Source organism: Blastomonas aquatica, assembly GCF_014639875.1.
GTDB lineage: Bacteria > Pseudomonadota > Alphaproteobacteria > Sphingomonadales > Sphingomonadaceae > Blastomonas > Blastomonas aquatica.
The window spans coordinates 57386-114685 of sequence record NZ_BMGD01000007.1 but is presented as its reverse complement, the minus strand read 5'-3'; the positions used below and the strand labels follow the sequence as shown (position 1 = coordinate 114685).

49 protein-coding genes and 2 tRNA genes (1 of these 51 running past the window's edge) are annotated in these 57300 nt (G+C 62.5%); 16 read left to right on the top strand and 35 right to left on the bottom strand.

Translation table 11 applies throughout. From position 1 onward, the window contains the following. On the top strand, positions 1–114 hold a 114-nt coding region (locus IEW00_RS16810; RefSeq protein WP_188515580.1), incomplete at its 5' end, for a helix-turn-helix transcriptional regulator. Positions 115–522: 408 nt separating this feature from the next. Next, on the top strand, positions 523–1626 hold the full coding sequence (locus IEW00_RS16805) for a hypothetical protein (RefSeq protein WP_188515579.1): 1104 nt from the start codon (positions 523–525) through the stop codon (positions 1624–1626). A 183-nt stretch (positions 1627–1809) separates the two neighbouring features. Here the strand turns inward: IEW00_RS16805 and IEW00_RS16800 are convergent, their stop codons facing one another. From IEW00_RS16800 to IEW00_RS16775, 6 genes are all read right to left on the bottom strand, one after another. After that, positions 1810–4704, bottom strand: coding sequence for an SEC-C metal-binding domain-containing protein (locus tag IEW00_RS16800; protein ID WP_188515578.1), 2895 nt, complete (start codon positions 4702–4704; stop codon positions 1810–1812). Between the two features lie 383 nt (positions 4705–5087). Next, complete coding sequence (locus IEW00_RS16795) at positions 5088–6338, bottom strand: tyrosine-type recombinase/integrase (RefSeq protein WP_188515577.1); 1251 nt, start codon at positions 6336–6338, stop codon at positions 5088–5090. A gap of 166 nt (positions 6339–6504) precedes the next feature. Then, a tRNA-Gly gene (locus tag IEW00_RS16790) sits at positions 6505–6578 on the bottom strand. A 107-nt stretch (positions 6579–6685) separates the two neighbouring features. Then, a complete protein-coding gene (nudC, locus tag IEW00_RS16785) occupies positions 6686–7570 on the bottom strand; it encodes an NAD(+) diphosphatase (protein WP_188515576.1) in 885 nt (294 codons plus the stop codon). Positions 7571–7596: 26 nt separating this feature from the next. Continuing rightward, complete coding sequence (locus IEW00_RS16780; protein ID WP_188515575.1) at positions 7597–8895, bottom strand: serine hydrolase domain-containing protein; 1299 nt, start codon at positions 8893–8895, stop codon at positions 7597–7599. A gap of 43 nt (positions 8896–8938) precedes the next feature. Continuing rightward, positions 8939–10042 (bottom strand): A/G-specific adenine glycosylase, encoded by a 1104-nt coding sequence (locus IEW00_RS16775; protein WP_188515574.1) that lies wholly within the window; start codon positions 10040–10042, stop codon positions 8939–8941. Between the two features lie 14 nt (positions 10043–10056). On the opposite strand from IEW00_RS16775, the gene IEW00_RS16770 reads away from it, so the two are divergent. The 5 genes from IEW00_RS16770 (at position 10057) to IEW00_RS16750 (ending at position 18134) form a co-directional block, all read left to right on the top strand. After that, positions 10057–10743 carry a DUF721 domain-containing protein gene (locus tag IEW00_RS16770; RefSeq protein WP_188515573.1) on the top strand — a complete coding sequence of 229 codons (687 nt, stop codon included), beginning with the start codon at positions 10057–10059 and terminating at the stop codon, positions 10741–10743. After that, positions 10743–11459, top strand: coding sequence for a thioredoxin domain-containing protein (locus IEW00_RS16765; RefSeq protein ID WP_188515572.1), 717 nt, complete (start codon positions 10743–10745; stop codon positions 11457–11459). Before IEW00_RS16770 ends, IEW00_RS16765 begins: the two co-directional genes overlap by 1 nt. Before the next feature lie 77 nt (positions 11460–11536). After that, entirely contained in the window at positions 11537–12283 is a 747-nt protein-coding gene (locus IEW00_RS16760) for a thioredoxin domain-containing protein (protein WP_188515571.1), read from the top strand. A gap of 112 nt (positions 12284–12395) precedes the next feature. Next, complete coding sequence (locus IEW00_RS16755; protein ID WP_188515589.1) at positions 12396–15839, top strand: chromosome segregation SMC family protein; 3444 nt, start codon at positions 12396–12398, stop codon at positions 15837–15839. Between the two features lie 162 nt (positions 15840–16001). Next, positions 16002–18134 (top strand): AsmA family protein, encoded by a 2133-nt coding sequence (locus tag IEW00_RS16750; RefSeq protein WP_188515570.1) that lies wholly within the window; start codon positions 16002–16004, stop codon positions 18132–18134. Between the two features lie 98 nt (positions 18135–18232). On the opposite strand, the gene katG is transcribed toward IEW00_RS16750, so the two are convergent. The 6 genes from katG to uvrB form a co-directional block, all read right to left on the bottom strand. After that, complete coding sequence (gene katG / locus IEW00_RS16745; protein WP_188515569.1) at positions 18233–20476, bottom strand: catalase/peroxidase HPI; 2244 nt, start codon at positions 20474–20476, stop codon at positions 18233–18235. A gap of 150 nt (positions 20477–20626) precedes the next feature. Next, entirely contained in the window at positions 20627–20947 is a 321-nt protein-coding gene (locus IEW00_RS16740) for a HigA family addiction module antitoxin (RefSeq protein ID WP_188515568.1), read from the bottom strand. Continuing rightward, positions 20916–21203, bottom strand: coding sequence for a type II toxin-antitoxin system RelE/ParE family toxin (locus IEW00_RS16735; protein ID WP_188515567.1), 288 nt, complete (start codon positions 21201–21203; stop codon positions 20916–20918). The genes IEW00_RS16740 and IEW00_RS16735 overlap by 32 nt, the downstream gene beginning before the upstream one ends. A gap of 105 nt (positions 21204–21308) precedes the next feature. After that, entirely contained in the window at positions 21309–21539 is a 231-nt protein-coding gene (locus tag IEW00_RS16730) for a type II toxin-antitoxin system HicB family antitoxin (RefSeq protein WP_188515566.1), read from the bottom strand. Further along, entirely contained in the window at positions 21536–21790 is a 255-nt protein-coding gene (locus IEW00_RS16725; RefSeq protein ID WP_188515565.1) for a type II toxin-antitoxin system HicA family toxin, read from the bottom strand. Before IEW00_RS16725 ends, IEW00_RS16730 begins: the two co-directional genes overlap by 4 nt. Before the next feature lie 98 nt (positions 21791–21888). Beyond that, positions 21889–24069: an excinuclease ABC subunit UvrB gene (gene uvrB / locus IEW00_RS16720; RefSeq protein ID WP_188515564.1), complete on the bottom strand. Its 2181-nt coding sequence runs from the start codon at positions 24067–24069 to the stop codon at positions 21889–21891. Between the two features lie 72 nt (positions 24070–24141). Here uvrB and IEW00_RS16715 point away from each other — a divergent pair, with 72 nt between their 5' ends. From IEW00_RS16715 to IEW00_RS16695, 5 genes are all read left to right on the top strand, one after another. Further along, positions 24142–24747: a DUF3617 domain-containing protein gene (locus IEW00_RS16715; protein WP_188515563.1), complete on the top strand. Its 606-nt coding sequence runs from the start codon at positions 24142–24144 to the stop codon at positions 24745–24747. Positions 24748–24783: 36 nt separating this feature from the next. Further along, positions 24784–25977 (top strand): serine hydrolase domain-containing protein, encoded by a 1194-nt coding sequence (locus tag IEW00_RS16710; RefSeq protein ID WP_188515562.1) that lies wholly within the window; start codon positions 24784–24786, stop codon positions 25975–25977. A 51-nt stretch (positions 25978–26028) separates the two neighbouring features. Continuing rightward, a complete protein-coding gene (locus IEW00_RS16705; protein WP_188515561.1) occupies positions 26029–26424 on the top strand; it encodes a VOC family protein in 396 nt (131 codons plus the stop codon). Positions 26425–26541: 117 nt separating this feature from the next. Then, positions 26542–27900: an amidohydrolase gene (locus tag IEW00_RS16700; RefSeq protein WP_229737109.1), complete on the top strand. Its 1359-nt coding sequence runs from the start codon at positions 26542–26544 to the stop codon at positions 27898–27900. 7 nt (positions 27901–27907) lie between these two features. Next, positions 27908–28231, top strand: coding sequence for an HNH endonuclease signature motif containing protein (locus IEW00_RS16695; RefSeq protein ID WP_188515560.1), 324 nt, complete (start codon positions 27908–27910; stop codon positions 28229–28231). Between the two features lie 226 nt (positions 28232–28457). On the opposite strand, the gene IEW00_RS17605 is transcribed toward IEW00_RS16695, so the two are convergent. The 20 genes from IEW00_RS17605 to IEW00_RS16600 all read right to left on the bottom strand — a co-directional run bounded on the left by IEW00_RS17605 (position 28458) and on the right by IEW00_RS16600 (position 49360). After that, complete coding sequence (locus IEW00_RS17605; protein WP_268235846.1) at positions 28458–28586, bottom strand: hypothetical protein; 129 nt, start codon at positions 28584–28586, stop codon at positions 28458–28460. Continuing rightward, positions 28587–29309, bottom strand: coding sequence for a hypothetical protein (locus tag IEW00_RS16690; protein WP_188515587.1), 723 nt, complete (start codon positions 29307–29309; stop codon positions 28587–28589). A gap of 60 nt (positions 29310–29369) precedes the next feature. After that, the gene (gene pufC / locus IEW00_RS16685; RefSeq protein ID WP_188515559.1) at positions 29370–30482 is read right to left on the bottom strand and encodes a photosynthetic reaction center cytochrome PufC; all 1113 of its coding nucleotides are present in this window, start codon (positions 30480–30482) and stop codon (positions 29370–29372) included. 5 nt (positions 30483–30487) lie between these two features. Then, positions 30488–31540: a photosynthetic reaction center subunit M gene (gene pufM / locus IEW00_RS16680; protein WP_188515558.1), complete on the bottom strand. Its 1053-nt coding sequence runs from the start codon at positions 31538–31540 to the stop codon at positions 30488–30490. 15 nt (positions 31541–31555) lie between these two features. Continuing rightward, complete coding sequence (gene pufL, locus IEW00_RS16675) at positions 31556–32380, bottom strand: photosynthetic reaction center subunit L (protein ID WP_188515557.1); 825 nt, start codon at positions 32378–32380, stop codon at positions 31556–31558. Positions 32381–32564: 184 nt separating this feature from the next. After that, entirely contained in the window at positions 32565–32750 is a 186-nt protein-coding gene (pufA, locus tag IEW00_RS16670; protein ID WP_188515556.1) for a light-harvesting antenna LH1, alpha subunit, read from the bottom strand. A gap of 16 nt (positions 32751–32766) precedes the next feature. Continuing rightward, positions 32767–32979 carry a light-harvesting antenna LH1, beta subunit gene (pufB, locus tag IEW00_RS16665; RefSeq protein ID WP_017669604.1) on the bottom strand — a complete coding sequence of 71 codons (213 nt, stop codon included), beginning with the start codon at positions 32977–32979 and terminating at the stop codon, positions 32767–32769. A 123-nt stretch (positions 32980–33102) separates the two neighbouring features. Beyond that, positions 33103–34557, bottom strand: a complete 1455-nt coding sequence (bchZ, locus tag IEW00_RS16660) for a chlorophyllide a reductase subunit Z (RefSeq protein ID WP_188515555.1) — start codon at positions 34555–34557, stop codon at positions 33103–33105. Then, positions 34554–36086 carry a chlorophyllide a reductase subunit Y gene (gene bchY, locus IEW00_RS16655; protein ID WP_188515554.1) on the bottom strand — a complete coding sequence of 511 codons (1533 nt, stop codon included), beginning with the start codon at positions 36084–36086 and terminating at the stop codon, positions 34554–34556. The genes bchZ and bchY overlap by 4 nt, the downstream gene beginning before the upstream one ends. Next, positions 36083–37081, bottom strand: a complete 999-nt coding sequence (locus IEW00_RS16650) for a chlorophyllide a reductase iron protein subunit X (RefSeq protein WP_188515553.1) — start codon at positions 37079–37081, stop codon at positions 36083–36085. The genes bchY and IEW00_RS16650 overlap by 4 nt, the downstream gene beginning before the upstream one ends. After that, on the bottom strand, positions 37078–38004 hold the full coding sequence (gene bchC / locus IEW00_RS16645; RefSeq protein ID WP_188515552.1) for a chlorophyll synthesis pathway protein BchC: 927 nt from the start codon (positions 38002–38004) through the stop codon (positions 37078–37080). Before bchC ends, IEW00_RS16650 begins: the two co-directional genes overlap by 4 nt. Positions 38005–38181: 177 nt before the next feature. Then, entirely contained in the window at positions 38182–39294 is a 1113-nt protein-coding gene (locus IEW00_RS16640) for a methyltransferase (RefSeq protein WP_188515551.1), read from the bottom strand. A gap of 13 nt (positions 39295–39307) precedes the next feature. Next, positions 39308–40207, bottom strand: coding sequence for an alpha/beta fold hydrolase BchO (bchO, locus tag IEW00_RS16635; protein ID WP_188515550.1), 900 nt, complete (start codon positions 40205–40207; stop codon positions 39308–39310). Continuing rightward, positions 40204–41940 (bottom strand): magnesium chelatase subunit D, encoded by a 1737-nt coding sequence (locus tag IEW00_RS16630; RefSeq protein WP_188515549.1) that lies wholly within the window; start codon positions 41938–41940, stop codon positions 40204–40206. Before IEW00_RS16630 ends, bchO begins: the two co-directional genes overlap by 4 nt. Next, the gene (bchI, locus tag IEW00_RS16625; protein ID WP_188515548.1) at positions 41937–42944 is read right to left on the bottom strand and encodes a magnesium chelatase ATPase subunit I; all 1008 of its coding nucleotides are present in this window, start codon (positions 42942–42944) and stop codon (positions 41937–41939) included. The genes IEW00_RS16630 and bchI overlap by 4 nt, the downstream gene beginning before the upstream one ends. A gap of 238 nt (positions 42945–43182) precedes the next feature. Next, a complete protein-coding gene (locus tag IEW00_RS16620) occupies positions 43183–44469 on the bottom strand; it encodes an acyl-CoA dehydrogenase family protein (RefSeq protein ID WP_188515547.1) in 1287 nt (428 codons plus the stop codon). Between the two features lie 62 nt (positions 44470–44531). Beyond that, entirely contained in the window at positions 44532–45887 is a 1356-nt protein-coding gene (creD, locus tag IEW00_RS16615; protein WP_188515546.1) for a cell envelope integrity protein CreD, read from the bottom strand. A gap of 273 nt (positions 45888–46160) precedes the next feature. After that, entirely contained in the window at positions 46161–47252 is a 1092-nt protein-coding gene (locus IEW00_RS16610; RefSeq protein ID WP_188515545.1) for a phytanoyl-CoA dioxygenase family protein, read from the bottom strand. Positions 47253–47443: 191 nt separating this feature from the next. Next, the gene (locus tag IEW00_RS16605; RefSeq protein ID WP_188515544.1) at positions 47444–48757 is read right to left on the bottom strand and encodes a M20/M25/M40 family metallo-hydrolase; all 1314 of its coding nucleotides are present in this window, start codon (positions 48755–48757) and stop codon (positions 47444–47446) included. A 27-nt stretch (positions 48758–48784) separates the two neighbouring features. Further along, on the bottom strand, positions 48785–49360 hold the full coding sequence (locus tag IEW00_RS16600; RefSeq protein WP_188515543.1) for a PH domain-containing protein: 576 nt from the start codon (positions 49358–49360) through the stop codon (positions 48785–48787). A 184-nt stretch (positions 49361–49544) separates the two neighbouring features. Between IEW00_RS16600 and IEW00_RS16595 the strand changes: the two genes are divergently transcribed. Then, complete coding sequence (locus IEW00_RS16595) at positions 49545–51638, top strand: TonB-dependent receptor plug domain-containing protein (protein ID WP_188515542.1); 2094 nt, start codon at positions 49545–49547, stop codon at positions 51636–51638. Positions 51639–51776: 138 nt separating this feature from the next. Further along, the gene (locus tag IEW00_RS16590) at positions 51777–52556 is read left to right on the top strand and encodes an outer membrane protein assembly factor BamD (protein ID WP_188515541.1); all 780 of its coding nucleotides are present in this window, start codon (positions 51777–51779) and stop codon (positions 52554–52556) included. Positions 52557–52635: 79 nt separating this feature from the next. Here IEW00_RS16590 and argF read toward each other — a convergent pair whose 3' ends face one another. Next, positions 52636–53562 (bottom strand): ornithine carbamoyltransferase, encoded by a 927-nt coding sequence (gene argF / locus IEW00_RS16585; RefSeq protein ID WP_188515540.1) that lies wholly within the window; start codon positions 53560–53562, stop codon positions 52636–52638. Between the two features lie 182 nt (positions 53563–53744). After that, a complete protein-coding gene (locus IEW00_RS16580) occupies positions 53745–54944 on the bottom strand; it encodes an aspartate aminotransferase family protein (RefSeq protein WP_188515539.1) in 1200 nt (399 codons plus the stop codon). Positions 54945–55190: 246 nt separating this feature from the next. On the opposite strand from IEW00_RS16580, the gene IEW00_RS16575 reads away from it, so the two are divergent. Then, positions 55191–55267: transfer RNA gene (locus tag IEW00_RS16575), tRNA-Arg, on the top strand. 159 nt (positions 55268–55426) lie between these two features. Here the strand turns inward: IEW00_RS16575 and proB are convergent. Then, positions 55427–56575 carry a glutamate 5-kinase gene (gene proB, locus IEW00_RS16570; protein WP_188515538.1) on the bottom strand — a complete coding sequence of 383 codons (1149 nt, stop codon included), beginning with the start codon at positions 56573–56575 and terminating at the stop codon, positions 55427–55429. Positions 56576–56824: 249 nt separating this feature from the next. Between proB and proC the strand changes: the two genes are divergently transcribed. Continuing rightward, positions 56825–57300 carry the 5' portion of a pyrroline-5-carboxylate reductase gene (gene proC / locus IEW00_RS16565; RefSeq protein WP_188515537.1) on the top strand. Its footprint extends 352 nt past the window's final position, so the window shows 476 of its 828 coding nt (coding positions 1–476); the start codon lies at positions 56825–56827; its stop codon lies beyond the right edge, outside the window.

Sequence of the window (57300 nt, the reverse complement as noted above, 5' to 3'; positions counted from 1 at the left end):
CAAGCAGGCACTTTTCCGAAGCAGGTCAAGCTCGCCGAGCGATGCTGCGGGTGGCGGGAATCGGCTATCGAGGACTGGCTGCGGAACCCGATGTTCTATGAGGTTGCCGACTGAGCGGGCCGACCCGATCGAGGTCAAGAACGTGCTGGAGGTTTGTCCGAACCATCAGAACTGACAAGGGCTCATCCTACCTTGCGCGCGAAAGCATTGCAGAACACGATCAGTTCGGTAAGCCGCCAGTCAGCATTGCGCCCTATAAACGGTCATTCAACGAAGCCAGCGGCGAGCCCGAAAGCGGTCATTCGGTCGGGCAGGAATGATCAACGTGGTAAACTGCCAACGTTAGGACAAAAACAGTCGGGCAGCTTGCCGTCCGAAAGCGCTCCAAGCTGGCCTTTTGATCGTCATTAAAAAATGAGGGATACCTCAAGGCCGCCAGCATTGGCATAACGAGAGCTTATAGCAATTAAACAAAGAAGCTTTGCCACGGCGGCGTCGCCGCTCACCGGAGACGACCATTCCATGCCGACCGACGCCGAAGTGCTTGCCGACGAAGCCCGCCTTGTAAACCTCCAATACGTTGCGCACCGTGCCGATGAGGTGATCGGCAAGACCAAGTCGCTCTTCTCCGACGCAAAATATGCGGGCACCGCAAGGACCCTCAAGTATGCTTGGACGAACGCTCCCGGCTTCGACGCATGGGCCGAGACGACCGGCGGCGACGCTCCGGTCGACAGGATTGTGATAAGCTACGATGCGGCGGTCGAGATATACCGCGACGCAGTCGTCCTGCCGCAGTTTTGCGTCCAGCATTTCAATACGGATCAATATGCCATGATGTACGAGCCGCTCGCCTATGGCGACGGGACACGGTGCGTGCTTCCGGTTGAGCTGGCGCCTGAAGAGGCGACCACGCGAATCATGAACAGCGTACTGGCTTGGCTGTACCTCCACGAACAGTCGCACCTGTTCCAAAATCACGGCGTGGTCGCGGCGACGCTGAAGGCCAGTTGGGCGAACGCCGACAATAAGATCGACGAGATGCGGGACAGCAAGGGCGCTCTTCTCACCGGTGCGAGTGCGGCACTCAGCCATGTCTGCGAACTCGCCGCGGACCACGAGGCCACCAACAATATCGTCGGCCTAATCATGGCAGCTAATGGCGGCGTCATCCCGGCGCATTCACTGTGGACACTGGCCGCCGGGCTGACCTGCATGTTCGAGCGCTTCTACGGAACGGATGACCGAGTCTATTCCGCCGACGTGAACGGTAGCCACCCCGATCCCTCATTTCGCCTGCGCATCCTGCTGCGAAACCTTGGCCTCCTGATGTTACACCCCAACGTCAGCAAAACCGCTCCATGGATGGCTAAGCGCGAGGACTTCGAGGCCGTCGTCAATCACGCGGTGCTGACCGCGACGATGTACTGCCATATCCGGTATCGCGAAAAGGAAGGCATCTCCCCCTTCTTCCCTGGCGTCCAGGGCTATTCCGAGGTCCCGCACGCCTACCGGCAAGCCCTGTTTGACATGTGGCTGACAGCGCGGCCGCTCATTTTGAAGCACTATTGCGGCTGGGGCGAGGAGTGCGTTATAAAAATCCCTACGAACGCCTATCTGAGCTGACTCATCTCGTGTTTGTGGTAGAGCGAATTGCGACCGCATTGCTCGCCAACGATTATCGCAACGAGACCGCAGTTATCTCGGCCGAAAAAAGCATCTAGCCGCGCCGAAACTTCCGCAACGCGTCATGCCTAGGGCAGCTTAAACGTGTTACAGGTCTTAATGCGGGCTGCTCTGATCGAACTCCTAGCGACCGTGACACCGCTTGTATTTCTGGCCTGAACCGCAAGGGCAGCGTTCATTCCGGCCGACTTTCTTGCGCGGTTCTATGGTAGGCCTCACACCGCTCCGCTGGTCGAAAAGTGCCTGGAGCGAGGCGGGTATATCCACGCGGCGTTGTGGTGGGCCACCATAGCGTCGGACGTTTTCGATGATCTGCTTCTGATCTTGGAAGGCCTCACGATGCCCGGGAGCCATCGCCTGCTCATAGGGGGCAAGGCGCCGCACCTCATTCGCTGCCGCTTGATGATCGCCACAATAGGCGAGAACCACAGCGTAGAGCGCCCTGAGCTCGAGCACATCGGACGTAAGGCCGATCGCCTGGACTACCGGGAAGATATTCCGCTCGATGGCATACCGAGCGGACTCAAAATCATTCACCCATACAAGTTCGTCAACCAAATCCATCCCGACGCGAGTGAAGGATGAGTAAGCTTGGGCAAGTTCGTAGAATTTCATGGCGTGGATACGGGCCATGGTGGAGCGCTGGCTCTTCTTGCCTGCCGCTTGGGCGAGGAGATCGAGTGTGTCCGCCAGATGTTTCAGCTGGTCGGTATTATCGCGGTCTTTGGGCAGAAAGGGCCGGAGCTGAGGAGGATTACGGCCTATGACATCCTCAGGCGTCAAGCCAAGGACATCATAATATTCTTCGACCAATTGGGCCGCTTCGGCTATGGCCGTCGTGTTGTCCCCCAACTTGAAAAAGGCGACCGCGCGGTTGTACCGGAAGACGCGCATGTGCTCGGCCTTGGCTGGGATGCGCTCTTGCACGAGTCCCAGCATCTCGTCGACCCCTTCGGCGTCACCGACCATCGACTTGAGCAGCATTCGCTTCATGCCCCAAGCAAGCCATTCGTCCTCACCAAGATCATGTTCGTCGAGAAGAGCCTTCATCGCATCGATACGGGTCTCGCCTGTCTCGGTTTGCCCGGTTCGTAGGTCATTGAACACCAGGCCATCGAGCGCCCAGAGCCGGATTCCAGCCTCAGCTGCCTCGTCAGCTGCAATCGCCAGAAGATAAGGTTCGATTTCAGGCCAGACGCCCATTTCGTGAAAAAGCTCGTCTGTCGCGAACTGAACAAGTATCATCGCGTCGCCCAGCTGACCGAACAGACGAATTAGAAGGTTGAGCTTCCCAATGCTCCAGTCCTCACGGATCGAACGCATTATGATGCCGCGAAGTACCTCTCGAGCCTTTTTCTCAAGGTCAGCTCCGCGCGTGGTGAGCTCGGCCCTGCCAAGCATCCGCATAGCATCGTGTATTTTGAGACCCGTCATGCCGATCAGCTCGAGTGCGCCGGTCGAGGGCAGAGATCGCAATCGCGCGGCCGCTCCTTTCAGTTCGAGACCGCAAGCACCCTGCAACAACTTGGTTGCCTCATCCTTGGATAGCGCAACATCGGCAACACTGAGCACGGCAACGCTTTCCCGAACGTCGGTAGAAAAGCCTTCGAAGGCCCTCCGCAAAATGATCTCCTGCGCCGTCTCAACGATGTGGGTCTGAGCTTCTACATCCTCGCAGAAGCTTTCTATCGATCCGCCATAGTCACGTGCAGCGACGGCAGCTGCGTTGACCACATAGAAGGGCAGGCCACCGGTCAAACGCGAAAAGCGTTGGCAGTCCGCAAAGTTCGCGATGCAGCCCGCATTATGCGTTGCCGCTGCGATTGTATCTTCATCCCATCCGCTGAGCGCCTCCGCCTGGATGCTAAACCGCGCCTCGAGCGCCGCAACTTCCGAGCTCGGCTGGCAAAGGAGGAGCAGGCGCATGTTCGGCGCGCGACTGACGATCGCCTCGATGTCTGTTGCCGGGATTCGGTGAGCATTGTCGATGACAACATTGGCATGCAGACCCTCTTTTCCGAGCGTGACGCTCAGGGTTCCCAGCATGTCGAGGCCACTTGCGCCCGGCAGCAGAATTTCGCCGAGCTTGCCGGTCGAGCGTCCATACATGCTGCCTGCGACTTCACGCGCTATGGCAGAGGCAAGCGCGGGGCCGGGCATCTCTACGACGTCAATGTAGGTGACAGGCAGGGGGGTATGCTGCGCCGCCTCCGCGACCCATGCAGTCTTACCGGCACCCGAAAGTCCCACGATGATCCGGACAGGCTGTTCTGCCAGCAATGCTGGTTCGTTGATCTGCGCGCGATAGACCGTAGGGGGCGCAGGCATCTCCTGCATCTGGACGATCAACTGCTCGAAGAGCTCAGGGAGCTCAGCCGATGAAAAGCTATGACTCTTCCGCGGTGGAGATCCTGCTGATGCCAACATCACCTGACTGGATAGCTTCCATGTCAGTGTTTCTGGCCGGAGCAGCGCGTAGGGAAGTTGACTTGCGAGCTCAGAGCATTTCGAGACCGCATCAGCGAGATCGCGAGGCGGGTGAGGCAGGCACTCTTCCTTTAGTTCAGGTCCGTCCGACCAGTGCAGTTTGACGTCCTTCGGCCAATCCGCGGATGCTAGCTGCTTTTCCAACGGGCCATTCAGCGCAGCATTCGACACGATCACAAAGCTCGGAACGCCAGGACGGTCGCCATTGGCGTGTTTCGCCCGAATGTCGTTAAATCGCTCCAGCGCGCCGGAAATGTCACCCGCAGCGAGTTTTCCAATACGCGTCTTTATCTGCACATATATCCGCCGATCGTGCAGCACGACCTCAACATCCTCGTCGCCTTCAACAACGATTTGTTGAACGCGGGCGGCTCCAGCCAAGAGCAGGCACATCGCACCATATAGGTGCTGGTAAAGGAGGCCCCGATGAACGGCCTCGATCCGAATGAGCTGCTTTTCATCAATGACCGCAGGGCCATCAACTGAAGAATATTCGCCGCTGGAATTCGCGGAGTCTGGGTTTTCGGCCAAGCGAACCTCGCGATCGAACAGATGGTATTTGGTGAATAGCCGAGAATTTGGCTCCTGTCACAACCGTATTGCAATGTTGTCTCTCGATATTTTTGTTATCGAACGGCGATTTTGTCTCAGCCCCGGACCGGGCCCTCGATTGACGCGCCAGACCCTCTGGTAGCGGCTGGTTTCGCAGCGGTTTCTTTCCGAGCTACGACCGGAATGGAGCGCAAAGCCAAGCAGCCGGTAGCGCGACCCGAATGCTGCGTTTCATCTGAAAACCGGCGCCCACATTAACAACGCTGAAGGCCATTAGCGTTGCCGAGTGGCAAATCGCACGGTCGATTTCCAACACTCGCTACCCAAAACCCGCCATTCAGCTAACGGCCCAATTCCAGACATCAGCCACGAGCTGCCTGTGGAAACTTCGGACGCAAAACCGTTGCCCCGCCCTTGAGCTGTTCAAGATAGTCGGACCAATGCTGCATCATGCGCACTCTCTCTTCCCAATATTGCCCGCGTGTATAGGCTCTCCGAACGGCATTGGCTTCGACGTGGGCAAGTTGCCGCTCAATGGCGTCACTATTCCAGGTTCCCATCTCATTGAGTAGTGTGGCTGCCATGGCGCGGAAGCCGTGCGCGGTCATTTCGTTCTTGGTGTAACCCATTCTGCGCAGCGCGCCGTTGATGGTGTTGTCCGACATCGGTCGATTGACTGACCGCAATGATGGAAAAAGATAGACGCTGTAGGCCGCGTCGTGCTCAATCTGGCGCAAGATGTCCAAAGCTTGGCGCGACAAGGGCACGGCGTGGGGTCTGCGCATCTTCATCTTGTGCGCAGGGATCGTCCATACCTTTCGGCCAAAATCGAACTCCGCCCATTCGGCATGACGAAGCTCGCCGGGGCGGACAAAAACGTGGGCGAGGAGCTGCATGGCAATACGGGTGAGAACGTCGCCCTCGTAGTCATCAATTGATCGCAGCAAAGCCCCTGCTTCGTTCGGCGTGGTGATCGCAGCGCGGTGCAAAACCTTGGGCGTCACCAGCGCCCCACGAAGATCAGCGCACACGTCGCGCTCGGCCCGCGCAGTCGCGATGGCAAATCGGAAAACTTGACTGCAGGTCGTCCTGACGCTGGTTGCCGTGTAGTACCGTTTGGTTCGCTCGATCTTCTTGAGGGCAACCAGAACCTCATGGGCAGTGATCTTCGAGATGGGTCGCCGCCCGATGGTGGGCGTCACCAGACCAAGTTGCCACTCATACTTCTTGATCGATGCAGCGGCTCTGTCTTCGAGCCTGACCTTCTCTAGCCATTCGGCTGCCACCAACTCAAAGGAGTTAGACGCCGCAACGCTGTCGGCTATCTTGTCCAGCTTGGCCTGATCGACCGGATCGATGCCGTCAGCGATAAGTCGTCGGGCCTCAATGAGGCGCTGCCTGGCATCCGCCAAACTGACTTCCGGATATCGGCCAAACGACACCGTGCGCTGCCTACCGAAGTGACGGTAGTTCATCCGCCAGTATTTCGTGCCGCTGGGCTTCACCAGGAGGTACATCCCGTCCCGATCCGACAGCTTGTAATCGATGGTTTTGGGCTTCGCGCGAGCGACTGATGCCGCTGTAAGCCCCGGTTTTCTAGCACTTCCCGCCATTGTGATGGACCTTTCGCCAGCAAGTTTGGCTGCAGGTCCATCAAAAACCCCATCAAATGGACGATGTGCAGGGGAACATTACTGGAACTGCTGGGAAAGCATATCACAAAAAAGCGCTGAAAAACAGCTGCTTACGCGACGTTTTCGGACCTCCTGCGAGAGGCCTTGGAGCGGGTAGAGGGAATCGAACCCTCATAGCCAGCTTGGAAGGCTGGAGCTTTACCACTAAGCTATACCCGCACGCATGCGCCGCGTGAGCGATGCGAACGCGCTCATGCCACTTGGTGCCGGGAGCGTCAACATCTGGTTGCAGGCAAAACGCTCCGCCGACCGCTTTGCGTGCGTACCTATTGCGCGTCGAGCCAGTGTTTGAGCAGATCGTGCGCGATCGCGAACGGTGGCGGGGCGATGAAGGGAGCGGTCTCGTCACCCGCCATCGCCGCGCGGACTTCCGCAGCGCTGAACCACGCAGCCTCCTCGATCTCGGTGGTGTCGAGCGTCAATTCGTCGCTCAATGCCTCGCTGGTGCACGCGATCATCAGCGATGACGGGAACGGCCAGGGCTGGCTCGCGACATAGCGCACGTTGCGCACGCGGATGCCCGCCTCTTCCCAGAGCTCGCGCGCGACCGCTTCCTCGACCCCCTCGCCGGGCTCGACAAAGCCTGCCAGCGCCGAAAAGCGGCGCAGCGGAAAGCGCGGCTGACGCCCCAGCAGCACCTTTCCCTTGAATTCCGACAGCATGATCGTCACTGGATCGACCCGCGGATAATGCTCGGCCGCGCAGCTCGAACATGTCCGCGCCCAGCCGCCCTTGGACATTGCACTGGCCGCGCCGCACAGCGAGCAGAAGCGGTGCCTTGCGTGCCAGTCCACCAGCGTCCGCGCGCCGCCATAGAGCGCGAGTTCGTCAGCGGGCAGGCTGGCGAGCATCTGCCAGACGCGCGGATTGTACTGCAGGCTTGAGCCGGGCTCGCTGCACTTCAACTCGGCAAAATGGGCCTTGTCGTCGAGCAGCCCCAGAAAGATCAGCTCGCTGTCGGGCGCGGCATCGGCAAGGCTGCGCCAGACCAAACGTCCCTCGATGCTGACTTCGGGCTCGAGCCCGTTGAGCGTCAGCAGCCTGGCCTTCCAGTTCATGTAGCTGGCAAGCCGGTCGGAATCGACCCGGACCTGATCGGCACGATCGATCAGACCCCCGGTCAGCGCCGGAGAAATCAGCGACAACGTCATAATCTGGGCCCCTTCCCGTTTTCCGGTTAGCCCATCGCCTGCAGCTGATCGTAAATCATCTTGGGGAATTCGCGCTGGAAGGGATAGCTCTCCGCCGGCATGTACTGGGTATATCCCGATGCGCGGATGCCGCGGATATGGTCGACGAACGCCACGGTTCCGGCAGCGCCGCCCCAGCCATAAGTGCCTGCCGGGCCCTTGGCATTGCCAAGCCCGACCCGGCCACCCGCGCCAAAGCCCTGATCTTCCACCCAGGTTCCCTTGGTGACGGCGGTGTCGGGCAGCAGGTTGGACATGCCCATCAGCGCGGTACGCTCTGACATGACGCGGGTGCCATTCAACTGGCCCTTGCCGACCAGCATGGCGAGGAAGCGGTCGTAATCGCGCGCGCTGGTGACAAGCCCTGCGCCGCCGAACGGAAACGCGGGCTGGGTGGTGAAGATGCTGTCCTGCGCAGGGTCGATCGGGATCAAGGCACCGGCGAAAGGCGCGTAATTGGTACTGAGCCGCGATACTTCGCTCTGCGGTACGGTCCAAAAGCTACTGGTCATGCCGAGCGGGCCGAACAGGTTCTGCTGCACGAACGATCCCAATTCCATGCCGCTGGCGACCTGGATGACATAGCCCAGAAGATCGAGGCCGATCGAATAGCTCCAGATACTGCCCGGCTCGGCGATCAGCGGCAGCGAAGCGACCCGGCGCGCGAACTCGTCGATCGACGGGGTCGGCGCAGGCATCGGGAAGCCGGGGATAGGGGTCTTGCTGACTGCGGCGGGGTTGATGCCGAGCTTGTTATATTCCTCAAGCAGCGGCCCCTTGGTGACGATGTTGTAGCCCAGGCCCGCAGTGTGGGTCATCAGCTGGCGCGGGGTGATCATCGTCTTGGCGGCAACCGAATCCAGGCTGTTGGCAGGATCGGTCAGCACCTTCATCTGCGCGAACTCGGGGATGAACTCGGCAATCGGCTGGTCAAGCCCGAGCTTGCCCTGTTCGATCAGGATCATCGCGGCCATGCCCATGATCGGCTTGGTCATCGAATAGACCCGCCACAGCGAATCGGCACCAACCGGCGTGGGAATGTCGAGCGCCAGATTGCCCGCGCCGATCAGAGCCGCGTCCTGCGCGCCAAAGCCCAGCGACACGAGCATTCCGGCGACCTTTTTCGACGACACATAGTCTTCAACCTGGCTGCGGATCAGCGCAAAATCGCCGGTGGCCATCGCCTGCGCATAGCCCGGCATCGCCGCGAACAGGCCGAGCAGCCCGGCCGAGCCAAGCACATGACGGCGGCTGAGATTGGGCATCTGGTTGAGGACCTTGGACATGCATATACTCCTGTGAACTCTGGTCCCTTTGGAGGGAGCGACTTTATCGATGCTGAATGGCGATGCGCGCGGCCTTGGCGAACAGCGTGGGCAATCCTGCCTCCTCGATCCGTTCAACCGGCCACCAGCAGGCACCACTCAGGTTTTCAATGGCAACCTTATCGATTTGGGGGCCACGATAAAGTGCCAATGACAGTGTAAGCGAAAAATGTGTGAAGACATGGGCCACCGCTGCACCAACCTGCGTCCACTGGCCCGCAACGGGCTCGATCGCATTGCCGTTTCGGCGTGCCGACCAACCGTCATCGGGGAGCGCACGCATCCCGCCCAGCATGCCCTTGCCTTCGCGCTGGACCAGTAGAACCTGGCCATCCAGCTCGATCCAGTATGCGGTTCCGGTGCGCTGCGGCCTAGCCTTTTTGGGCGGCTTGACCGGCAATGATTCGGCGATGCCGCAAACGCGCGCCTCGCAAAATTCGGCGACCGGGCACAGCAGGCAGGAAGGGTTGCGCGGGGTGCAGACGGTCGCGCCGAGGTCCATCATCGCCTGCGCATAATCTCCGGGACGGTCCGGCGGCAGCATGTGTGCGACCTTTTGACGGATCTGTGGGCGTGCCCCAGGCAGCGGAGTTTCAATCGCGAACAGCCGCGCGGTCACCCGTTCGACATTGGCATCGACCACCGCCGCAGGACGGTTGAAGGCGATCGCTGCGACCGAGGCTGCGGTGTAGTCGCCGATGCCCGGCAGAAGGCGCAAGCCCGCCTCGGTATCGGGGAAACGCCCTGCATGATCGAGGGCGACTGCACGAGCGCACGCGATCAGGTTACGCGCCCGCGCATAATAGCCCAGCCCCGCCCAAGCTGCGAGCACGTCTTCCGCCGGCGCCGCCGCCAGCGCCTCGACCGTCGGCCAGCGCGAGGTGAACGCGTTGAAAAAGCCGGTGACGGCAGCGACCGTGGTCTGCTGCAGCATCACCTCGGACAGCCAGACGCGGTAGGGATCGGGCAGGACGCCTGCCTTGCGCTGCTGCGGCGGGACCCGCCAGGCAAGCGTCCGGGCGTGCGTATCGTAATGATCGAGCAACGCAGCCGCGATCGGCGAAGGCGCGCGCTCATCCACAATTTTCTCGCGACACTCGACGGGCATGGCCAGGCTATGCCATGGTCGGCGGAGATATGGAACGCGATAAGCCCCAAGCCACCAAGGCAGCCGTCAAGCCGCGCAAGAAGACCGCGCAGGCACCGGCGCGCCCCGCGAAGATGCGGGGCGGCGAGGCGCGCGGCATCGCCGACCTGATCCCGGCGATCGGTGAGACCAGCTTTCGCCGCTTCGGCTTCGTGCAAAGCTCGCTGGTCAGCCGCTGGGCCGAGATTGCAGGGCCCCGCTATGCCGCTATGGCCAGTCCCGAATCGATCGCATTCCCGCGCGGCAAGAAGGGCGAAGGCACGCTGCATCTGGTGGTCACCAGCGCGACCGCGATCTTCATGCAGCATGCCGAGCCCGAGATCATCACCCGGGTGAACCGCTTCTTCGGCTATGAAGCGGTGGCACGGGTGAAGTACCGCCACGGCGCGCTCGCCCGCCCGCTGCGGCCCGAACCCCGCGCCGTCACCGCGCCGTCGCTCAAGCCGATCGCGATCACGCCTGCCGATGGCCTCAAACCGATCGGCGATCCCGAGCTGCAGACCGTACTCGAATCGCTCGCTCGCAGCATGGCCGAGAAGGAAGCACGCGAAGCCGCCGCCATGGCCCCTGCCCGTGCAGCCCCGGTTCAGCTGAAAAGCGACAATCTCAAACCCGTGCGCTTGTTTGCGCTGCCACCCCTACCATCCGACGAGGCCCATTGATGACTGCGCCCCTGCGCCCCCTGATCGCTTTTGCCGCGCTTGCCATGACGGCAGGCTTCGCCACGCTGTTGCCTGCCGCCGGGACCGCCCAGAGCGACACGCCTGCCTGGACAGAAAAGGTTACCCAGTCGCAGGTGGGTGGCCATGTCCTGGGCAACACCGCCGCGCCGCAGAAAATCATCGAGTATATGAGCTATACTTGCCCGCATTGCGCGGCTTTCGAGCAGGATTCGAACCCCGCGCTCGCCACTGGGTTCCTTGCCAGCGGCAAGACCAGCCTCGAGGTGCGCAATTTCATCCGGGACCCGGTCGATCTGACGGTTGCGTTGCTGGCGCGCTGCGGCGAACCGCGCAGCTTCTTTCGACGGCACAAGGGTCTGCTCGCCAGCCAGAAGACCTGGCTGGGCAAGGCGGGCAGCCTGGGCCGAGAAGGCCAAGCTGCGTGGTACGAGGGTGACACCAACACCCGGCTCAAGCGCATCGCCAGCGACCTTGGCCTTTATGACGAGCTGCGCCGCCATTCGCCGCTCGCCACCGATGCGCAAATCAACGTCTGCCTCGCCAACAAGGCCGAACAGAACAAGGTTCTGGCAATGACCAAGTTCGCCACTGACACCGTTAAGGTCCAGGGCACGCCGAGCTTCACTTTGGGCGGCAAATTGCTCGCCGACGTGTACGACTGGAAAAGTCTGGAACCGCTGCTGGCCAGCCGCTAGAGCGCGATCCACCACGGTTATCTGATCTCAGCGGAATTTGAACGACGCGGATTTTGAACAAAAAGGACCAAGCCTTTATGAAGCGTATTGCCAGCCTGATCGCCCTGCCCCTGCTGCTGTCGCTTGCAGCGTGCGGTGGCGGCGCAGATACCACCGCCGAGGGCGCCGCCTCGGGCGAACCGATCGCCGCGATCCCGGCACCTGCCGGCCAGAACTGGGCGGAAACCGTCACCAAGACACCGGACGGCTATTTCGTGCTGGGCAACCCCGAAGCGCCAATCAAGCTGGTCGAATATGCCTCGCTCACCTGCGGCCATTGCGCGGACTTTGCCGAAACCGCGTTTGCCACGATCCGCGACAAATATGTCGCCAGCGGCCGCGTGAGCTTCGAGCTGCGCAATTTCGTGCGCGAACCGCTCGATCTCACCGCGTCGATGCTGACCCGTTGCGGACCCCAGGAAAGCTATTTCGCGCTGACCGAGCAAGTGCTCGCCAACCAGGCGGATATCTTCACCAACGCCCAGGCGATGGGCCAGCAGCGCTTTGATCAGGTGCTCGCGCTGCCCGACAACCAGCGTTATGTCGCGCTGGCCGAGGGCACCGGCCTGACCGATTTCTTCGCCCAGCGCGGTATTTCGCGAGATCAGTCCAACCAGTGCCTGACCGATATCGATGCCGCGCGCGCGCTGGCCGATGCCACCGGCAAGGCGACGCGTGAGGACAATATCCAGGGTACGCCGACCTTTTTCCTGAATGGTCGCCAGGTCGAATTCACCGGCTGGCCGGCGCTGGAAACCGAAATCCAGGCGATGGGAGCGCGCTGACCGCTCAATGGACCAAAAGGGGGGGATCGCTGACGCGCACAGCCAGATGGCAACATCCGGAGAGCAGGTCAGCGACCTCCCCACTACCGCGCCTGCGCTGATCAGCGCCCCAATGCGGTTCAAGCGGCTCAAGCTCAGCGGCTTCAAGAGCTTCGTCGAACCTGCCGAACTGCGGATCGAACCCGGGCTGACCGGCATCGTCGGGCCCAATGGCTGCGGCAAATCCAATCTGCTCGAGGCGATCCGCTGGGTGATGGGCGAAAGCTCGGCCAAGTCGATGCGCGGCGGCGGCATGGAAGACGTGATCTTTGCCGGGACCGCCACCCGGCCCTCGCGCAATTTCGCCGAAGTCTCGCTGCTCACCGAGGTCAGCCAGCCGGTGCTGGCAGCGGTTTCCGTCGAGGACGGCGAGCTTGAAGTCGTCCGCCGGATCGAGCGCGGCGCGGGCAGCGCCTATCGCGCCAATGGCCGCGATGTCCGCGCCAAGGATATCGCCTTGCTGTTTGCCGATGCCGCCACCGGCGCGCACAGCCCTGCGCTGGTCAGCCAGGGCCGGATCGCAGCAGTCATCTCCGCCCGGCCATCCGAACGCCGCCAAATGCTCGAGGAAGCCGCCGGGATCGCGGGCCTGCACGTCCGCCGCAAGGACGCCGAGCAGAAACTGCGCGCGACCGAGGCCAATCTGGAGCGGCTGCTGCAGGTGCTGGGCGACATGGAGGCGCGCGCCGCGACGCTGACCAAGCAGGCACGTGCCGCCGAGCGTTATCGCGCGCTGAGCCGCGAGATCGCGCTGGCCGAGGCGCGGGCGCTGTTCGCGCGCTGGAGGACGGCTGCGGACCAGGCGAAGCTGGCGCGTGCGGACGCCGCTGCGGCTGAAGCGCGTGTGACGGCTGCACAGGACGCGCAGACCAGCGCGCAGGACCAGCAGCGCGCAGCGATCGAGGCTGTGGCCCTGGCGCGTGCAGCCTTGCAATCGGCGCGTGAAAGCAACCAGTCGCTCGCGCACCAGCTGACAACGCTGAACGCCGAGCGCACCGCGGCCGCACAACGTCTCGCCGATCTCGATCGCCAGCAGGCGCGCATAGCCGAAGACAGCGCGCGCGAGGACCGGCTGACGCATGATGCCACCGCCGCGCTCGAGCGGCTGGAGGCGGAGAACGCGCGGGTGCACGCAGACTTCACTGCCGAAGATGCGCGCGGACCGGCGCTGATCAACGCGCAGGACAGCGCCGACCGCGCGGCGCGCGAGGCGGAGGTTGCGCTGGCCGAAGCACGCGCCGACCTCGCGCGTACCGATGCCGATATCAAGGTCGCCGACGCCGCGCTCGCTACCGCGCAGACCCGCGAACGCCGCGCCGTCGATGAGCTGGAGCGCACTCGCGGTCAGCTTGCAGGGCTTGGCGACGCTGCGGCGCTCGAACGCCTGCGCGATGAAGCGCTGGCGCAGTGCGCGCGCACGACAGCTGCACGCGAGGCTGCAGCGGCCATATTAGCCGAAGCGCAATCGGGCCGCGATGCGCTGGTCCGGGCACGCGATAGTGCGCAATCCGATCTCGCGACCCTTCGCGCCGAACTCAACGCGATGGCACGCGAGATCGAGGCATTGGCGCGCGATCTTGCCAAACGATCGGGCAGCGTCACCCGCGCGCTCGATCATGTGCAGGCCGACAGGGGCTTCGAAAAGGCGCTCGCCGCTGCATTGGGCGATGATCTGAGCGCCGTGATCGGCGCAGCACAGGGCGATGGCCGCTTCTGGACCGGAGGCGACACGCCGACGGATCGTCCAGCTTTGCCCCAAGGCTGCGTCTGGCTGAACGATCACGTCCGTGCGCCCGATGCGCTGGCGGCGCGGCTGGCGCTGATCATGGTCGCCGATTGCGATGACGATCATTTGCTGGTTCCCGGCATGCGATTGGTCACCCGCGATGGGCGGATGCGACGCTGGGATGGCTTCGTGTCTTCAGGCGACGGCGCAAGCGCGGCCGAGCGTCTCGAACGCCGCACCCGGCTGATCGAGCTCGAAGCGGCAAGGCCAGCGCTTCAGGCGCGGCTCGATGCGGCCGAGACAACGCTGGTCGAAAGCCAGCAGCGGCTCGCAGACGTGCAGGCGCGGATTGCGTCCGGGACATCCGCGCTCAACGCCGCAGAGGTTGCCGAACGCCAGGCGCTGCGCGATCGCGACCAGGCCGAACACGCGTTGACCCGCGATGCCGAACGCCGGGACGATATCAACGAACGGATCGAGCGCCTGTCGCAGGATATGGCAACCGCCCATGCGGAGCGCAGCGCAGCGCAGCAGGCTCGCGTCTCTCTGCCCGATGGCGCGGCCCAGCGCGAACAGGTGACGCTGCTCGCCGAGCGCACCCAGATGGCGCAACACGCGCTGCGGTCCGCCCATGCCGCGCTTGCTGCGCAGGCGCAGGCGCTGGCGGCGCTGCGCGAACGCCGCGCGACGGTGCGCGCCGAGATCAAGGGTTGGCAGGGACGCTCGGGCGAAGCGGCACAGCGGCTACGCGACATGCAGCTGCGCGCGAGCGAACTCACGGTCGAACGCGATGCGATCGCCCACAAGCCCGAGGCGCTAGGCAGGCAGATCGCCGCGATAGGGCAATCGGCGCACGAGGCGCAGGCGGCACAGGCGGCGGCGCAAGCCGATGCAGCCCGAACCGAGACGGCGCTGGCCGAAGCCGAACGCACCGCCGCTGCCACATCCGAAGCGCTCGCTCTTGCCCGCGAGACGCGCGCCGGCGCAACCGCGCGCGCCGAGCATCAGGACCAGCGACGTATCGAATTAGCGCAAGGCTGCGGCGAACGCTTCGAGTGCCCGCCCCCGGTTCTGCCCGAACGCTTTGGGTTCGATCCCGAATCCATCACCACCGCCGAGGCAGAGGCGGCCGAGCACGAGCGACTGACCCAGGCGCGCGAACGGCTGGGCGCGGTCAACCTGATCGCCGCCGATGAGCTGGCGACGCTCGAGACCGACATGGCGACGATCCGCTCCGAGCATGACGAGCTGGTCGAGGCGATCGGGCGGCTGCGCGGCTCGATTGGCGCGCTCAACCGGGAAGGAAGACAACGTCTGCTCGCAGCTTTCGCGGCGGTCGACGGGCATTTCCGCGAGCTGTTCGCGCGGCTGTTCAACGGCGGTAAGGCGCATCTGGAGCTGATCGACAGCGACGACCCACTCGAGGCGGGGCTCGAGATCATGGCGCAGCCCCCCGGCAAGCGCCTGTCCTCGCTCACGCTGCTATCGGGCGGCGAGCAGGCATTGACTGCGGTCGCTCTGATCTTCGGGCTGTTCCTCACCAACCCCGCGCCGATCTGCGTGCTCGACGAGGTCGATGCGCCGCTCGACGATGCCAACATCGACCGCTTCTGCGACCTGCTCGACCACATGGCGGTGGTCACCGACACCCGCTACCTCATCGTCACCCACAACGCGGTAACGATGAGCCGCATGCACCGGCTGTTCGGGGTGACGATGATCGAACAGGGGGTGAGCCGATTGGTCTCTGTCGATCTGGGCGGCGCGGTGGATCTGCTCGCGGCGGAGTGAGTTGGCGCGCAGATTTTGGCGTGCACCCGTAAGCGCGAAACTTCATGGTGTGCCCATCCTGTGGGCAACGAATCGGCGTTTGGGGTGTTAGATCATGAGCCGCGACCCTTTCCTGCCTGGAAAAAAGAGCAGAGCTCTAAGCCAATCGTGTTAGGCGCAATTATGAACCCAACTTCGCACGAAGCGCCCGAAACCCTCCCCCCCATCGACCTCCCCGCATCGAACGATCCTGATGTTGATCGCCGCAAGCGCAGGCTCCGCATCGCGCGCAACATCGCCATCGGCGTGCTGGGCACCCTGTTTGCGGTGTGGTTGATCCTGTTTGTCACCAAGGGCCGGTTCCTCAAAGCGCCGGTCGAAGCGATCGCATCCTCGCTGACCGAACGCGAAGTTGCGGTAAAGGGCGATTTCCAGCTTTACTTTGCGCCATTCAAGATCAAGTTCCTCGCCGAAGGCTTGACGGTATCGAACCCCGAATGGGCGACGCGGCCCTATTTGTTCACCGCAGGCAAGGTCGACACCCGGATCGCGCCACTGCCGCTGCTGCTCGGCAACTGGCGGCTTTACTGGCTCAGTCTGACCGATAGCGCAGTCGATCTGGAGTGGAATGCCCAGCGCACCGCCAACACCTGGACCTTCGACAGCAGCGGCGATGCCAAGCCGCTTGAGCTTCCCACCATCGACCAGGCCTCGTTGCGCGATACGACATTGCGGTACCGCGATCCCGTCCTGCAATTGCTCACCGACCTGGATTTTGCTTCCGTCGTGTCGAACGACGCGAAGATCGGCGAAGCGGTCCGCTTCACGGGCGATGGCACACTGCGAGAGACCCCGTTCACGCTAACAGGTGCCCTGCTCTCTCCCAATGCTACCGTTCAACGCGGGCAGAACAAGCTCGAGATGCAGGCACGCGCTGCAAACAACATCATCGACATATCAGGCACTTTGCCCAGCTTGGCCGACATTGAAGGTGTTCCGCTGGACACCAAGGCGCGCGGGCGCAACGCCGCCGAGTTGATGGCCATCATCGGCGTCGTCATTCCGCAAACACGCAAGTACCAGCTCAAGGCGCAGCTCGTGAAACAGGGGCGGTTCTATCGCTTCACGGACATGACCGGCACATTTGGCGCAAGCGACATCGCGGGCAAGTTCACGGTCGATATGGGCAGGGAGCGGGTGCACATCGATGCCGACCTTGCGACCAAGACGCTCGACATCATCGATGTCTCGCCCTTTATCGGTTACAATCCCGATGTCGTCGCTACACGAGGTGTCAAGGCTGCAGCGGCAGCAAGCGGCGCAGCTCCGGCACGGTTGCTACCCAATGCCAGTCTGCGCGCCGAAGGATTGCGCGTGTTTGATGCCGATGTCCGCTATCGCGCTGGTCGCCTGCGTTCGGAAGCGATCCCGATCAGCGATATATCGGTGACCGTCGATCTGGACGATGGAATGCTCAATCTGGCGCCGCTCAATCTGACCATGGCGCGCGGCAAGGTGACATCCGAGATTGCCATCGACTGGCGCCGCCGTCCGGCGGTCACAAAATATGACATCCGGCTGGGATCAACCCCGATGGCGCAGCTGCTCAGTGGCTTTGGCGTGGCCGAAGCAGGCACCAATGGCACGGTCAAGGGGCGGATCCAGCTCACCGGCACCGGCGATGCGCTGCACGATTCGCTGGGAACATCATCAGGCCGCATCGCCTTCGTGATTCCCAAGGGCACATTCTCGACGCGCAACGTCCAGCTGTCCGAACTCGATTTCGGGACGTTTGTGCAGAGGATGTTCGAGGACAAGCTGAAGGACCCGGTCCAGATCAATTGCGGACTGGTCGCTTTCACCGTGCGCAAGGGCGCGGCCGCCGCTGACCCGATCCTGTTCGACACGACCAAGAACGTGATGGTGGGTCGCGGCGGTTTCAGCTTCGATACCGAGCAGATGGACATGGCCTTCCGCGCGGACAGCAAGAAATTCAGCCTGTTGTCCGCCCAGTCACCCGTGCAGATCGGCGGCTATTTCTCGGAAGCCAAGTTGAACGTGATCAGTCCCGAACTGTTGGGCCGGGCGGGCATCGGCCTGGGGCTGGCGGCACTCGCCGCGCCTCCGGCGGCGCTGCTGGCGTTCGTCGATATAGGCGACGCCCAATCCGCAGCCTGCGGGCCGGTGTTACAAGGCGCACGGGCGGCAGATCAGCGCACCACAAAGGGCAAGCCGCGCGAGGATGTCGGCAAGGGCAAAAGCGCCAAGGCCGATGACGCAGAGCCCAAGCGCAAGAAATTCCTGGGTATCTTCTGACGCGCTGACATTCCGGAGCCTGGCGCACCGGGCACGGACACAAAAACGGCGGCGCAAGGGAAACCCTGCGCCGCCGATGTTTGTCAGTTATTGTAGGCTCAGTTCAGGCCGAGGTTCATCACCTTGGTCCATGCCGCAACAAAGTCCTGCGCGAACTTGGTATCACCGTCGCTCGCAGCATAAACCTCCGCCACGGCCCGCAGTTCGGAGTTCGATCCGAAAATAAGATCGACCGGAGTTGCGGTCCACTTGAACGTGTTCGACTTGACGTCGCGCCCTTCATACAGCCCTGCATTGCTCGCCGACTTCGCCCACTTGTTGTTCATATCAAGCAGGTTGACGAAGAACGCGTTGTTAAGCTGGCCCGGCGTCGCGGTGAACACGCCATGCTTGGCGCCGCCGGTGTTGGCATCCAGCGCACGCAGGCCGCCCACCAGTACGGTCATCTCCGGCACAGTGAGGCTGAGCATGTTGGCCCGGTCCACCAGCATGTCCACGGGCGCCATCGGACTTGCCGCATCGTAATAGTTGCGGAAGCCATCGGCAGTGGGTTCAAGCTGCGCGAACGAGCTCACATCGGTCTGCGCCTGGCTGGCATCGCCGCGTCCCGGGGTGAACGGCACGGTGATGCGGTTTCCGGCCGATGCTGCGGCCTGCTCGATCGCAGCCGAGCCTGCCAGCACGATCAGATCGGCGAGCGAGATCTGCTTGCCGCCCTTCTGTGCCTTGTTGAACGATGCCTGCACGGTTTCCAGCCTGCTCACCACCTTGGTGATTTCCGCCGGATTGTTCACCGCCCAGTCCTTTTGCGGAGCCAGACGCACGCGGCCGCCATTGGTGCCACCGCGCATGTCGGTATCGCGATAGCTGGCAGCAGCCGCCCATGCCGTGCGGATCAGTTCGGGCCCGGTCAGGCCGCTGGCGAGCACCTGCGACTTGAGCGATGCGACATCGTTCGCATCGACCAGCTTGTGTGTCACAGCAGGCACCGGATCCTGCCAGATCAGATCGACCTTGGGCGCATCGGCCCCCAGATAGCGGGTCCGCGGACCCATGTCGCGGTGGGTCAGCTTGAACCACGCGCGGGCAAAGGCATCGGCAAACGCATCGGGATCCTTGTGGAAGCGTTCGGAAACCTTGCCGTATTCCGGGTCCATCTTCATTGAAAGATCGGTGGTGAACATGATCGGCGCGTGACGCTTGGTCTTGTCATGCGCATCGGGGACCATGTTGGCGGCGTTCTTGTCGCTGGGAATCCACTGAATTGCGCCGGCCGGGCTGCGGGTCTGCACCCAGTCGAAGGAATACAGATTGTCGAAATACTGGCTGGTCCAGGCGATCGGGTTGACCGACCATGCGCCTTCAAGCCCGCTGGTGACAGTATCCACGCCCTTGCCGGTGCCGCACTTGTTGACCCAGCCGATGCCCTGCTGCTCGGTCGGCGAGCCTGCGGGGTCGACGCCGATGCACTCTTCGGGCTTGTGCGCGCCATGCGCCTTGCCGAAGGTGTGACCGCCGGCGATCAGCGCCACGGTTTCCTCGTCGTTCATCGCCATGCGGCCGAACGTCTCGCGAATATCAGCAGCGGCGGCCAGCGGGTCTGGCTTGCCGTTGGGGCCTTCGGGGTTGACGTAGATCAGGCCCATCTGGACCGCGGCCAGCGGCTTTTCGAGCTGGCGCTCGCCATGATAGCGATCGGCAGCGAGGAACTTCTTCTCGCGGCCCCAATAGACCTTGTCGGCTTCCCAGTCATCGGTGCGGCCGCCTGCAAAACCAAAGGTCTTGAAGCCCATCGATTCAAGCGCAACGTTGCCGGTCAGCACCATCAGATCGGCCCACGAGATCTTGCGGCCATACTTTTGCTTGATTGGCCACAGCAGACGGCGCGCGCGATCGAGGTTGGCGTTGTCGGGCCAGCTGTTGAGCGGCTCGAACCGCTGCTGGCCACCGCCTGCACCACCGCGGCCATCGGCGACGCGATAGGTACCCGCGCTATGCCACGCCATGCGGATGAAGAATGGACCATAATGGCCATAGTCTGCCGGCCACCAATCCTGCGAGGTGGTCATCAGTTCCTCGATGTCCTTCTTGACCGCAGCCACGTCGAGGGTCTGGAACTCCTTGGCATAGTCAAAGTCGTCCCCCATCGGGTTCGATTCAGCGGCATGCTGGCGCAGCGGGGACAGATCAAGCCGCTCGGGCCACCAATCCTGGTTGGTCAACGCGGCCGACCGCGCGGGGGCGTCGGTGACGGTGGGCGCGCTTTCGGCATTGGCCAGCGCAGCTGGCGCGGACATACTGAAGGCGAGCAAGGCAAAGACGGAAACAGATGTGCGATTCATGGGTTATGGCTCCTGAGAAACCGGCGAATTCGCCGTTCACTGGAGGTTAAGCCCATAAAGCCTGATTTAGAAAACCGATTTTCCTGATATATGTGAGTGGCAAACTAGATCAGAAGGCTGTTGAAGCGGGTAGCGCGCCCTGTGGAGCCGTCAGGCTGCTCGCTGAACGATCCGGTCGAGTTCTGCTCCCTCGCTACGAAGGACTTCCTCCATATCCCAGTGGTTTTGAAGCCTCAGGAAAAATCCGTCCGACATTCCGAAATACCGGGCAAGCCGCAGATCGATACGCGCATCCACATCCTTCCGGCGCTCCATGATCGCGATGATCTCGTGGGCGTCAATACCGGAACCAGCCGCAACATCTTCAACCGGAATTTCGGTCCCGATCAGAAAATCTTCACGCAGGATGTCGCCGACATGGACATTGTCCAGCCGCTTGTCATCCTCTGTGATAGTCCTCGATCCGGACATCGTGCGCGCCTCCGTCGGACCAGTTGAACGTCAATCGCCACTGGTCGTTGATCCGCACACTATATCGCAACGGTTGATAACCTTTCAACTGCTCAAACCAGTTGCCGCGTGGCACCCTCAGGTCTTGAAGTTGCTCGATAGAGTCGAGTTGCAGCAGCTTGCGTAGTGCCGTTGGCTGAATATCGGGCGGCAGTTTTCGGCTAGGCTTGCGTTGCCAGACCATCTCCGTTTCCGCATAGGCAAATGAACGTATCATGTTGGCTTCCTAGTAAAGCCAATCTTATGCGGAAATTTGCTTTGCCAAGCCATTGGGCTTTTTTGGCGCCGAAGCCTGACCTTCAACCGATTATAATCCCGCCTCTCAAGCTGCGCGAACTGCGTAAATGGCCGGGCGATACTTGGGTTCGGGAATCGGAAAACCTCGATCCTGAGCAACGGCTAACCACCCCTCGATCGCATCCTGAATATTCCGGACCGCTTCTTCGCGGGTATCGCCATGGGCGGAACACGGCTTGAGGTCCGGCACGTCGGCGATCCAGCAATCGTCCTCGGACGACCAGAACAGATTGATATGATACCGGGGCTCGCTCATTCCTCGATATGTAAGCCATAAGCCTCCACGATATCAAGCAACTCGCGGACCTGATATTTCTTGGCATCCTTGCCGACCGGCTGAACGGGGAGCGACCGCGGCACCTTGGGATGCACATACTGGCGGTGACTGCCAACGGTTCGGTCGTGGACGAAGCCAAACGCTTCGAGCAATCGGACGAAATCGCGAAACGAGATTGCCCCTGCGCGCGAGGCCAGAAGTTGCTGGTACAGTTTGGCTGGCTTGACCATGAAGACCTCGTTGGAATGAACCCAACAGGTCTAATAAACGCTTAAAGGTCTTTCGTGCAAAAAACTTATCCCCAAAAGAAGACAACATCGCACTTGATTCAAAACTTCCGTTGCGTCTTTCCATACCGCATCTTGCGCGTGCCCGGTTTGCCTTCGGTCGCCCTGCCCTTGGGCGACGCCACCCGCTGTTCATGCGGCAACCCGAGTTCCTCGGCTTCGAGCTTGCGGATTTCGTCACGCAACCTTCCGGCTTCCTCGAACTCGAGGTCGGCGGCAGCCGCGCGCATCTTCTTTTCGAGGTCTTCGATATAGCCGCGCAGATTGTGGCCGACCATGTGCGGACGCTCGGCATAGCCGGTGTCGACCAGCACGCTGTCCTTGCTGGCGACATGCGCAATGATGTCGCCGATGTTGCGCTTGATCGTTGTGGGCGTGATGCCGTGCTCGGTGTTGTAGGCGACCTGCTTTTCACGCCTGCGGTCGGTCTCGTTGAGCGCGCGCTCCATGCTGCCCGTGATCCGGTCGGCATACAGGATCACGCGGCCCTCGACGTTGCGCGCGGCGCGCCCGATGGTCTGGATCAGCGAAGTTTCCGAGCGCAGGAAGCCTTCCTTGTCCGCGTCGAGGATCGCGACCAGCCCGCATTCGGGAATGTCGAGCCCTTCGCGCAGCAGATTGATCCCTATCAGGACGTCATAGACGCCCAGCCGCAAATCGCGGATCAGTTCGATGCGCTCCAAGGTTTCGACGTCCGAGTGCATGTATCGCACCCGGATCCCAGCCTCGTGCATATATTCGGTCAGATCCTCGGCCATCCGCTTGGTCAGCGTGGTGACCAGCGTGCGGTAGCCTTGCGCCGCGACCTTCTTGCACTCGTTGATCAGGTCATCGACCTGCTCCTCGACCGGCTTGATCTCGACCGGCGGGTCGATCAGCCCGGTGGGGCGGATGACCTGTTCGGTGAACACGCCGCCGGTCTGCTCCATCTCCCAGTTGCCCGGCGTTGCCGAGACGCTGACAGTCTGCGGGCGCATCGCGTCCCATTCGTTGAAGCGCAACGGGCGGTTGTCGATGCAGCTCGGCAGACGAAAACCGTATTCGGCCAATGTGAGTTTACGGCGGTGATCGCCGCGTGCCATCGCACCGATCTGTGGCACGGTCTGGTGGCTTTCGTCGAGAAACAGCAGCGAATTTTCGGGCAGATATTCGAACAGGGTCGGCGGCGGCTCGCCCGGCAGGCGACCCGTCAGAAAGCGCGAATAGTTCTCGATCCCCGCGCAGCTGCCGGTCGCGGCGATCATCTCGAGGTCGAAATTGGTGCGCTGCTCGAGCCTTTGCGCTTCGAGCAACCGCCCTTCGATCTCGAGCTCCTTCAATCGTTCGGTCAGCTCGAAGCGGATGGCAGCAGCCGCCTGCTGCATCGTCGGCCCGGGGGTAACATAGTGCGAGTTGGCATAGACCCGCACCCGTTCTAGCTTATCGCCCGGCCTGCCGGTGAGCGGATCGAATTCGACGACGGATTCGACCTCGTCGCCGAAGAACGAGATGCGCCAGGCGACGTCCTCATAGTGCGACGGGAAAAGCTCGAGCGTATCGCCGCGGACGCGGAAGTTCCCGCGGGTAAAGCTCGCATCATTGCGCTTGTACTGCAGCGCGACGAGCTTGCGGATCAGTTCGCGCTGGTCGACGCTTTCGCCCTGCTTGATGTCGAAGATCATCGCCGAATAGGTCTCGACCGAGCCGATGCCGTAGATGCACGATACCGACGCCACGATGATCACGTCGTCGCGCTCGAGCAGCGAGCGGGTGGCCGAGTGGCGCATCCGGTCGATCGCCTCGTTTACTGAGCTTTCCTTCTCGATATAGGTGTCAGAGCGCGGCACATAGGCCTCGGGCTGGTAGTAATCGTAGTAGCTTACGAAATACTCGACAGCGTTCTCGGGGAAGAAGCTCTTGAACTCGCCATAAAGCTGCGCGGCGAGGATCTTGTTGGGCGCAAGCACCAGCGCCGGGCGCTGCGTCGCCTCGATGATCTTGGCCATGGTAAAAGTTTTACCGGAACCGGTGACGCCGAGCAGCACCTGATCCTGATCGTGGGCGCGGATGCCTTCGACCAGCTCCTTGATCGCGGTCGGCTGGTCGCCCGAGGGGGTGTATTCGCTGACCAGCTTGAACGCGCGCCCGCCCTCGGCCTTTTCGGGCCGCTGCGGCTTGTGCGGCACGAAGGTGCCATCGGTTTGCGGCTCTTCCAGCCCACGTCGGATTACCAGTTCTGCCATGCCGCAAGATATGCGCAGCGTGGGGAGCAATTGCAATCGCTCGGGCGCCTCTTTAAGGATCGTTGGCAGGACATGCGGTCGCGCATTGATGAACCGGTTGCTGGAGATGAGATGATGAAGGTGTTGCGGACTGTATCGATCCTGGCGCTCCCCCTGATGGTGCTGGCCGCCTGCAGCGGCGGCGGCGCTGACAAGGATGGCGACGGCAAGATCAGCAAGGACGAAGTCGCCGCCGAAGCCGCGTCGATCAAGTTCAGCCCAGGCGAATGGGAAAACAAGGTCGAGATCGTCGACGTCAAGTTCGACGACAGCAAGCTGCCCCCCGAGGCCAAGGGCATGACCGGCGCGATCGTCAAGCAGATGGTCGGCCAGGTGCAGACCACCAAGAACTGCCTGACCAAGGAAGAGGCCGAAAAGCCGGGCGCGGATTTCCTCGCTGGTGCCGAAAACGACGAATGCAGCTACAAGAAGTTCGACCTGTCCGGCGGCAAGATCGATGCCGACATCGCCTGCAAGGGCAAGGAAGCAGGCCAGCAGGGCGACATCAAGCTGACCGGCAGCTACACCGCTACCAGCTATGACATGCAGATGAATATGGTCATGGCCTCGCCTCAGAGCGGATCGATGACGATCTCCGCGAAGAACAGCGCTAAGCGGATCGGGGAATGCAAGGGCTGATTGCGGTCGATAATGCAGTTTTGCGTGCGTAATTGCGTGTCCTCGTTTTCCGGCGGAAGCCGGAGTCCAGGGCGAGGTCATGCTGCAAACGCCCTGGGTTCCGGCTTTCGCCGGAAAACGGGGTGGGCATGCGTAGCGCTGCTTGCTGGCATTTCGACGGCCGTACCCGCCACAGCCCAGACCGATGACAACGTCCGCATCGAGCTGACCTTCACCTCTGACCAGCTGGGCCGGTCGAAGGTCTCCGGCCTTGCCCACCGCCCCTCGCTGCGCGATGCGACGCTGGACGATCTGGTGCGGGTCGCTTCGATCTCCAAGCTGGCGGTGGGCGTCGCGGTGATGCGGCTGGTCGATAAGCAGGCGCTCGATCTCGATCGCGACGTCTCGCTGTATCTCGGCTGGCGGCTGGTCCACCCCCGCTTCCCGACGCAGAAGATCACGCTGCGCATGCTGCTGTCGCACCAGTCGGGGCTGAGGGACGATGCGGGGTATTTCATCCCGCTCGACGCGAGGCTGGCGGATCTGACTGCGGATCCCGAAGCCTGGGACTCGGCGCACGCCCCCGGCGCGTTCTTCCGCTATGCCAATGTCAATTACCCGGTGGTCGCCGCCGTGATGGAGGCCGCGACCGGACGCCGGTTCGACCGGATCATGACCGAGGAGGTGTTCGACCCGCTGGCGATCCCCGCCTGCTACAACTGGTCGGGCTGCAAGACCGGTGCGGCAAAGGACGCGATCACGCTCTACCGCCCCGATGGCAGCGTCGCGCGCGACGACTGGGTCACCGAGCCCGACCAATGCGCCTATCTCACGACCAGCGATGGCCGGTGCGATCTGGATGCCTATCTGCCCGGCCAGAACGGATCGGCCTTTTCACCACAGGGCGGCCTGCGGATTTCGGCAGGCGGTCTGGCGCGGCTGGGGCAGATGCTGCTCAATGGCGGCGACGGGCTACTGACACCCGAATCCTTTGCCGAGCTGATCCGGCCGCAATGGCGCTTCGACGGCAGCAACGGCGATGATGACAAGGGATACTTCACCGCGTTTGGCCTCGGCGTCCAGCGGATTGAAGAAGCCGACGGCCGGGTGTGGATCGGCCACCCCGGCGAGGCCTATGGCCTGCGCGCCGGACTGTGGGTCGACCGGGCTAGCGGCGGAGGCGTGGTCCGGATCAGTACCGGGATCGCCGAGGGTTACCCGGTTGGTCATTGTCTTGACGCATGCCCATGATAGGTTGCAATCCGCAACCCGAATCAACGGGCAGCAAGCAGGAGACGAACGATGATCGGTTATGTGACCGTTGGCACCAATGATATCACCAAGGCGCGCGGGTTTTATGCTGCGTTGATCGGCGCGCTGGGTGGCAGCGAACTGATGCGGATGGAGGAAAACCACTTTACCCTGTATGGCATGGCCTGGGGCACCCCGGGCATCGCGGTGATCGAACCCTATAACGGCGAAGCGGCCACGGTGGGCAATGGCATGATGGTCGCGCTGGTTATCGATACGCGTGCCAAGGTCGATATGCTTCACGCCAAGGCGCTGGAATTGGGCGGCAGCTGCGAAGGCGAACCCGGCTTGCGCGGCCCCGATGGCGAGCAGGCTTTTTATGCCGCTTATTTCCGTGACCTTGACGGCAACAAGCTTTGCGCGTTCAAGATGGGTCCGGCGGACTGACGTGCTGCCCCTTGACCATCGTTCTCCGGCGAAAGCCGCGGTCCAGGAGCGGGAGCGCGCAACATCGCCTCTGGATTCCGGGTTTCGCCGGAAAACGACATCGAAACGGGGACAATCATGATGAACAGGGCAAAAGCTTGGGGCTTGATCGGCAGCGCAATCGCGCTGGTGCTGGTGGTGCCTGCATCTGCGCAAGATACGTTGGGCAGCGCGGTCGCGAAGGATTACGATACCAAGCTCGAAAAACTGTTTCTCGATTTCCATGCAAACCCCGAACTGTCGTTCAAGGAAACCCGCACCGCCAAGATTATGGCGGCCGAACTGCGGGCGACGGGCGCGGTGGTGACCGAAGGTGTCGGCGTCACCGGCGTGGTCGGCATCATGAAGAACGGCGATGGGCCGGTGATCATGGTGCGCGCCGACATGGACGGCCTGCCGCTGGCCGAGGACAGCGGGCTGCCCTATATGTCCAAGGTCCGCCAGATCGATATCGACGGCACCGAAAAGCCGGTGATGCACGCCTGCGGGCATGACACCCACATCACGTCGATGGTCGGCACCGCGCGTCGGCTGGCGGCGATGAAGGACCAGTGGAAAGGGACGATCGTGTTCGTCGTCCAGCCTGCCGAAGAACGCATTGGCGGCGCGGCAAAGATGCTCAAGGAGGGCCTGTATACCCGCTTTCCCAAGCCCGATTACGCACTCGCCTTCCACGTATCGGCAGGCACGCCGACCGGCAAGATCGAGATCCAGCCTGGCCTGACCTCATCATCGTCGGACTCGGTCGATATCACCGTGTTCGGCGTCGGCACGCATGGCGCCTATCCGCATATGGGCAAGGACCCGATCCTGATCGGCGCCGAGATCGTCGTTGCGCTGCAGACGCTGATTTCGCGCGAAATCTCGCCGCTCGAAGCCGGTGTGGTCACGGTCGGGTCGTTCCATTCGGGCTTCAAGCACAACATCATCTCGGACAAGGCCGAACTGCAGCTCACCGTACGATCGAACGACAATGCGGTGCGCAAGAAGCTTCTCGATGGCATCAAGCGGATTGCTGAAAACGTCGGGCGGATGAACGGCCTCCCCGAGGACAAATTGCCGCAGGTCAAGGTCGGCTTTGAATCGACCCCGGTGACGGTCAACGACAAGCCGCTGACCGAGCGGATCACCAAGACCTTCGCCAAACGTTTCGGCACCGAGGCGCTGCTGACCAACGAGCCGCAGACCGGCATGGGCGCGGAGGACTTTGCCTATTTCGTCGCGCCCAACACCGATGTGCCGGGGCTGTATTTCAACGTCGGCGGAACCCCGCAGGCAGATATCGACGCAGCCAAGACGGGCGGGCCGCCTGTCCCTGCGCATCACTCGCCGTTCTTCAAGGTTGCCCCGCGCGAATCGATCACGCTGGCGACCGAGGCGATGGTGAGCGCGGTGATCGACCTGCTCGGCCCCGGCAACGGCCCGACGGCGGATTGATGATCTGATGGCAAAACGCCGCGCCTGGGAAGACGAAGAAGATGAGGCGGCTGTAGCCCCGCCCGTCCCGTGCTGGCTGTGTGGTCGCGATCTGGGCGAGGTGGTGGAATACCACCACCCCGTGCCCAAGGCCAAAGGCGGCAAGGCCCGCGAGCCGGTCCACCCGATCTGCCACCGGACCATTCACGCACACTTCACCAACAGCAAACTCGGGCGCATCGGCGAGAATGTCGAGGCGTTGCGCAGCCATCCGGAGGTCGCCAAGTTCCTCAGCTGGGTGGCGGGCAAGCCTGCGGATTTCAACGCGCCGACGAAGAAGCGGGAGCGTTGAGCGTTCGCACACTTCGCGCTCACCTCCGCTCAACCTGAGTTCATCGAAGGCCCCGCTGCCGCTGGCCGGTTTCTCCGGCGAACGCCGGAGTCCAAGAGTCGGATTGCGCTGTGGTCGCCCTAGATTCCGGCGCTCGCCGGAAAACGATGTAATGTTATGGCGATCTTCGGAGCGATGCCTTCGACAGGCTCAGGCTGAGCGGATCTTGTGAAGGGTAGCCCTCTCCCTATTCGTCCTTGGGCGGCTTGCCCGCATCGCGCACTTGCCAGTATTGCCAGGCGCACAGGCCCAGCACCACCGCGCCGGTGAATGCCATCTCGATGATGCCGATATTGTCGCCGATCCACTCGCTCATTCAGGCCTCCTGCTGCTGGGGCGGCTGACGCCGCGTTGGCCGCGCGCCGAGCGAGAAGCGGATGATCAGGCTGACACCGATGATGCTGGGGATCGCCCAGATCAGCGGGTTGAAGACGTGGTCGGGCACCAGCCGGATCAGTCCGACCGACAGGAACGCGGTATAGGCCGAAATGCCCATGCCGAGCAGTGCGCGAAAATGTTCGGGAACATGCGCGCGCGGTGGTGGCGCCTGGCGCCAGACATAAAATTGCTGGGTGGCGACAGCCGCCAGGCCGATCAATGCCACCGCCGCCATCAAGGGCTGGCCGATGCTCAGGCCGAAATATCCACACCACAAGGCCGAGGCGATCACGGCTGCGAACATCGCCTGGTACAACGGGCCGCGCAGGGCCGCACGGTTGGCGCGGTGGCGCACGACCGCAAGGCCGTAGACCGCAAACCCGATGGTCAGCATGCCCAGATACAGCATCATCCATCCGAACAGGCCGGCAAACAGCACCCGGTCGGTGATCACCGGCAGCCGCTGTTCGGGACCATAGAGCGAGAGCAGCGCCATGCCGATCGCCAAGGTCCCCGCCGCAAGAAAGGCATAGGTCCCGATCCGTCCCCAGCGACGATGCGCGGGCCCACCTTTGCGGGCGGCGATGGGAACCCAGAACGCAATCAGCCCGGTCGCTCCGGCGATGACGTGGAGAACAACCAGGGCTTCAAACAGATGCATGGGATGGGCGATCAATCAAAAAATCCTCCCCCAGCAAGCTGGGGGAGGGATTGTGTCAGCTCAATTGCCGGCTGCAGCCGCTGCGGCGGGTGCCGCTGCCGCTGCTGCTGTACCGTTCGCCGGCATTGCGCCGGGAGCCGGGGCGACGGTCGGAGCGAGCGTCAACAGAGCCGGATAGTCCTTGGCCATCTGGGCACCGCCCAGCGGCTTGCGCTGCATCTGGTGGCAGGTGGCGCAATTGGTCTTGTAGGGATCACCCTGCGGTCCAAGCCGGTTCGCCGGGAACACATTTGCCAGCGGGTGGATATATTCCTCGTTGGTGTTCTTCACCATCTGCAGACCATACCAGGCCAGCGCGCGTTGCGGGCTGCTCTGTTCCCAGCGCGCAAACGAGCGGCTGTTGTGGCAATAGGTGCAGTTGACGCCCAGCGATTGCGACAGATGCATCATGATCGCGTAATTGCCTTCTGCATCCTTGGTGGTCTGGCGATTGGCGGTGGTCGGATGGATCGTCTTCGAGATCACCCGAGCCGGACCCGAATTGCCGCGCATATACTTGGCATAGGTATCTAGCGGGAGCGAAGCAAAAGCCACCGCGCTGCTTGGCGTGTTCTGGCCGCGCTTGTTGCCCATAAGACGGCCGTCAGACGGCCTTGGGTCGGTCCAGACATAGGCCGGAACGGCTGCACCCCGGTGGCAGGTATAGCAAGTGACACCGGTCTGCTTGACGTGATCCGAGTAGTTCTGGTTGATGTTCTGCGTCATCTGGATCATCCGACGCGCGACAACCTTGGTATATTTGCTGTCGTCGGCCAGATTTTCGGCATTGTGGCAGTAATTGCACCCGGCTTCTTCGGCAGGCGCATCGGCTGGCACGATCCACTGGGTGATCGCAGCCATGGTGTAGTCGAACTCTTCCTGGCTGACATTGGCCAGGACCTTGACGTTCTGATACACCTCGCCGGCCTTGGGCCCTGAAGGCGCAGGCAGGTCATAGGGGGGTGGTGGGACTTCGCCCGGCGCAACAACATTCTGCGGGTCGACGATCTGGGCGATGCCGGTGCCGCGATACCCTGTCTGTTGTGATTGCTTGGGGCCGAATTCGCATCCCGCCAGGGCGAGGCCGGCCAAAGCCAGCGCCCCCATGGCAGTGAGTTTCGAAAGACTAAGCATGGCTGTCAGCTCCCTTGCGTCTGGGTGGGGACCATCGGCTGTACGCTTGGGTCCTCAACCATCTGGTTTGGATCGATCACAACCTCGCTCGGTGCTATGAGCGTCGTGCTGGGATCGATAACACCGGTATCGGGATAGGCAGGGGCAAAGTTGTGCTCCTGAGCCCACAGATACCAGTTATCGACAACCGTGCCGGTCAACAGAATGCCGATACCGCCGGTAAGTGTGGTCAACACTGCAAACCACCAGGCCCAACGATGGATCGATTCCATGGTGGCGTTGAAGCCCATGGTCCAGCGCCAGAACAGTCCGGCACGTTCGCTGGCAGTACCACGATCGTAGATCTGTTCGATCTCACGCTCGCCACCATAGCGACCCACAGCCAGAATAGTGGCGCCGTGCATCGCGAAAAGCAAGACGGAGCCATACAAAAAGGCGATCGAGAGAGCATGGAAGGGATTGTAGAACAGGTTGCCGTAACGGATCGAGAAGGCTGCGGTCCAATCAAGGTGCGGGAAGATACCGAAGGGTACGGCTTCCGACCAGCTGCCCAGCAGTCCCGGGCGGATGAAGCCCAGCACGAGGTACAACCAGATGGCACTGGCGAAAGCCCAGGCAACGTGCGTGCCCATGCCCAGCGCCTTGGCGCGGCGGTAAGTGCGCAGCCACCAAAGCAAGATCGAAGTGGTGAGGAAGAAGCCGGTGATGATCCACCAGCCACCCTCGGCCAGCGGCACCATCGGCGAGAAGCCCCATTCCGGGCCAGGAGGTTCGAGCGCGAGCCAGAAGAACTCCTTGAGGAACACGTTGGGGTTCCAGTTAACCGAGGCCAGCATGTTGAGCCCGATGATCACGAACGCCAGCGTGCCGAACAAGAGCGATGCTAGCCCCAGCTTGCCCAAATAGACCGGGCCGATCTGAGCCTGGCCGATCTTGCCCATCCAGTAGCTGAATGTCGTTGCGTTGATGCGAGGATCGCTGCCGTCCTTGTGCGGCATACCCATTTCGGGATGCCCGCGCAATTGGACCTGGGTGAAGATGTTTTGATAACTAGGCATGGTGATTTATCCCTCTCACATCCAGATCGGCAGGTTGAGCCACCAGGTCCACCATTCCGGCCAGCCGCGGGTCCAGAACGGGCCGGATATGATGATGCACACTGCGCTCCAGAAGCCTGCATTCAGCGCCAGCAGCAGGCCAACCCGGTGGATACCGAGCGTGCCGACCGAGTAGCCGATCAGGTCGCGGAAGAAGGTGTCTTCATATTCGGGCGATTTCACGTCTTCACCCTTGGCCGGATTGACCGCCGAGAGAACCAGCGCGCCATGCATCGACAGAGCGAGGGTCGTGGTGAAGAAGAACGACACGGCCAGCATATGGGCCGGGTTGTAGTGGAAGTGCAGATATTGGTAGCCGACGTTCGACACCCAGTCGAGATGGCTGAAAATGCCATAAGGGAAACCATGTCCCCAGGCACCCAGCAGCATCGGGCGGAACACCACCAGAGTTACATAGGCAAAAATTGCGACCGCAAAGGCGAAGGGCACATGATAGCCCATGCCCAGCTTTCGGCAGATTTCCACCTCGCGCAGCGCCCAGCTGACAAAGGCGCCGATCGCGCAGACCGTGATGATCTGCCACAGACCGCCAGCTTTCAGTGGCGCGAGGCCCAGACCATAACTGAGGTCAGGCGGAGCGATGTTGATCAGCCACGGGTTCCAGGTGCCGCCCTGGGATGCACCATAAAAGATGAGCGCGGTGCCAAGGGCGGAAAAGAACAGCGTCGTGATCCCGAAGAAGCCGACATAAAATGGCCCGACCCAGAAATCGAACAGATCCCCGCCGACCAATGTTCCGCCTCTGACACGATATTTTCTCTCGAAGCTCAAGAGCGCCATTGCCAGACTCCTTCGTTATCCGTTGCGGCATGGGCGCAACGAACCGGATAGTTTTCCCCGTTTAACCGGGGTCTCAAATTCTAATCACTGCCACATCACCAGTGCCAGGGGCGGACCAGATGGAAAACTCCTGCCGGTCCGCCCTTATCGCCTGGTCAGACGACACACTGGCTTTTTCCCTGTTTCAGGGTGTGATCGCCGATGCCGCGGCCACCGCTGCCGGAGCAGCCGTAGGGTTGGGGGCTTCCAGCCAGTTGTAGCGATTGGTGCTCAACAGGATGAAATGGATCAGAAGTGCGAGGACGAACAGGAAAACTGCAAGTGCAGTCAGAACCTTGTTGCCGTCGAATGTTTGCCACATTCTATGCATGATAAATATCCTTGAATTAGCTGAGCTGGACGTCAGTCACGGGATCGAGACTGGATGTCGCTTCATAGCCCGGAGTACCCGGGAACCATGGGCGCCACTGCCAAACCAGCACATGCGCGATGATCGCGATGATCGTAAAAAAGGCAAAGCTTGCAACGAAGAGTTTATGAAACTCCTTTGCTTCGCTTTCCGTCAGGTAGGTCGCAGGACCCATCCCTTCATCTGCCATGAGATATTCTCCTTCAAATGTGGAAGTACGCCAAAGCGACGCCTTCCAGGCGATTATCCGACAGAGAAATCCCTGCGCGGATGGTGGAGGCCCCGTCCCAAGGCCGATGACTGGACCAGCCGCTTACGCAGGCTGCCCCATATTCTGTGCGACGGCTTCCTCCACCAGCCGCACTTCGGTTACCGAATTCTCGTTTGCGCGCCGCGCAGCCCTTTCGGCCGCGTCGCGCAGGTTCTTGGCAGCAGAAATCCGCACCAAGACAGGTTGCGCGTCGACCAGTTGGTCAAGCCGCGCTTTGGCTTCCGGCGTCCAATCGAGTTCCCGCTCGATTCTGGCCGGAGTAGCCGCAACTGCATCCATCTGGGTCGACAAGGGCAGGATGTGGAACAGCGCATCAAACAGCGCATTGCACACTTCCTGAACCAGCCAAGTCGCCCCGGAATAGCCCATCACCGGCGTTCCCGTGTGGCGGCGGATGACCGCCCCGGGGAAGCTGGCGGGAATGTACATGCCGCGCGCACCGCACTCGGCCATATACATCCGCTCGTTATAGCTGCCGAACATGACCAAAGGCGGGTTGGTGCGGATCGCCTCACGCACCGCCTCGTTGTCGGGCTTGACCCCGGCGGTGCGGCTGAAGGCGAAGTTGCACGGCAGCCCCATGTCGTGCTCGAGGAAATTGCGGATCCCGCGCGCATAGGTTTCGTTGGCATGGATGCCGAAGCTGGCCGTGCCGAAGAAATCCTGGGTCACCGAGCGCCACAGGTCCCACAACGGCTTGATCGTGGTGTGCTTTTCGCGGTCGATGAACGGCTCGGGGTTGAGGCCGGTGAGCTCGCCCAGCTTGCGCAGGAACAAGGTCGTCGATTCCAGCCCGATCGGCGCCTGCAGATACGGCCGCTCGAGCGTTTCGCACAGATTGCGGCCGAACTCGCGGTACATGCAGATGTTGACCTCTGCGTCGGCCAGCTTCTTCACATCGGCCAGATGGCTGCCCAATGGGAACACCATGTTGAGCTCGCAGCCGATGCCCTCGACCAACCGCTGGATCTCGGCCAGATCGCTGGGCATGTTGAACGTGCCATAGATCGGGCCGAGGATATTGACCTTGGGCTTCACGCCTTCCTTGCGGGGGGCGAGCGGCTTGACCTTCTTGGGGCCGAACTCGGTCCACAGCCAGGTCAGCGCGCGATCGGCGGCCTGCCACTGATCTTCATCGATGGTACGCGGCAGGAACCGGCGGATGTTGGTGCCATTGGGGGTCACCCCGCCACCGATCATCTCTGAGATCGATCCGGTGACCACCACGGCGGGCAGATCGGGATCCAGCGTCTGCCAGGCGCGGCGCATCGCAGCTTCGGTGCCGGTCTTGCCAAGCTCTTCCTCGCCCAGGCCGGTCACGGCGATGGGGAGTTCGTGCGGCGGCAGCGCATCGGTGTAATGCAGCACCGAGGTCACCGGCAGGTTTTCGCAACCCACAGGACCGTCGATGATGACCTGCAGGCCCTTGATCGCGGTGAACGCGTAGACCGCGCCCCAATAGCCGCCAGCCCTATCATGATCGATAATAAGGGTCATGTGCCCACCGCCTCTTCGGACTTGTTGAGTCCCTTGATGCGTGCAGCGTACTTCTTCTTGAACTCGGGCCGGTCGACCGGCGTATCGCGCCAGATTCCGGCGGTCTCGTTGGTGCCGACACCGTCGAAGAAGCTCTGCATCCGGTTGAACCGGTCCTGGTTGGCGAGCGCGGCGTTGATCACCAGAGCCAGCGAACCTGCGCCTGCCGGACCCATCAGTGGCCGTGCCGAAATGAGGTTGGTGAAATACAAAGCCGGGATCGCTTCGCTCTTGGCGTGCTGGACCACAGGCGTGGTGCCGATCGCCAGGTCCGGGCGGAATTCTTCGACCGCGGCGATGTCCTGCTCCAGGCTGGCGCGGTACTGGATGCGGACACCCTTGGCCTCGAGCCAGGCGCGGTCGGGTTCGGACCAGCGGGTCTTGGGGCAGGCGGTGCCGACATAAGGCACATCCGCGCCGCTTTCGATCAGCAACCGGGCGACCAGCAGCTCGGAGCCTTCATAGCCCGAAACGGTGATCCGGCCCTTGATCGGGTTTGCGGCGAGCGCTGCGCGGATCGCGGGCAGGAACTTGTCCTTGGCGGCATCGACCGCCGACTGCGCGATGCCGCAGGTGGCACCGATCGCATCGAGCCAGGCAGCGGTGCCATCAACGCCCACAGGCGCCGAACCGACTACCGGACGACCAGCGCCTTCGAACTCACGCACGCTGGCGGTATAGAACGGATGGATCGCGGCGACTGCGGCGCAATCGAGCGCGCTATAAAGCTCGCGCCATTCGCGGGTGGGGACGACCGGCCCTGCAGCCAGGCCCAAGGGCTCAAGCAGCTGGCCGATGCCGACCGGATCGGCGGGGAACATTTCGCCCAGCAGCGTGATCGTCGGGCGATCGGGGCGATGGCTGGGAGCCGCCACGGGCCCCTGCGAGGCTTCCTTGCGGGCATAAGCCAGCATCGCGCCTGCCAGCACGTCTTTGGCTTCGGCATGCGTCGGCACGCCGAACCCTGGAACATCGATGCCGATGATCCGCACGCCGTTGATTGCCTTGGGCAAACCCTGCAGCGGGACACCCGACGCGGTGGGAACACACAGGTTGGTAACCACGATAGTGTCATAAAGCGCCGGATCGGCCATCAGATGCACCGCATCGCGGATGTCTTCGTACAATTTTCCGGTGACCAGCGTCTCCGAGCTGAACGGCACGTAACCGACCGAACGGCGCGCGCCGTAGAAATGCGAGGTGAAGGTCAGGCCATAGACGCAGCAGGCTGATCCCGAGAGGATCGTTGCGGTGCGGCGCATGCGCAGGCCGACACGGAGCGATCCGAATGCGGGGCACATGCTTTGCGGCTGATCGTGCGGGCCCTTGGGATAATCGGCGGCATAGCGCGCCAGGATCTCGCCCTTGCCAGCCTCTTCGGCCGCTGCGCGCATGGTGTCCTTTGACGAGCACCCCCCTTCGACAGGCGCGGCCACAAGGTCGATCCGGTCGGGTGTGCGTGAGGCGGAAGAGGCGGGGAGGTCATTCATACGGTATCATAAACCACTTCGAGCGAAGGCTTCTGTTCGTAAGTGCCGCCGCGCATGTCGGCCTGGCTGGCGGGGACGAGCTCGACGTTGCCGCCGGTGTCCTCGGGCTTGAACAGGGCGAGCAGGCCATCCTGGGTCAGCGGACGCGGAGGCGTCGGCTGCGCTTCGGCGACATTGATCGCGAGCTCTTCAAACAGCGAGGCCCATTCGGTGTCGGGGCGTCCGATGATCTGGTAATTCGCCGACTTGCGACGGATATCGTCGTTGGCAGGGATCGAGGCGAGCACCGGAATGCCGACTTCCTCTGCAAACGCCTGCGCTTCGCCGGTGCCATCGTCCTTGTTGATCAGAATGCCTGCAACGCCGACATTGCCACCCATCTTGCCGAAATAGTCGACCGCCTTGCAGACGTTGTTGGCGACATAGAGCGATTGCAGATCGTTCGAGGCTACGACGATGACCTTCTGGCACATGTCGCGGGCGATCGGCAGGCCGAAGCCGCCGCAGACCACGTCGCCGAGGAAGTCGAGCAGCACGAAATCGAAGCCCCAGTCATGGAAGCCCAGCTTTTCGAGCAGTTCGAAGCCGTGGATGATGCCGCGTCCGCCGCAGCCGCGTCCCACTTCGGGGCCGCCCAGTTCCATCGCGAACACACCGTCGCGCTGGAAGCAGACATCCTCGATGCGCACTTCTTCACCGGCAAGCTTCTTGCGCGAGCTGGTTTCGATGATCGTCGGGCAGGCCTTGCCGCCAAACAGCAGGCTGGTGGTATCGGACTTGGGATCGCACCCGATCAGCAGCACGCGCTTGCCCTGCTGTGCCATCATGTAGCTGAGGTTGGAGAGCGCGAAGCTCTTGCCCGAGCCGCCCTTGCCATAGATCGCGATGATCTGCGTTTCCTTGGTCACGGGCCCCGTGGCGACGGGATCGGGCTCGTGCGACGCTTCTTCGCGAAGAGCGGCCGTATCGGGACCTGAATTTTCCAACATCGTCATGCGCAAGCGCTCCAATCGAGTATCATCTTGAGGCAGGCCGGGTCAGTGAATGCGGTCGGGTATGCGCTGGGCGCATCGGCAACCGGCTGAACATGGCTGACCAGCCCGGTGAGGCTGAGTGCCCCTGAAGAGACCATCGCGCGGATCGCGACCAGGTCGTCCGGTCCCCATTCCGCTGCAACGCGAATACGAGCTTCGCGCATGAATGCGGGGGGAAAGGTAAAGCTGAGCGGCTGCTGGTAGAAACCGGCGAGGGTCACTTCGCCGCCCTTGCCGAGCCGACCGATCAGCGTATCGAGAAGGGTGCTGTCGCCGCTGACATCGCAGATGCTGCGATAATCGCGGCGCTCGTCGCTATCCGGGTGGATCACGGCATAGCCATGATCGCCGGCACTGCGCGATGCATCGATTTCCCACACAGTCGGTGCAGGCGCACCGCTGGCGATGGTGAGACGGGCCAGCAGGCGACCCAGAATGCCGTGGCCGACGATCAGGTCGGGAGCATCGCCGCCCGCCATGGCATGCAGCGCGGTGGCGGCCAGAGCGAACAGAACGCCGTCCGATCCCCAGCTTTCATCGATGGGAAGCGCGCGGGCCGAGGGCACCACGAGTCTCCGGGCAGATCCGCCGAACAGACCGCGCGCATCGGCAAAGCAGTTGGCGCCGGGAACGAACACCCACTCGCCGATCCGGCCTTTGCATTCGGCGCCCGAGTCGATGATCCGGCCCACCGATTCGTAACCGGGGACCAAGGGATAACCCAATCCGGGGAAGTTCGGCATCTTGCCGGTGAACAATAGCTTTTCGGTGCCGGTGCTGATTCCGCTCCAGACGATCTCGACGACGACGTCGCCGGACTCGGGCGCATTCAGCGTCAAGGAACGCAGGGCGAGGCGATGCGGCGCTTCAAAAATTACCGCCATTGCCTGCACGAGAACGCTCCCCTTGTTTTGAGCCTTTGCAGGAGCCGCTTACGAGACCCCTGAACATGGTGTCATCTTAACTTAACTCCCCATAGTGTCAATGTAGGTTTACACATTCAGGTGCATTTGTTTTTGGACACTCTGACACCAGGGGCCGGATCGCAGGTGGCGGCCCGCTCAGGCCGTAGCGGAAATCACGCGGGTGACGATCGGCAGACCGGTCGGCCGCTCGCGCCAGGAGGCAAAGCCTGCTTTTGTCAGCATGGCGCCAATTTCCTGCGGGGTGCGCGCCCTGCCCGAGCCCATCGCGAGCAGATAGAAGCCAAAATAGGCATCGGCCATCGCCTCTGCGCCGCTGGTTCCGGCCATCGGCTCGGCAATCAGCAACGTGGCGCCGGGCGCAAGCGCGGCGCGAACCTTGACCAGTAGCGCCTGCGCCAGCGCATCATCGTGATCGTGCAGGATTCGGATCAAGGTGATCAGGTCATAGCCGATGGGAATCGCATCGTTGCGAAAATCGCCGGGGTGGGCGTTAACCCTGACGCCCTGCTCGCCCAACAGGCGCGCGCCGATCGCGGTTACCGCAGGCAGATCGAACAGCCCGAAGTCGAGCGCGGGGGCGACCTTGGCCACCGCCGCGATGAACGCGCCTGAACCGCCGCCGACATCGAGCATGCGCTTGTACCGGTCGAATCGCCAGGCGTGCACCACCTGATCGGCGACCATCGGCTGCGAGGCGGACATCAGCTGAGAATACGGCGAAACCGCAGCCTGATCCTCGCCCTCGCTGCCATCGCCCAGCGCATAAGGCCAGTACCCCGCCAGCGCCCCCGGTTCGGTGCGTTCGCCGCGCAGCAGGCTCAGCGGATCGGCAAGATCAGCATAGAGCAGGTGGTGGTGACGAATCATCGCGATGGCACCCGGGTTGCCGACCAGAGCGACGCCCTGCTCGCCCAGCATCCACAGATCGTCGCCCACGCTCTCGATCAGCCCCAGTGCCGCTGCCGCGCGCAGCAAGCGCCTGGTTGCCTGCGAATCGAGCCGTGCCAGCGAGCCCAGCTCGGCCGATCGCGCCGCGCCCTGTTCCAGCCGTGAGATGATGCCGCTTTCGACACAGGCATACAGTGTCTGCGAATAAGTGAACCCGGCGATGATATCGAACAACCGCTTTGCACGGATACGCGAGACCGGGCGGGTGAGCGCGAATCGGGATGCCCAGGACTGGAACGCGGGGTTCGAGATGATGCCGTTGCGCCAGCCGACCCAGCGCTGCCTGAATCCTGTTGTCATCAATCCGCCGCCATCAGGCCGCCACGGCGGACGTGTGTGCGGCAAATTCGAGGATCAGCGCGCAAACCTGCTCGGGAGCCTCCTCGTGCGCCAGATGACCCAGATCAGCCAGAGTGATGACGTCTGCATGCGGCATCATCTGGCCGGCCCGTTCGATCGAGTCGAGGGGAATCGCGCTGTCGCGTGCGCCGTGCACCAGCAGGGAACGTGCCGCGACGCTGGGCAGGTCTGCGGCGAGCGTTTCCAGGTCCCAGTTGGCCATCATGCCGATGGCACCGGCGCAATGGTCCGATGTGCGGAACAGCCGGTGATAAAGCTCGACACCGCGCGAATCGATCCGTGAACCCGTCGATTTCTTGAGAAATTTGCCGACCTCGCTCTGGCTGCTGGCGATCTGCGCGAAGATCATCGCGGTGAACGGATTGACGAACAGCGCCCGCGCCATCGCCGGAAACAGCCGTGCAGCCAGCCCCGGAAACGGCAGCAATGCCGGGTTCAGGCCAATGATCGGCGCGTCGATTCCCAGATCGATGACCAGCCTGATGCCGATGGCCGCGCCAGCCGAATGACCGACAATCACCGAGGGTGCAGCATAGCCCAGCTTGCCCAGCAGTTCGCCCAGCGCCCTGGCCATCCCCGGCAGGCTCTGCCCGCCCGCGATACGCCCGCGGGTAAAGCCATGGCCGGGCATGTCTGGCGCGATCACGGTGTAATGTTGCGCGAGCAGCGGAAGCACGTCGCGCCAGCTGTGAGTCGCCGCGCCCGTGCCGTGAATCAGCAGCAGCACCGGTGCATCCGGGCGGTCGGGTCCGGCGACCTGGACGTGCCAGTCGAGCGTTCCTGCGCGCACGAAGCGGCTATGTTCGCGGTTGGGCCAGTCGTGCCCGTCAACCTCCCAGCGTACCGAACTCATGTGCTTTTCCCGAATTGCAGCGCGGACACCGCGCGCTCGACCCCGCGCGCATCGGCACGCGGCAGCGCCAGATAGCGCGCACGCATCGCTGCTGCAATCGCTGCGGCTTCGGGCTGCGGCCGGGCGGAGATATCGATCACCACGGCCTGTGTTCCCGACTGGGCAAAGCGCTTTGCCGCAGCCAGCGCATCCTCGCCTGCCTGCGCGCGCCCGGGCTGGCCGTTCTTGTCGATGTTGCCCTTGCCGTCGGTCAGCAGCGCGACGAACGGCGTCCGACCGCGTGCGGCCTGAGTCTCGGCAAGCTCACCGGCTGCCGACAGCCCGAGCGCCAGCGGCGTGCCACCACCGCCGGGAAGTTCACCGAGCACCTTTTTGGCGCGGGTGAGCGAGCGGGTCGGCGGAAGCAACAGTTCGGCGCTGGTCCCCCGGAACGCGATCAACGCAACCTGCGCGCGTTTGACATAGCTTTGCGCCAGCATCAGCTCGACCGCGCCCTTGGCCTCTGCGAGCCGGGCCAGCGCCGAAGAGCCCGACGCATCGACAGCAAAGATCGTCAGCGCCTCGGCGCGTTCCTCGAACCGCCGGATGCGCAAATCTCCCTTGCGGATGCGCAGCCTTTTGGGTGCGTCCACGCCCTCCTGCTGGCGGCGAATCTCCTGCCAGGGTACCGCAGTGCGCAGCGTATCGATCAGCGCCAGCCGTGCGCCGCCGCGCGGCAGCCCGGGCCGTGCGCCCAATGGCCGTCCGCGCATCTGCGAGGCGCGCTTGCGCCCTGCCCCGCCACCGCCGGTTGCCCGCCGCGCCGAGCGTCCCTCGCCGATCCGCGCGAGCACATCCTTGGGAATCGAGGCCAGCACCGATGCCAAAATCAGGTCATCGAGCTGATCGGGATCGTGCTGTTCGTCTTCGCCGTCATTATCCCCGGGCGGTGGCTCATCCTCGCCTTCGGGGGGCGGAGGCGGTGGTGGCTCTTCGGCCTGTTGCGGAATGCGGGTGGCGCGCGGGCCCAGCACCGTGCGGGCGACGAACTGGGTGTCGTCGTCGGTGATGGCGTCGCGGTCTTCGATGTGTGCGGAAAGCCAGAGCGCAGACTGCGCGAACAGCATCGCGCGGGCGGAATCGATGCCGAGCGCGAGGGTGATGTTGGCGAGGGTCTGGCGGTCGGCTTTAGCTAGCTCTAACCCCCCTTCCGTGTTCCCGAGCGAAGTCGAGGGACCTTTCGCAACCGGTAGCGCGCGCGTCCCTCGACTTCGCTCGGGAATGCGGGGGAGGTCGGAACCTGAGACGGTTGAAGCAGGGTTTGCAGAAAAATCGCACCAGAACGCCACCCGCTCGGTCAGCGAAACAGGCGGCACTTCCTCCTCTCCGCCATCGTCGATCAACACCAGCGCAAAGCCTGCGCCTGCATCCATCGCCTGCGCAATACGCCCCGCGACCATGCCACCCAGCCGCTCGGCCATCGGCACGATCAGCAACCCGCCAGCGACCTCCTCAAGCAGTCCCGCCTGTTCGATCCGGCGTCCGGCCGACAGGCTGGAGGCGACATCGATGCCGCCGCAAAGCCGTTCCTCGTCGATATGCACCGGCAGGCGGCGCACCGGCAGGCCTGCAAATTCTTCCGCCAGAAACGCCAGCACCGCATCCCGCTCGGCAGCCTGCCCGCGTAGCCACATCCCGCCCAGCCGGGCAGGCGCGGCGGCGAGCAATTCGGCCGCCAGCAGCGCGTCGCTCATCCGAAGAGCTCGGTCAGCGCCCGGTCGATCCGCACCGTCGATCCTGTTTCGTCGAGCACGTCGCGGCGCAGCCGGTGGCGCAGCGCCATCGGCGCGACCGCGCGCAGGTGCTTGCGCTCGGCAGACTTCGCGCCTTCCAGCGCGGCATAGGCGCGCGCAGCACGCATCAGCGTGAGTTCGCCGCGCAGGCCATCCGCGCCGACGGCCATGCACAAGGTGGCGGCATCGGTGAGCGTTGCCTCAGGCATCGCAACATTTGGCAGCGCCTTCTTGCCCTTGGCGAGGCGCCTGACGATCTTGGCGTCGGCATCGGCCCAGGTTGCCATGAAATTCGCTCCGTCGCGTTCGAGCGCATCGCACCGCCGCATGATTTCAATGCGTTGTTCAATATCCTGCGGCGTCTTGACCTCGACCGACAGCCCGAACCGGTCGAGCAATTGCGGACGCAGCTCGCCCTCCTCGGGGTTGCCGCTGCCGATCAGCACGAAACGCGCCGGGTGCCGTACCGACAGCCCCTCGCGCTCGACCAGATTCTCGCCCGAGGCGGCGACATCGAGCAGCAGGTCGACCAGATGGTCCTCGAGCAGGTTTATCTCGTCAATATAAAGGTATCCGCGATGCGCGCGCGCGAGCAACCCGGGCTCGAACGCCTTTTCGCCGCGCCCCAGCGCGCGTTCCAGGTCGAGCGCGCCGAGCACTCGGTCCTCGGTCGCGCCCAGCGGCAGATCGACGAACGGTACCGGCACCTTGGCGGCTTTTGCGCCCTTCGTTTCGGAGCATTTGTCAGGGCAGCGATGTGCTTCTTCGGGCGCGCAATTGTATCGGCAGCCGGCGATCGCCAGCATCGGCGGCAGCAGCGCCGAGAGAGCGCGCGCGGCGGTGGACTTGCCCGTGCCGCGATCGCCAAACACCATCACCCCGCCGATCCTGGGATCGACTGCAGAGATCAGCAGCGCACGTTTCATTTCGTCCTGGCCGACGATGGCGGAAAATGGAAAAGGCATAATTGAGGTCTAACAGATTGGTTCGCCGCGACAAGCGGGAGTGTCAGGAAAAGTTGACAGTCTGTTTTAATCCTCCCCGAGCTTGTCTCGGGGAGGGGGACCGCCGACCACAGGTCGGGGGTGGAGGGGAGGCGGGCTGGCACACCGTTCAACCGGGAGCACTATCCCGCTTCCCCTCCACCACCCGCTGCGCGGGCGGTCCCCCTCCCCCAGCAAGCTGGGGGAGGATTTAAGAAAGTCACTCGAACGTCCCCCGCCTCGGCCCCAGATAGCCGAATAGATACGCGCCGACCTTGCGCATCTGGATCTCCTCGGATCCTTCAGTGATCCGGTAGCGGCGATGGTGGCGGTAGATGTGCTCGAATGGGGTGTGGCGCGAATAGCCGATGCCGCCGTGTACCTGCATCGCGCGATCGGCAGCCTCGCAGCACAACCGGTTCGCCCAATAGTTGCACATGCTGACCTTGTCCGAGATTTCGCGCTCGATAGCTTTATGCGGCAGCCGGTCCATGTCCCAGGCGGTCTTGTAGATCATCCAGCGCAGCATCTCGGCCTGGGTCGCAAGCTCGACCAAGGGAAACTGGATGCCCTGGTTCTCCGACAACGCCTTGCCGAACGGCTTGCGCTTTCGCGCGTACTTCACGCTCTCCTCAATGCAGAACACCGCCGCGCCCAAGGACGACGCCGCCTGGCGGATGCGGTTCTGGTGGACGAAGCTCTGCGCCAGCGCGAGCCCCCTGCCCTCCTCACCCAGCATCGCGGTTTCTGGCACCCACACGTTGGTGAACGACAGCCGCGGGTGATCGGTGGGCATGTTGAACGTCCACAGATACTCCTCGATCTTCAGCCCCGGCGTCTCGGTGGGAACCAGCAGGCAGGTAATCCCCTTAGCATCGCCATCCTCGCCGCTGGTCCGCACGAACAGCGCGCAGTGCGTTGCGACATGCATCCCGGTGATCCACATCTTTTCGCCATCGATCCGCCAGCCAGCAACGCCATCGCGGGTCTCGCGCACCGCGCGCGTCTCCATATGCGTCGCGTCCGATCCGTGGTCGGGTTCGGTCAGGCCGAACGCGGTGATCCGGATCCGATCGAACCCGCCGAGGATGAACTCCTGCTTCTGTTGCTCAGTGCCGAATTCCTCGAACATCGCGACGAACGGGAAGTTGCCGACGATCGAATGCTCGTTCTGCAGATCGTTGTGCAGTCCCAGCCCCTTGGCGGCGAAATGCTCGCGGATCAACGCCATCCACAGGTTCGAACCATCCTTGCCGCCGTATTTTTTTGGTGCCGAGAAGCGCCAGTGCCCGGCAGCGTCGGCGCGGCGCTGCGCCTCGCGCAGCAGCTCTTCCCAGTCGTGCGCGGGCAGGCCGCCTGCGTCGAAATCGGTGCGCGCCCATTCGCGGCGATGATCGAAAAAGCGGATGTTGTCGTCCGCCTGCTCGAGCGGTTTGATCTCGGCGTCGATAAACGCATCAAGCTCGGCCAGATAGGCGGTCAGCTCCGCCGGCAGCGCAAAATCCATAGGTGCATCCTCACATTATTGTTTGGATGCACTATGAACGGCTTTACGCGCGCGGCAAGCCCCTAGGCCGTCAGCTCCACTGGTTCGTCGCGCTTGCCCAGCCCCGACCAGTCGACCTTGCGGGTCACATACATCACCGCCGCCAGCGCCACGAACAGTAGCAACGAGCCGATGATCAGCGAATAGGCCTCGAGGTTGAGCAGCACGTAGAGCAAGGCATACAGCCCGAGTAGCAGCCCGCCGATAAACCCTGCGCGTTTGGCACTGCCCAGCACCGCAGCGCTATAGGTACTGATCAGGCCGATGATCGCAGCGGATGCCGCCAGATAGGCGAGCGTAAAGCCGATGATCTCGGCAAAGGCGAGCAGCAGCACGAAGAACAGGATCAACCCCGCGCCGGTGAGCAGATATTCCGCCGCCGCAACGCGCGCGCCCGCGATGATGTCGAACATCAGGAACGCGAGGAAGGTAAAGCCGATGAACAGAAAGCCATATTTCACTGCGCGGTCGACCTGGCTGTAGAGATTGACCGGCTCGATCAGGTCGATCTGCGCCGCTTGCGCGCCTTGCCCGGGTGCAGCCTCGCCCGGCTGTGGCAACTGGACGATCGCGCGGCCGAGCGCGAGGTTGCTGATCGCATAACGCGCGGTGAACCCTGCCTCGGTGACCGAGCGGCTGTTGGGCAGGAACTGACCAGCAAAGCTGGGGTGCGGCCAGGCCGAGGTGACCGTCCATGTCGTTGCCTCGGCATCGGGGATCAGGGTGAGTTGGCCATTGCCGCGCACCCCGAAGCGATAGCCGACATCGAGCGGCGCGCCTGCCGTGGCAGACCAGTCGGCAAAGGCGAAGAAGCCCGATCCGTTGGTCGCGCCCAGCCCCTTGCCGGGGCGCAGCGGCAGCGCCGTTCCGCCGATGCTGATGCTGTTGTCCGCGAGCAGCCCGCGCGCATCCGATATACCGATACGGATTTCGGCGCGGTCGAACAGCAGTTCTTCAGGTCTAACCCCGAAGCGTGCGAGATCATCGGGCAGTGCGAAACGCGCGGCACCCTTGATCCGGGCCTCGTAGACCACGGTCTCGTAGATCGATTTGACCCGCCGTTCGGGGCTGACATCGACCGCAGCGTCGTTCTTCACCGGGGCAAGGAAAAGCTCGCGCTCGATCGTGACAGCGCGGGTCGTCGCCCTGCCGTTTTCGGTCACCGTCTCGACCGACTGCTGGCGGTAGGGAACGACCATCACCGGGCCAGCCAGCATTTGCGGCCCGCCCCAGCCCTCGGCGACGCTGGCGCGCGCGGTTTCGGACTGGGTCTGCCGGTCCCAGACCAGCGCATACACCATGAACAGCGGGATCGCGAGCAGCGCGCCGATCAGCACGGTCATGCCCAGTTTGAAACCCGGACTGCGATCCTTGGCCATTTGGCGGTCCTCATAAACAGTTCATCGATGAAATTGCACGGTTCAGCTACTGGCGAAAAACTTAATCGGGTGTGAACTGGCGCACAGCGAATCGCTCAGGGGGATATTAACCCTATCGAGGAAGCCGGGCGTCCCATCCCGTTCATTGCCCGCTAGCAATAGGGGCGTCCGGTTTCCACCAGCCCTGAGCGGCGATGCCCCCTCAGACATATCGCTGACCACCCCAGGGCCTTTATCCGGAAGGCCGATACCCACGCAATCATCGCAGCACGATCACTCCACCAATGTGCTCGGGTGCTGGTTCAGCGTTCTGGAGGGACCCGGCAAGGGCGAGGAATCGAGCAGGTCGCCTAGGCTCATCGGATGCGCAGACAATGTGGGATGCGGCGAATAGCCATCATGCCAGAATTTAGCGTCGATGATGTCGCGTGCGAAGCTCATGCCGAAGATTCGCCGGGGATGTGTCGATCGGTTGTCGGGTCCGGCATGGAGCAGGTCACTCCGATAGAGAATAACCGTACCCTTGCGCGGCGCCGCCTGCACCAGGGAGAAGAGGTCATTCAATGCCTCGCGGTGACGATACAGCTTCCATAACGTGCGCGGGCCAAGCATGCGCAGACTGAATTGCGAGTTTTTCCCCAGGACAAAGCGCAACAAATTCGGCTGATGCTGATCCCATTTTTTCGAAAACACCCGGTCAACAAATTCGCCAGGTGCCAGCGACGCCTTGTCTTTGCGCATAAGCCAAAGTTTTTTCAGGTTATGCCGAAAGATGCGATAATTACATTGCAGTCGGAACAGTTCCATCAACGCATTGGCCCTGCCGCCATGCTTGTTTCCAGCACCACCGTACATGTGCGTGCCCGGAATGAATACCGTTCCCCCCTGGTCCGCAGATACATTTTCCACGGCAGCAAAAAGGCTGATCACCCCGGCGGGATCTCGGTGAATATATTGATGCGACGAGCCGAAATAGCTGGTGAAGGTAGCGACTTCGAGCAGCGAACGTGATCGCCCGCAATATTCCGAGTACACGCCCTCAAGACGCTGGCACAATGTGGCAGCAAAGCGGATGACCGGCGCAGACGAAGGAAGCGAGCAAAAGTCGCGGCGCACGTAATGGTTGTCCGTCTCGCTCGCAAACGAACTGCGGCTGCGATTGGGATCATCGATGGTTTGCCGCATCAGCTCCAGGCCAACATCCGCTTCCTCGTCCGAAAGCAGGTTTGTCAGAAGAACCAGGCCGTGAGTATCCATCATCGTCAGGGCTTGTCGGACACAAGAATCCGTAAGCCTGCCTGTATCATCCAAGACCGCAGGCACTTCAAACAGGGAGGTATCGTTGGAAACCTTGAGTTCATCCATGCCAATCTGCCTCACAACGATCCGGCATTCCCCGAGTGGCCTGCCGATTGTCGTCACATTCATGCGTGGCAGTCTTGGAGGATTTGGAGCCGGCGCATATTCTTGGCGCAGAAACTTCTACATCGGGTTAACCAGAGGATGATCAGCAGGGGATTTCAAACCGATAGAGGCTAATCCCCGAAATCCGGCCCTCACCTCTTCTCCATCGACAACCGCGTCATCAATATCGCCGAACGCTTGGCCTGACGCTTGATGCTGGGCAGATCGACCGTTTCACCCGGCGCGTGGGCGCCATCGCCCGCAGGTCCCATCCCAACCAGCCCGTCGACATAGCGCGCGACAAACGAGATATCGCCCGCGCCGCGCTTGAGCGGGTCAAGTTCGGCCATCTGCTCAAGGCCAAGGTCCGCATTGACCAAGTTGAGCCGGCGCAGCAGCCCGCGATTGCCCTCGGTCGGCGCCATCGGGGGATAGCCCTGTTCGAACACGATCTCCGCCCCGGTGCCCGAAAGGTGCTGGGCGACGATGGCCTGCATCTTGGCCTTGATTCGGTCGGACTGTTCATCGCTCAAGGTCCGGAAGTCGCCGCGCGCCACCGCCACTGCGGGGATGATGTTGGTCTTGCCCGCCGCCTGCGCGCGCACCAGATCGGCATCGAGTGCTGCGACCGATCCGCCCGCGATCAGCCCGACGTTGAAGGTCAATTTGTCTTCGGGGAGCTCCTTGCGAAACTGGTCGATGATCCGTGCGAGCTCGTAGATCGCGCCATGGCCTGCGCTGGCCGAAAAGATGCCCTGGCTGTGGCCTTCCTTGCCGGTGGCGTTGATCTGCCAGCTGTAGGACGAGCGACGCGCGATCGACCCCATGTCCTTGCCGTCGATCTGGGACAATCCCTCGAAATCGAGCGCGACATCGGCCCACTGGCCCCATTTGACCAGATCGGCGCGCGCCACGTCGATGGGGTCGCCCGCGTCTTCCTCGTCACCGGTGAGTACGACGGTAATCGTCGCGGCAGACAACGTGCCCGCAGCCTGCATCGCTTCCAGGGCTGCAAACATCGTCACCACGCCGCCCTTGTTGTCCTCGACCCCCGGGCCTTCCATCGTGGTTTCGTTGAGGCGGCGGACGGCCTGAAACGGAGAATCAGGTTCGAACACGGTGTCCAGATGGCCGATCAGCAGCATCTTGGTGCTGCCTGGGCGGCCGGTGCGCGTCGCGATCAGATGGCCCGAGCGCTTGGCTGCGCTCTGGTCCACCCATTCGACCTTGAAGCCCAGCCTCTCGAGCTCGGGAGTCACCATCTCGCCAACCTTCTTCACCCCGGCGATGTTGCGGCTGCCGCTGTTCTGCAGTGTGATCGCCTCGAGCACGCCGATCCAGCGATCATGACCCTTGTCCACGGCGGCGACGATGCGCTCTTCCTGAGGCGAAAGCTTGGCCAGCGCGGGGGCTGAGAACGCCAATGATGCCGTCGCAAGCGCAAGCCCAAGTGTCCTGAAGGTCATGTAAGTTGCTCCCTTTTTGTTATTTTTTCAGCCGATATCGAATTCGCGCACGCCGCGCTTCTGGCGGATCGCCTCGACCCGGTCGCGCAGTTCGGCGCGGATCGCGCGAGCATCACGGACATTGGTCACCTCGATCGTGGTTCGTGGCTGCGGCCCGACCGAGGCCAGCCGTCCGCTCGATTCGGACGAGGATATCTGGATCGTTCCGTTGTCGAACATCTGCTGGATGATCGAGAACGAGACCTTCACGTCCTTGATCCTGTAAAGCTCGACCTCTTCCTCGCTGCGCATCAGGATGCCGCGCCGCATGAACAGCCGCTGGTCGTCGATCCAGAACAGGCTGGTACGGTTTTCGATATGGGTCCAGGCGATGAACACGCTGAGCACCACCGTCAGCACCGCCAGCGTCTGCCACCAATATCCGGCATAAGACCCGCCAGCGATCACCGCGACCGCCAGCACCAGGATGATCCAGCCGCTGCCCGACTGGAAAAGCCATGCAAAGGTGGAGGAACGGAACTCGATGCGCGGCAGCCCGTCCATCCGGCGGACCGTGGACCTGTTCTCGATCGGGCGATGTTCGATAATATCGTGCGGATCCATGTCACATCCCTCCCGTCGGCGCGCGCCGCCATTGCGGTCTTACCCGGCCCGTCGCGCCTGGTAAATGGCCATGGCGGCCGTCGCAGGCATGTTGCATTTGGTCGAAGGCAAAAGTGCACCCGTCGAAGGTGATGACGAAAAAGACGGCGATGGCTACACAGAGCGACTACGAGTGTAGTTGAGCATGTCTGAAACGTGCCGCGCTCGTCTGGGGGAATTCAGCGTGACCGTCCGATTGCTTGCTTCTGCCGCATTGGCGGGTCTGCTGTGGAGCCCCAGCTTCGTCCTGGCGCAGGATGCTGCCGATGCGCCTCCTCCCGCCACCGCCGCACCATTACGCAGCTTCGATCCGGTGTATTTCGACCGATTCGCGCCGCGCACCGCGCTCGACATGGTCAGGCAGATCCCGGGCTTCTCCATTTCCGAGGGCGAGGACCGGCGCGGGCTGGGCCAGGCGGGCAGCAACGTGCTGATCAATGGCGAGCGCTTTTCGGGCAAGAGCAACGACGTCGTTTCCGAGCTCGGCCGGATCGGGGCAAGCAATGTCATCCGCATCGAGTTGCTCGACGGCGCCACGCTCAACCTGCCGGGCCTGACCGGACAGGTGGTCAACATCGTCAGCAAGGTAGACTCGCTGACCGGCCAGTTCCGCTGGAGCCCGCGGGTCCGCTTTCGCCGCACCGATCCCCAGTTTCTCGATGGCGAGGTGTCAGTGAGCGGCAAGGCGGGCAAGATTGCCTATACGCTCAGCCTCTCGAACGACAGCTTCCGCAACGGCAACGCGGGTACCGAACGGGTGCTCGATGCAACCGGGCTGGTCACCGATCGGCGCTATGAGGAATTGTACGTCAACGGCGACCAGCCCCGTCTTGCGGCAGGCCTCAAATACACCGGCGACAGCGGGCAGATCGGCAACCTCAATCTCTCGCTCGAGCGCCCCTGGACCCGCATTACCGAGCAGTCGGACGGCGAGGTGGTGCGCGACCGCGATTATCTCGAGTCCGAGAAAGAGTACAACTACGAGATTGGCGGCGATTACCTGTTTCCTTTATGGGGCGGCAACCTCAAGCTGATCGGCCTGCGCCGGTTCGAGCACAGCCCGTTCTTCACCCGTATCTTCCTCGATTTCGAGGATCTCCGCCCGCGCGAAGGCAACAGCCTGGCCACCGTGATCGACGAGACCGAAACCATTGCGCGCGCCGAATATGGCTGGAAGGCCGGCAAGGCCGACTGGCAGTTCAGCCTAGAGGGCGCGATCAACACGCTCGACACCCGCGCGGACCTTGCGCTGCTCGACAGCTCGGGCACCTTCGTGCCCATTCCGTTGCCTGGATCCGATGCCGTGGTCGAGGAAAAGCGCGCCGAAATCGGCTTGAGCTATGGCCGTCCGCTGTCGCCGACACTCACGCTGCAAACCTCGCTTGGCGGGGAGTATTCGCAGATCGTACAAAGCGGCGCGGGCGGGCTGACCCGCAGCTTCATCCGCCCCAAGGGCTTCGTCGCACTGGCGTGGAAGGCGACCCCGCGGCTCGACCTCAGCCTGCGGGCGCAGCGCGATGTCGGCCAGCTCAATTTCTTCGATTTCGTGGCGTCAGCGGATTTGGGCGCCGAGAACCAGAACAGCGGCAACCCCGATCTTGTGCCGCAGCAAAGCTGGAACATCGACTTTCAGGCGACCCAGAACCTTGGCGCACTGGGATCGATCAACGCCAAGGCGTTCGTCAACTTTGTCGAGGACATCGTCGATCAGGTGCCGATCGGGCTGACCGGAGAGGCACCCGGCAACATCGACAGCGCCACGATTTGGGGCCTATCACTCGACAGCACGTTCAAGATGGATGTCATCGGCTGGACCGGAGTGCGCTTCGATATCGATTATACCTATCGCAAGAGCAGCGTGCCCGATCCGCTCACGGGGATCCGGCGCCGCATCTCGGGTGAAACCATCCACGAGTTCAGCGCCGAGTTCCGCTATGACATTCCCGGCGGCGATTGGGCGGTCGGCGCGAACTACTTCGATTTCAGCCGGGCAGACGAGGTTCGCCTGAGCCAATTGGCCGAGTTCCCGATCAATGGCGGCGACCTTGGATTTTATGTCGAGAACAAGAATGTCGCCGGCCTCACGGTGCGGCTGGGGATGTCGAACCTGATCGGCACCAACGAGGCGTTTCGCCGTACATTCTTCGTCGACAGGCGCAATGGCCCGGTGGCATTCGTCGAGGACCGGGACCGGTTCTTCGGCCCGGTCGTCTCGCTCGATATCAACGGCAGCTTTTGATCCATTGCTTGGAGCAACTGCCCGGTTCATGACCGATACAGGGTGCCAAAACTAGCGAAGTGGCGGCACGGCGAATCCTCGCCGGCCCGCTTGATTTGCGCTTGGCGCACGGGTGCTTAGCCGATAAGGGTTGCGGCCATGAACAAGGCGATCAAATTGGCTCTGGCAAGCGCGGGCGCGCTGGCTCTCCTTTCCGGCTGCGCAAGCGGCAAGAACAAGGTCAACACCAACTACATCGCGCGCGATGTCAGCACGCTGTACATGGCGGCCAAGGACCGGCTGGACCGCGGCCAGAACAAGATCGCTGCCGAGCTTTTCGACGAGGTCGAGCGCCAGCACCCCTATTCGGCCTGGGCCCGCCGCGCCCAGCTGATGAGCGCGTTCAGCTATTACCTTGCCAAGGATCACAACAAGTCGATCCAGTCGGCGCAGCGCTTCCTCGCGATCCATCCGGGCAACAAGGATGCGCCGTACGCTTATTATCTGATCTCGCTCAATTATTACGAGCAGATCAGCGACGTGACCCGCGACCAGAAGATCACCCAGCAGGCGCTGGCATCTTTGGGTGAGGTGATGCGGCGTTACCCCAACACCCGTTATGCCTCCGATGCGCGGTTGAAGGTCGATCTTGTCAACGATCACCTTGCGGGCAAGGAAATGGAAATCGGCCGCTATTACCAGCGCAGCTCCAACTGGCTGGCGTCGACGCTGCGCTTCCGCGAAGTGGTCGACAAGTATGAGACCACCAGCCACACCGCAGAGGCGCTGTACCGCCTGACCGAGTGCTATCTGGCGCTGGGAATCCCGCAGGAAGCCAAGCGTTCGGCCGCGGTGCTCGGCGCGAACTATCCGGGCTCCGAATGGTATGAAAAGGCCTATGCGCTGACCGAAAAGCACAGCGACCTGATCTCGAGCTGATCAACCGCAAGGCCTCATGATAAAAAGCCCCGGCGCGCGAGGCACCGGGGCTTTTTCGTGTCTGAAACCCTGCCAGCCGTCAGATCTGGCCGAACACCCAGCGCAGAACCGACTTTTGGGCATGCAGGCGGTTCTCGGCTTCATCCCACACCACCGATTGCGGACCATCGATGACGCTGGCGGTCACTTCCTCTTCGCGGTGTGCGGGCAGGCAGTGCAGGAACAGTGCATCGGGGTTGGCCAGCGCCATCAACGCGTCGTTGACCTGAAACGGCATCATCGCGCGCAGCTTGGCATCGGCATGGTCCTGGCCCATCGAAATCCACGTGTCGGTCACGATGACATCCGCGCCGGCAACCGCTTCTGCGGCATCGCGGTGCAGCGTCACCGTGCCGCCCGCCGCCTGTGCGCGCGCGATAAAACCGCCATCGGGATCATAGCCGGTCGGACAACCGATCCGCACGGTGAACTTCATCAACCCTGCGGCCTCGATGATCGAATGCAGTACGTTGTTGCCATCACCCAGCCAGGCGACGACCAGCCCGGGCAGCGCCTTGCGGTGCTCGATGATCGTCAGCAGATCGGCGACGATCTGGCATGGGTGCGACAGATCGGTCAGGCCGTTGATCACCGGCACACTGGCGTAATGCGCCATTTCCTCGATCTTGGCGTGATCGTCTGTGCGGATCATGATCGCATCGCACATCCGCGACAGCACGCGCGCGGTATCAGCGACGCTTTCGCCCCGCCCCAGCTGGGTGCTACCCGCATCGAGGATCAGGCTGGTGCCGCCCAGTTGGCGGATTGCCATGTCGAACGAGACGCGGGTGCGGGTCGAGTTCTTCTCGAACACCATCGCCAGCGTATGCCCTTCGAGCGGCGCATCGGGGTCGGCCTTACCGCGCGGCCAGCCGTGGCGCACCTGCTTGCGATCGAGCGCATCGTTCAGCATCGCGGCGATGGCATCGTGTCCGGCATCGGACAGGTTCAGGAAATGACGGGTCATTGTGGTCCTTCCCCCCTCTCCCTTGACGGGAGAGGGTTGCGAAGACTTGGGCTTGGCTTGCCAAGTCCTAGTCGGAGCTGGGAGAGGGTGGATTGCAACGGCCCCTCCCTCTCCAAGTGCGCCTAGGCACCTGCGGCGCCAAGGCTTCCTATCCTCCCCCACCAGGGGGGAGGAGTGCTACATCAAGCAGCCACCGGCACCGCGAAATCGCGCGCGCCTGCCGACAGGCGCTCGATGAATTCGTCGACATGCGACTGTTCGATGATCAGCGGCGGCAGGATGCGGATGACGTTTTCGCCAGCAGCCACGGTTAGCAATCCGTGATGGTCACGCAGATGCGCCACGAAGTTGCGCGCCTCGACCGCCGATTTGAGCTTCAATCCCAGCATCAGCCCCATGCCGCGAACCGAATCGAAGATCGCATCGTGGTTGGGGATAAGCTGTTCGAGCGCACCGCGCAGGCGGTCGCTCATCGCGCGGACATGCGCGAGGAACTCGGGGTTGTCGACCACGTCGAGCACCGCCTCGCCTGCGGCCATGCCCAGCGGGTTGCCGCCATAAGTCGATCCGTGCGTGCCAATAACCATGCCGCGCGCCGCCTTTTCGGTGGCGAGGCACGCGCCCATCGGGAAACCACCGCCGATGCCCTTGGCGGTCGCCATGATGTCGGGCTTGATGCCGTATTGCTCATAGGCATACAGGCTTCCGGTGCGCGCGACACCGCACTGGACCTCGTCGAGCACCAGCATCAGATCGTGTTCGTCGCACAGGTCGCGCAGGCCCTTCATGAACTCAGGGGAAGCGGGGCGGACACCGCCCTCGCCCTGCACCGGCTCGACCAGAAAGCCTGCGACATCGGGGCCGATCGCGGCCTTGGCACCTTCCAGATCATCGAAATCGACATAGCGGAACCCAGGCAGCAATGGCGCAAAGCCCTTGTGCATCTTTTCCTGGTTCGACGCGCTGATCGTTGCCATCGTCCGCCCGTGGAAGGCGTTGTTGAATGTGATCAGCACCGTGCGATTGGCATCGCCGCCCTCGGACTGGTGATAGGCGCGCGCAGTCTTGATCGCGCACTCGACCGCTTCGGCGCCCGAATTGGTGAAGAACACCGTGTCGGCAAAGGTCGAATCGACCAGCCGTTGCGCCAGATGCTCACCCTGCGGGCTGCCATAGAGGTTCGAGACATGCACCAGGGTTTCGGCCTGCTTCTGGATCGCTTTGGTCAGGTGCGGATGGCCGTGGCCGAGCAGGTTGACCGCGATGCCGCTGGCGAAATCGAGATATCGCTCGCCGCGCTCTCCGATCAGATAACAGCCTTCGCCACGCACCGGGCGGACTGCGCACCGGGGGTATACGGGCATAAGCGGCGTGATCGTCATGGCGGCCTTGTCCTTCTAGCAAGGGCCCCGTTTGCATGTTCAACAAGCCAGGCAAGGCGCAGGGGGCCGCTGCACCAAACGTAAAAAGGCGACCCCATTCAAAGGGCCGCCAGCTTGCAGGCCGTAGCTATAGCGCCGCAAGGGCCGCCGGGTCAATCGATCGGTGCGCGCGCGACACTCGATCGCCTCACAAAGGGGCTGGCGGCATCGCTGGCGGCTTGCTAAGGGCATCGACCTTGTTCCAGCGCACCCGTAGCTCAGCTGGATAGAGCGCTGCCCTCCGAAGGCAGAGGCCACTGGTTCGAATCCAGTCGGGTGCACCAAGATTTCCAACGCAGTATCAAAGATTCAGCCTGCCTGCGGGTCGGCCGGGATAGCGCCCGAGTTGCGCGCAGCACAATCTGCACGCGACCGGGGCGGGATCATCGCGCCAGTTTTGATGAAATAGAGTGACAGGCCTGCAGGGCTTGACCAGACAGACGTCAGGCCGTTGCCGTTGCTTCGAGCGGCTCCCACAGGATATGCCGATCGTCGAGGCAGATCAGGTTCTCGATCTCGACCAGCACCGCACGCGAATGATAGCCGATCAGCTGCTTGACAGGAATCTCGCGGTTGCGCACCAGGATCGCGGTTTGTTCCGACGAGAAGTCGGTCATCCCGCGCGCGCGCTCGGTGCCGGTTTCGTCATAGATGTGGATGACGTCGCCTTTGACATAGTTCCCGCAGATCGAGATGATATCGTCGCGGTCGATCCCGCGTCCGCCGGTGGCCATGGCATCGGCAGCGCTGTTCGAGATGACGATGCTGCCATCCATCTGCAGACGGTCGGTCAGCCATGCGGCCCAGCTGTCGGCGGGTTCGGCATGCGCCACACAGGTCGTGCACGGGCGGGCGCCATCGAGCACCGATGTGATCGGGTTGTCTGCCTCGCCATTGGCGATCAGCGTCGTGCAACCGGCGTTCTGCGCCATGTTGGCCGCCTGCATCTTGGTCAGCATTCCGCCGGTGCCCAAGGTCCCCACCTCGCTGGTGACGGCCAGATACTGGCTGACATCGTGCACTGTTTCGACCAGCTTGGCCCCGGGTTCGGATGGGTTGCGGTCATACAGACCATCGACCCCGGTGAGGATCACCAGATGCTGCGCCTGGACCATCTGCGCCACCTTGGCAGCCAGACGGTCGTTGTCGCCGACGCGGATTTCCTCGGTGGTGATCGTGTCGTTCTCGTTGATGATCGGCAGTACCCCCGATTCGATCAGCCGGTGCAGCGTGTTCTTGGTGTTGAGAAACCGCCGGTGGTCTCCAAAATCACCCAAAGTCACCAGGATTTGCGCAATATTGAGATCGTGCTCATGCCCGATCTGCTTGTACGCGTTCAACAGCAGCGGCATTCCGCACGCTGCAGCGGCCTGCTTGTCGCGCAATCCTGCGGTCGCGGGGGTCAAACCGATCATCTTCATCCCCAGCGAAACGGCGCCGGACGAACACAGGATGACTTCATAGCCTCTGGATGACAACAGCGCGATGTCTTCCATCAACCTTTGAAGAAATGCCCAGCGTGGTACAAGCTTTTTCTGATCCGTCAGAAGACTCGACCCCACCTTAATAACAATACGATTTGTTTTATTCACAATTTACTCTACTTTTTATTTCATACTAACGATAACGCGAGCCCCTAAGATCACTGACAGGCCTCGCAAATGGCGCACGGTTTGACACCTGATGCCATTTTTGACATAGGGGCGTATATCCTTGACATTAACATATGGCAACCCGGTGATACCCGGGAATGGTCGTATGTCATTCGGGCCGGGGAGACTCGCTGCACAGGATTGCGGCGAGTTCCGTATGATCCGGATGCATCATTTTGATCTGCATCGATGATAAAGAAGGTTGTAGTTTTGCGTATTGCATTGGTTGGACATGGAAAGATGGGGGGCGCGTTGCTCACCCAGTGGTGCTCGGTTGCCGAACGGTATTTACCCGATACGAAGTTTTTCGTTATCGATCCGGCAAATGACGACAGCCGGTCTGCGAAAGCGGATCGCGTTGATTATCTGCGTGAACCGCCGGCTACCGACGAATGCAGGTTTGATCTGGTGATCGTTGCGGTCAAACCGCAGGTCGTGGCCGAGGTGCTGCCCGATTATGCCTCGCGGCTGTCGCCCGACGGGTTCGTTGCCTCGATTGCGGCGGGCTGTTCGATCGAACGGCTCCAGGCTTTGTCGGGCGGCGCTGCAGTGGTGCGCGTCATGCCCAACCTCCCTTCGGCCATCGGTGCAGGTGTGAGCGGGCTGTGTGCAGACGACCGTGCGACGGATGCGCAACGGGCACTGATCGAACGCCTGATGGCAGC

What these genes read in the sequence shown, in the direction of transcription:
- IEW00_RS16595 (WP_188515542.1), top strand. Translation starts at nt 49,545, where the DNA reads ATGTCTGAAACGTGCCGCGCTCGTCTGGGGGAATTCAGCGTGACCGTC.
- IEW00_RS16630 (WP_188515549.1), bottom strand. Translation starts at nt 41,940, where the DNA reads ATGAGCGACGCGCTGCTGGCGGCCGAATTGCTCGCCGCCGCGCCTGCC.
- IEW00_RS16580 (WP_188515539.1), bottom strand. Translation starts at nt 54,944, where the DNA reads ATGACGATCACGCCGCTTATGCCCGTATACCCCCGGTGCGCAGTCCGC.
- IEW00_RS16620 (WP_188515547.1), bottom strand. Translation starts at nt 44,469, where the DNA reads ATGGATTTTGCGCTGCCGGCGGAGCTGACCGCCTATCTGGCCGAGCTT.
- IEW00_RS16610 (WP_188515545.1), bottom strand. Translation starts at nt 47,252, where the DNA reads ATGGATGAACTCAAGGTTTCCAACGATACCTCCCTGTTTGAAGTGCCT.
- IEW00_RS16750 (WP_188515570.1), top strand. Translation starts at nt 16,002, where the DNA reads ATGAACCCAACTTCGCACGAAGCGCCCGAAACCCTCCCCCCCATCGAC.
- IEW00_RS16755 (WP_188515589.1), top strand. Translation starts at nt 12,396, where the DNA reads ATGCGGTTCAAGCGGCTCAAGCTCAGCGGCTTCAAGAGCTTCGTCGAA.
- IEW00_RS16730 (WP_188515566.1), bottom strand. Translation starts at nt 21,539, where the DNA reads ATGAGCGAGCCCCGGTATCATATCAATCTGTTCTGGTCGTCCGAGGAC.
- IEW00_RS16705 (WP_188515561.1), top strand. Translation starts at nt 26,029, where the DNA reads ATGATCGGTTATGTGACCGTTGGCACCAATGATATCACCAAGGCGCGC.
- uvrB (WP_188515564.1), bottom strand. Translation starts at nt 24,069, where the DNA reads ATGGCAGAACTGGTAATCCGACGTGGGCTGGAAGAGCCGCAAACCGAT.
- IEW00_RS16765 (WP_188515572.1), top strand. Translation starts at nt 10,743, where the DNA reads ATGACTGCGCCCCTGCGCCCCCTGATCGCTTTTGCCGCGCTTGCCATG.
- IEW00_RS16735 (WP_188515567.1), bottom strand. Translation starts at nt 21,203, where the DNA reads ATGATACGTTCATTTGCCTATGCGGAAACGGAGATGGTCTGGCAACGC.
- IEW00_RS16690 (WP_188515587.1), bottom strand. Translation starts at nt 29,309, where the DNA reads ATGCATCTGTTTGAAGCCCTGGTTGTTCTCCACGTCATCGCCGGAGCG.
- creD (WP_188515546.1), bottom strand. Translation starts at nt 45,887, where the DNA reads ATGGCCAAGGATCGCAGTCCGGGTTTCAAACTGGGCATGACCGTGCTG.
- IEW00_RS16780 (WP_188515575.1), bottom strand. Translation starts at nt 8,895, where the DNA reads ATGTCCAAGGTCCTCAACCAGATGCCCAATCTCAGCCGCCGTCATGTG.
- bchY (WP_188515554.1), bottom strand. Translation starts at nt 36,086, where the DNA reads ATGAATGACCTCCCCGCCTCTTCCGCCTCACGCACACCCGACCGGATC.
- IEW00_RS16805 (WP_188515579.1), top strand. Translation starts at nt 523, where the DNA reads ATGCCGACCGACGCCGAAGTGCTTGCCGACGAAGCCCGCCTTGTAAAC.
- pufM (WP_188515558.1), bottom strand. Translation starts at nt 31,540, where the DNA reads ATGCCTAGTTATCAAAACATCTTCACCCAGGTCCAATTGCGCGGGCAT.
- nudC (WP_188515576.1), bottom strand. Translation starts at nt 7,570, where the DNA reads ATGACGTTGTCGCTGATTTCTCCGGCGCTGACCGGGGGTCTGATCGAT.
- IEW00_RS16600 (WP_188515543.1), bottom strand. Translation starts at nt 49,360, where the DNA reads ATGGATCCGCACGATATTATCGAACATCGCCCGATCGAGAACAGGTCC.
- bchO (WP_188515550.1), bottom strand. Translation starts at nt 40,207, where the DNA reads ATGAGTTCGGTACGCTGGGAGGTTGACGGGCACGACTGGCCCAACCGC.
- IEW00_RS16650 (WP_188515553.1), bottom strand. Translation starts at nt 37,081, where the DNA reads ATGACGATGTTGGAAAATTCAGGTCCCGATACGGCCGCTCTTCGCGAA.
- pufC (WP_188515559.1), bottom strand. Translation starts at nt 30,482, where the DNA reads ATGCTTAGTCTTTCGAAACTCACTGCCATGGGGGCGCTGGCTTTGGCC.
- bchI (WP_188515548.1), bottom strand. Translation starts at nt 42,944, where the DNA reads ATGCCTTTTCCATTTTCCGCCATCGTCGGCCAGGACGAAATGAAACGT.
- bchZ (WP_188515555.1), bottom strand. Translation starts at nt 34,557, where the DNA reads ATGACCCTTATTATCGATCATGATAGGGCTGGCGGCTATTGGGGCGCG.
- IEW00_RS16795 (WP_188515577.1), bottom strand. Translation starts at nt 6,338, where the DNA reads ATGGCGGGAAGTGCTAGAAAACCGGGGCTTACAGCGGCATCAGTCGCT.
- IEW00_RS16760 (WP_188515571.1), top strand. Translation starts at nt 11,537, where the DNA reads ATGAAGCGTATTGCCAGCCTGATCGCCCTGCCCCTGCTGCTGTCGCTT.
- IEW00_RS16725 (WP_188515565.1), bottom strand. Translation starts at nt 21,790, where the DNA reads ATGGTCAAGCCAGCCAAACTGTACCAGCAACTTCTGGCCTCGCGCGCA.
- IEW00_RS16775 (WP_188515574.1), bottom strand. Translation starts at nt 10,042, where the DNA reads ATGCCCGTCGAGTGTCGCGAGAAAATTGTGGATGAGCGCGCGCCTTCG.
- bchC (WP_188515552.1), bottom strand. Translation starts at nt 38,004, where the DNA reads ATGGCGGTAATTTTTGAAGCGCCGCATCGCCTCGCCCTGCGTTCCTTG.
- IEW00_RS16640 (WP_188515551.1), bottom strand. Translation starts at nt 39,294, where the DNA reads ATGACAACAGGATTCAGGCAGCGCTGGGTCGGCTGGCGCAACGGCATC.
- pufA (WP_188515556.1), bottom strand. Translation starts at nt 32,750, where the DNA reads ATGCATAGAATGTGGCAAACATTCGACGGCAACAAGGTTCTGACTGCA.
- IEW00_RS16590 (WP_188515541.1), top strand. Translation starts at nt 51,777, where the DNA reads ATGAACAAGGCGATCAAATTGGCTCTGGCAAGCGCGGGCGCGCTGGCT.
- pufL (WP_188515557.1), bottom strand. Translation starts at nt 32,380, where the DNA reads ATGGCGCTCTTGAGCTTCGAGAGAAAATATCGTGTCAGAGGCGGAACA.
- IEW00_RS16715 (WP_188515563.1), top strand. Translation starts at nt 24,142, where the DNA reads ATGCGGTCGCGCATTGATGAACCGGTTGCTGGAGATGAGATGATGAAG.
- IEW00_RS16770 (WP_188515573.1), top strand. Translation starts at nt 10,057, where the DNA reads ATGGTCGGCGGAGATATGGAACGCGATAAGCCCCAAGCCACCAAGGCA.
- IEW00_RS17605 (WP_268235846.1), bottom strand. Translation starts at nt 28,586, where the DNA reads ATGAGCGAGTGGATCGGCGACAATATCGGCATCATCGAGATGGCATTC.
- IEW00_RS16740 (WP_188515568.1), bottom strand. Translation starts at nt 20,947, where the DNA reads ATGTCCGGATCGAGGACTATCACAGAGGATGACAAGCGGCTGGACAAT.
- IEW00_RS16700 (WP_229737109.1), top strand. Translation starts at nt 26,542, where the DNA reads ATGATGAACAGGGCAAAAGCTTGGGGCTTGATCGGCAGCGCAATCGCG.
- pufB (WP_017669604.1), bottom strand. Translation starts at nt 32,979, where the DNA reads ATGGCAGATGAAGGGATGGGTCCTGCGACCTACCTGACGGAAAGCGAA.
- IEW00_RS16695 (WP_188515560.1), top strand. Translation starts at nt 27,908, where the DNA reads ATGGCAAAACGCCGCGCCTGGGAAGACGAAGAAGATGAGGCGGCTGTA.
- katG (WP_188515569.1), bottom strand. Translation starts at nt 20,476, where the DNA reads ATGAATCGCACATCTGTTTCCGTCTTTGCCTTGCTCGCCTTCAGTATG.
- argF (WP_188515540.1), bottom strand. Translation starts at nt 53,562, where the DNA reads ATGACCCGTCATTTCCTGAACCTGTCCGATGCCGGACACGATGCCATC.
- IEW00_RS16605 (WP_188515544.1), bottom strand. Translation starts at nt 48,757, where the DNA reads ATGACCTTCAGGACACTTGGGCTTGCGCTTGCGACGGCATCATTGGCG.